Raw genomic sequence first — 56107 nt, 5'->3', positions numbered from 1 at the left:
GGATCCTGCCCGCCCTCGGGGGACCCGAGGCGTACCGCCTCACGGTCGACGCCGGTCGCGTCCTCGTCGAAGGGGCCAGTCCGGCGGGCGTGTTCTGGGGTGCCCAGACCTTCCGTCAGCTCCTCGGACCCGACGCCTTTCGCCGGGCGCCCGTCGCCCAGAAGCCGGCCTGGGACGTGCCCGCCGTCACCATCGCCGACGCGCCCCGATTCCGCTGGCGCGGCCTGATGCTCGACGTCGCCCGGCACTTCACGCCCAAGGAAGGCGTCCTGCGGTACCTCGATCTGATGGCGGCGCACAAACTCAACGTCTTCCACTTCCACCTGACGGACGACCAGGGCTGGCGCGTCGAGATCGAGCGGCATCCCCGGCTGACGGAGATCGGCTCCTGGCGGGCGCGGACGAAAACCGGCCACCGGGCCTCCCCTCTGTGGGAGGAGAAGCCGCACGGCGGCTACTACTCCCGGGACGACATCCGGGAGATCGTCGCCTACGCCGCCGAGCGGCATATCACCGTCGTCCCCGAAATCGACGTGCCGGGCCACTCGCAGGCCGCCATCGCCGCGTACCCGGAACTCGGCAACACCGACGTCATCGCCGCGTCCACGGAGGGGAGCACCACACTCTCCGTCTGGGACAACTGGGGAATCAACCCGAACGTACTCGCCCCCACTGACACCACCCTGCGCTTCTACGAGGGCGTCTTCGAGGAAGTACTGGAGCTGTTCCCCTCGGAGTTCGTCCACATCGGCGGCGACGAGTGCCCCAAGGACCAGTGGCGGAGGTCGCGGACCGCCCAGGCGCGCATCAGGGAACTCGGGCTGGCGGACGAGGACGAGCTCCAGTCCTGGTTCATCGGGCACTTCGACAGTTGGCTCTCCGCGCGCGGGCGCCGGCTGATCGGCTGGGACGAGATCCTGGAGGGCGGGCTGGCGAAGGGCGCGGCCGTGTCCTCCTGGCGCGGCTACGCCGGAGGAATCGCCGCCGCCCGGGCCGGCCACGACGTCGTCATGTGTCCCGAGCAGCAGGTGTATCTGGACCACCGTCAGGCCCCGGGCCCCGAGGAGCCGGTACCGATCGGGTGGGTGCGCACCCTGGAGGACGTCTACCGGTTTGAGCCCGTGCCGCCGGAGCTGACGTCCGAGGAGGCCCGGCACGTGCTGGGCACCCAGGCCAACCTGTGGACCGAGGTGATGGAGGACCAGGCGCGGGTGGACTACCAGGCCTTCCCCCGGCTCGCGGCCTTCGCCGAGGTCGCCTGGAGCGCCCTGCCCGCCCCGGCGGAGCGGGACTTCGCCGGCTTCGAGCGCAGGATGACGGCCCACTACCGGCGGCTCGACGCGCTGGGCGTCGCCTACCGGCCACCCGCGGGCCCGCTGCCCTGGCAGCGGCGCCCCGGGGTGCTGGGCCGCCCGAAGGAGGGTCCGCCGCCCCGCCGGTAGCAGGCGGGCCGTCGCTACCGAACAGCTCGAACAAGCCACGGAAAAAGCGCACAAGGGTCACCGAAAGTGCCAACCGGCATGCACGGGCGAACCTGTGCGAAAACGGACCATCTCCCCGGTGAGGTGGGCGAATGCCTCCTAGCGGACCCGTGTCCTCGGCTCTCGCCAAGATGTGCCAGAGTTGCCACGTCCGCCCTGTGAGCACGTACCGTACGGCAGCACAGGTGGGACCAGGTGGGACCAGGGGGCAGCGGGAAGGGGCAGCCGGTTTGACCACGCACGCACCGCAGGCGGCGCAGGCCGTCACGCTGCCCACGACGCTGGACGAGGCCGTCGCGGCACTCACCGCCGTGCCCGCCGCCGTGCCCGTCGCGGGCGGCACCGACCTGATGGCCTCCGTCAACTCCGGGCAGCTCAGGCCCGCCGCGCTGGTGGGACTCGGCCGGATCAGCGAGATCCGCGGCTGGCGGTACCTGGACGGTCACGCGCTGCTCGGTGCGGGCCTCACGCACGCGCGCATGGGCCGCCCCGACTTCGCGGCCCTGATCCCGGCGCTCGCCGCCGCCGCGCGCGCCGCCGGACCGCCGCACATCCGCAACGCGGGCACCCTGGGCGGCAACATCGCCTCGGCCGCCCCCACCGGGGACGCGCTGCCGGTGCTGGCCGCCCTGGAGGCCACCCTGATCATCGCGGGCCCGGCCGGTGCGCGCCGGGAGCTCCCGGTCTCGCACCTGCTCGCCGGGATGGACATGCTGCGCGCCGGTGAACTCATCGGCTACGTGCGCGTGCCGCTGCTGCACGCCCCGCAGGTCTTCCTCAAGGCGACCGGCCGGACCGGCCCGGGCCGCGCGGTCGCGTCCGTGGCCCTGGTCCTGGACCCCGCGCGCCGGGGCGTGCGCTGCGCGGTGGGCGCCATAGCGCCGATGCCGCTGCGGCCCCTGGAGGCCGAGCAGTGGGTCGGCCGGCTCATCGACTGGGACAACAACCGCGCACTCGTCCCGGAGGTCCTGAACGCCTTCGGGGAGTACGTCGCCGCGGCCTGCATCCCCGACGCGGCCCCGGGTGAGGACGGCTCCGTACCGCAGCTTCCGCCCGCCGTACTGCACCTGCGGCGCACCGTCGCCGCGTTGGCCCGACGAGCACTGGGGAGGGCGCTGTCGTGACCGACGACCAGCACGGAGAGGGCGCGCCCCGGGGTGGCAGCCGCTGGGACCCGCTGCCCCAGGGCGAGTACGACGACGGTGCCACCGCCTTCGTCCAGCTCCCCGAGGGGGGCGTCGACGCCCTGCTGGCCGCCGACAGCCCCCTCGCCGCGCCCGGCCACGGCTACGTACCGCCGCAGATCACCGTCAACCCGGAGACGACGGCCGGTGCCGACCCGGCGGCCACGGGCGCGTGGCCGGTGGCGGGCGCGCCGGTCGACGGGGCCCAGTGGCACGACCCGCACGCGGGGCACCAGCAGGGCCACGACGCGGCGGATCAGCCGTACGGCTCCGACGCGCCCTACGGCACCGTCCCGCCGTATGGCGGCGAGGCGGGGCAGTACGGCGGGGACGACCGGTTCGCGTACAACCCGGGCGCAACCGGGCAGTGGAACTTCGAGGAGACCGCGGCGGCGGAGGCCGCACCGGGGCATGATGTGACCGGACAGTGGTCCATCCCCGTCGCCGGGGGTGACCTTCCGGACGAGTCGGGCGAGTTCACGACGTCCTCGCTGGTCGAGCAGTGGGGCGGTACCCCGCCGGCGACGCTGCCGGGTGGCGCGCCCGCGCCGTGGGCGACGCAGGCGGCGGGGCAGCCGTGGGGGCAGCAGGACGCCACGGGCCAGGAGCAGGCGGAGTATCCGCAGGAGCAGGGGCTCGGGTCCGGGCCGGGTCACGGCCCTGAGCCGGACCGTGGCTATGAACAGGACCATGGCCACGAGCCGGGTCATGCCCAAGAGCAGGGTCATGCCCATCAGCCGGGGCACGGCCATGAGTCGGGCCATGCCCACGAGCAGGGCCACGGGTACGGCCAGGGCCATGGGTACGGTCAGGGTCCCGCGCAGACCCACGGGCACGGGCAGGATTCCGGGCTGGGCCATGAGTACGGTCCCCAGGGGGCCGGGCCCGAGCAGGGCCACCGGACCGAGCAGGCCCACGGGCACGTGGAAGGCGACGGGCACGGGCAGCCGAGTGCTGCCGGGGCGTCCCCCGGGTACGCAACCGACCAGGCCCCGCACCGCGCCCACGCCCCGGAGCAGTCGCCTGCCGCGCCCCTGCCTCACGAGACGGACCCGGCGCACGACGGCCACCCGCCGCACGAAACCGGCCCGGGCGATTCCGGGCACGGGCCGGCCACGGCTGATCACACGCCGGGGGAGCCCGAGGCGCCCGGTCACGCCGTTGAGCCGCCGGTGCCCGGGCACACGCCGGGGCCCGAATTCGCCGACCAGGGTTCGGAGGGCCCGGCCTTCGCCGACCCGGGGCCGGGTGTCGTAGCCCCCGGATCGGATGGCCCCGGATCAGATGACCCCGGCTTCGCCGAGCACGGGCCGGAGCAGCCAGGCGTACCGGGCCACGCGCCGGAATCGTCCGGCCCCGCCGAGCACCCGGCTGCCCCCCCAGCCGACACCACGGAGCAGCGGCCCGCGTCGCCCCAGCCGTACTCCGAGGACGCTGAGGACCCGCAGGACTCCGGGGCCGCCGAGGAGGACCCGCAGACCGCCGAGGAGGCCTCACGGCCCGCTCCCGGGCCCGGTGAGCCGGCTGAGGGCGCCCCGGGCGACCCGGCGTACACCGACGGCCCCCACAGCTCCCACGGCCCCGACGAGCCCGTCGCCGGGCACCTCTCCGCCTTGGCGGACGCGGACGCCGGGCCGAAAACCGCCGGCGGCGAGAGCCCGGACGACCCGGCCTCGGGAGGGGACCCGGCCCGGGGAGAGGACCCGGCCGCCGCCGGCACCCCGGACGACCCGGCCGCCGCGCCGGCCGCGCCGCAGGAGGAACACCCCCTCGCCTCCTACGTCCTGCGCGTCAACGGCGCCGACCGCCCCGTCACCGACGCGTGGATCGGCGAGTCCCTGCTCTACGTGCTGCGCGAGCGGCTCGGGCTCGCCGGAGCCAAGGACGGCTGCTCGCAGGGCGAATGCGGGGCGTGCAACGTCCAGGTCGACGGGCGGCTCGTCGCGTCCTGCCTGGTCCCGGCCGTGACCGCCGCCGGCAGCGAGGTCCGTACCGTCGAGGGTCTGGCCGAGGACGGCCGGCCGTCGGACGTGCAGCGGGCGCTCGCGCGCTGCGGCGCCGTGCAGTGCGGCTTCTGCATCCCGGGCATGGCGATGACCGTGCACGACCTCTTGGAGGGCAACCCCGCCCCCACCGAGCTGGAGACCCGCCAGGCGCTGTGCGGCAACCTGTGCCGCTGCTCCGGCTACCGGGGCGTGGTGGACGCCGTCAAGGAGGTCGTCGCCGAGCGCGAGGTCCACTCCGCGCCCGCCGACGGCGACGCCGGCGAACCCCGTATCCCGCACCAGGCGGGCCCGGGCGCCGGTGGCGTGCACGCGTCGGCCTTCGGAGCGCCCCCGGAACAGCGCTCCCCGGAACCGCACGCCCAGGGACCGCACTCCCCGGAATCGCATGACCAGCCCTACGGCCAGGACGGAGGCCAGGCGTGAGTAACGAAGCAGCCACCGCGCAGGCCGCGGAGGCCGCCGCACCCGAACCGCTGCCGCACGGCCTCGGCGCATCCCTCCCGGCCGCCGACACCCGTGCCAAGACGGAGGGCACCTTCCCGTACGCCGCCGACCTGTGGGCCGAGGGCCTGCTGTGGGCGGCCGTGCTGCGCTCACCGCACCCGCACGCGCGCATCGTGTCCATCGACACCACCCACGCGCGCGAGATGCCCGGCGTGCGGGCCGTCGTCACCCACGAGGACATCCCCGGCAGCCCGCTGCACGGCCGCGGCAAGGCCGACCGCCCGGTCTTCGCCTCCGAGGTCGTGCGCCACCACGGCGAGCCCATCGCCGCCGTCGCCGCCGACCACCCGGACACCGCGCGCATGGCCGCCGCCGCCGTCATCGTCGAGTACGAGGTGCTCGACCCGGTGACCGACCCGGAGCAGGCCTTCGAGGCCGAGCCGCTGCACCCCGACGGCAACCTGATCCGGCACATCCCGCTGCGCCACGGCGACCCGGAGGCGGCCGGCGAGATCGTCGTCGAGGGCCTGTACCGCATCGGCCGCCAGGACCCCGCGCCCATCGGCGCCGAGGCGGGCCTGGCCGTACCGCGCCCGGACGGCGGCGTGGAGCTGTACCTCGCCTCCACCGACCCGCACGCCGACCGCGACACGGCCGCCGCCGCCTTCGGCCTGGAACCCGAGCGGGTCAAGGTCGTCGTCACCGGCGTCCCCGGCGCCACCGCCGACCGCGAGGACCAGGGCTTCCAGCTCCCGCTCGGCCTGCTGGCGCTGCGCACCGGCTGTCCGGTGAAACTCACCGCAACGCGCGAGGAGTCCTTCCTCGGGCACACCCACCGCCACCCCACCCTCCTGCGCTACCGCCACCACGCCGACGGCGAGGGCAGACTCGTCAAGGTCGAGGCGCAGATCCTGCTCGACGCGGGCGCCTACGCCGACACCTCCGCCGACGCCCTGGCCGCCGCCGTCTCCTTCGCCTGCGGCCCGTACGTCGTCCCGAACGCCTTCATCGAGGGCTGGGCCGTACGCACCAACAACCCCCCCTCCGGCCACGTGCGCGGCGAGGGCGCCATGCAGGTCTGCGCCGCCTACGAGGCGCAGATGGACAAGATCGCCAAGAAGCTCGGGCTCGACCCGGCGGAAGTGCGCCTGCGCAACGCCCTGGCGACGGGCGACGTGCTCCCGACCGGCCAGACCGTGACCTGCCCGGCCCCGGTCGCCGAACTCCTCCAGGTTGTACGGGACTTCCCGCTGCCGCCGCTCCCCAAGGACACCCCCGAGGACGAATGGCTGCTGCCCGGCGGCCCCGAGGGCGCGGGGGAACCGGGTGCCGTGCGCCGGGGCGTGGGCTACGGCGTGGGCATGGTGCACATGCTCGGCGCCGAGGGCGCGGACGAGGTCTCCACGGCGACCGTGAAGGTCCACGACGGTGTGGCGACGGTGCTGTGCGCGGCCGTCGAGACCGGCCAGGGCTTCACGACGCTGGCCCGGCAGATCGTCCAGGAGACCCTCGGCGTCGACGAGGTGCACGTGGCGCCCGTCGACACCGACCAGCCCCCGGCGGGCGCGGGCTGCCGCGGCCGGCACACCTGGGTGTCGGGCGGCGCGGTGGAGCGGGCGGCGAAGATGGTCCGCACGCAGCTCCTCCAGCCGCTCGCCCACAAGTTCGGCATGTCGACGGAGCTGCTCCAGATCACCGACGGCAAGATCACGTCGTACGACGGAGTCCTCTCGACGACCGTCGCCGAGGCGCTGGACGGCAAGGAACTGTGGGCCACCGCCCAGTGCCGCCCGCACCCGACCGAGCCGCTCGACGAGACCGGCCAGGGCGACGCCTTCGTGGGCATGGCCTTCTGCGCGATCCGCGCCGTGGTGGACGTCGACATCGAGATCGGCTCCGTACGGGTCGTGGAACTGGCCGTCGCCCAGGACGTGGGCCGGGTGCTGAACCCGGCCCAGCTGACCGCCCGGATCGAGGCGGGCGTGACGCAGGGCGTGGGCATCGCGCTCACGGAGAACCTCCGCACCCCACGGGGCCTGATCCGCCACCCCGACCTGACCGGTTACGCCCTCCCGACGGCCCTCGACGCGCCCGACATCCGCATCGTCCGGCTGGTCGAGGAGCGGGACGTGGTGGCGCCGTTCGGGGCGAAGGCGGTCAGCGCGGCGCCGGTGGTCGCGTCCCCGGCGGCCGTCGCGTCCGCCGTACGGGCCGCGACGGGACGCCCCGTGAACCGGCTGCCGATACGCCCCCAGGCCGCGGTGGTCACGGACCGGTCCTGACGCCCGAGCCGGGCGGGGTCGAAGCGTCGGCCTGCTGGACGAGGCGCTGCGCACGCGGACCCCGCGGATCGGACTGTGGCTGGACACCTCCGAGCTGACGGTGCGACAGACGGTGGGGCAGACGGTGGAGGCGATTGTGGCGGAAAGGGAACGCGCGAGGGTCCTCTGAGCGTCATGTGAGGTGGACGCGTCGTGGTCGCCGGGCACTTGGCTCGCGGGCGGGTCGCTGTTCCGGGGCGTTGTCAGTGGTGGGGCGTAGTGTTCTGGGCAGTGGGGGACGAACTGCCGGGCCTGGCCGGGCGGTCTGCCGTGCTCCGCCAGGGGACGGGAGCAAGCACATGCGGGGGAGCCCATGAGTACGACCGACGCCGGTTCCGCGGTGATCACCCTGAGCGAGGCCGAGCTGGACCCGTGGGTGACCCACGCGTCGACGCGGCACTGGCTGGCCGGCCCCGGCCTGCCGTCCGGTAACGGCCTGCTGAGCTTCGAGGAGCTGAGCCGGGAGGGGCTGCGCACGGTCGCGGACTCGACGGGCGGCCCGGACGGCCTCCTCTCGGCGGAGCTGCGCGAGCAGCTGGTGATAGGCGGACTGCTGGGCCCCGGCGGCCTGGAGACGGAATCGGTCCTGCTGGACGGCGCGACGGGCGAGATCTCGACGACGCAGTTCCTGCCCGACCGCCCCGACCTGATGGACCGCCGCCCCCTGGCGCCCTCCCTGCGGACGCTGGTCCGCTTCGCCGAGGCGACGGACGAACTGGCGGGTCTGCGCGGCCAGTTCGCCTCCTACGCGGGCCGGTTCGGCCCCAAGGCGGTGGCGGAGGCTTCCCAGCACCTGCTGTCGGTCTTCCGTGACGGGGCGGACGGCGAACCGGCCCCGTTCTGGAAGATGGCAGCCCTGATCCGACCCCTGTCCCTGGTCGCGGGCCGGGGCGGCACCTCCGGCCTGTCCCTGGACCTCCCGCACCGCCTGCTGGACCAGGAGTTCGGCCCCGGCAAGGTGGCCCGCTTCGAGGACGTCGACTTCCCCGCCACCCTCACGCACGAGCCGACCCGCCGCTTCCTGCGCGAGGTGGGTCTGCCGGAGGACGCCCACGTCTTCTCCCTCGACACGGACGTACCGCTGGCGACGCTGTCCGAGTACGACGCCGACCGGGACGCCCCGGCGGCCCTCCCCTCCGGGGCGCACTGCCTGATACGGCTCGGCCACCTGGTCGAGGACAGCAGCCTGGTCATCGACGGCGCGACGGGCGCGGTCCTCCACTGGAGCGAACCCGAGGCGACGCTCTCCCCCCTGAACACGGACGTCTCGACCCTCGCCTTCACTCTCTGGCTCCTGCACCGCGAGCGCACGCTGGACGCCCAGTCGGACCACGAGCTGACGACCGACACGTACGACCAGCTGGCCATGACGATGCTCCAGGTCCTGTCCACCGTCGACCCGACGGGCGTCTCGGCGGGCCGGACCGGCCGCCACTACTGGACGCGGGCGTTCCGGGACGAGGCGGGTGGGGTGTTGTGAGCCGGCCGGCCGCTCAGGTCCGCTGACCCGGGCCGGCCACGGCTCACGCGTCTGACGGGCCGTGACGTGCTCCCGGAGTCGACGGTCGCGCCGGGGCGCTCCGTCCGTTTGCTCCAGGTGCGCCCTGATCGCGCCCTGGTGCACCCCAGGACACCGCCCGCACGCTCGGACCCATGGGGGATACACGCGAGCCGAGCATCATCCCGCTACCCGGACCTGACGGTCACCGGCAGGCGCCCTTGGGTGTGCCGCAGCCCTGGGAGAAGACCGACCGGGCCCAGGCCGCGATGGAAGGCGCCACCGGGCCGGAGCCACCCGCTCCGCCCGTCTGCCCCAACTGCGGGCTTGTCGGTGATCGGCGTGTCACCTACTACGGCTGGCACGTCCTCCTCGAACCGGACATGCCGGTGCCCGCGCACATGGTGCCCGCCTGGCACCGCTGGTACGTCGACGCCAACGGCACGGCCTGGAACAGCCGTGAGGACGAGCCCGTGCCCGGTGCGGTGTGCCGGGTGCCGCACCGGATCGCCTGTCCCGGTCTGAGGCTCGAGGAGGTCGGTCTCTGGCGGTGGCTGGACGCCGTACGCGCGGAGAACGCGCGCCGGGCGCGGCGCGAGGCCGAGGGGGAAACCGACCCGGGAGCCCTTCCGGCCGCCGGCTGACGCTGTCGGCCCCTGGAAGATCCCTTGGCTATTACTTCAGGAGACCCCTCAGGAGATCCCTCAGGAGATCCCTGAGTAGATTCCTCAGGAGATCCCGCAGTGTTTCCGCAAAGGGAGAAGACCGTCCCGGAGCCGCCTGACGTGGATGCCGGACGCGGCCCACGCGCTGGTCGTCGACGTCGCCTCGGAGGTCGGAGGGGAGGCCGGGGGATCGCGGGGCGGTTGAGGGCGCTGTGACGTCGGTCCCACCCGGAGGTGCCCCGGGCCGGTCCGCGCGTTGAGCGACTCGGGGCGCCGGTAGGGTGGCCCGGTTGTCATACGTAGCCGAGCCGTCAGGCTCCCTCGAACGAGCCGCCCGACCCTCAACGGAGACCGTGACTACCACCGCCGGCACCAGCTCTGCCTCGCACCACCTGTCCCCGGCGTTCCCCGGCCGCGCCCCCTGGGGTACCGCCAGCAAGCTGCGCGCCTGGCAGCAGGGCGCGATGGACAAGTACATCCAGGAGCAGCCGCGGGACTTCCTGGCGGTCGCCACCCCCGGCGCCGGCAAGACGACCTTCGCGCTGACGCTGGCCTCCTGGCTGTTGCACCACCACGTCGTGCAGCAGGTGACCGTGGTGGCCCCGACCGAGCACCTGAAGAAGCAGTGGGCCGAGGCCGCGGCCCGGATAGGGATCAAGCTCGACCCGGAGTACAGCGCCGGGCCGCTCGGCCGGGAGTACCACGGCGTCGCCGTGACGTACGCCGGTGTCGGCGTCCGGCCCATGCTGCACCGCAACCGCGTGGAGCAGCGCAAGACCCTCGTCATCCTCGACGAGATCCACCACGCCGGTGACAGCAAGTCCTGGGGCGAGGCCTGCCTGGAGGCCTTCGAGCCCGCGACTCGACGGCTGGCCCTTACCGGTACGCCCTTCCGGTCGGACACCAACCCCATCCCCTTCGTGACGTACGAGGAGGGGAACGACGGGATCCGGCGGTCCGCCGCCGACTACACCTACGGCTACGGCAACGCCCTCGCCGACAACGTGGTGCGGCCCGTCATCTTCCTCTCCTACAGCGGCAACATGCGCTGGCGCACCAAGGCCGGTGACGAGATCGCCGCGCGGCTCGGCGAGCCGATGACCAAGGACGCCATCAGTCAGGCCTGGCGGACCGCGCTCGATCCGCGCGGTGAGTGGATGCCGTCTGTGCTGCGCGCCGCCGATCACCGGCTGACCGAGGTGCGGAAGGCCATCCCGGACGCGGGTGCCCTCGTCATCGCCTCCGACCAGGACTCGGCGCGGGCGTACGCCAAGCTCATCCGGGAGATCACAGGCAGCAAGGCGACCCTCGTGCTGTCCGACGACTCCGGGGCCTCCGAGCGGATCGACGAGTTCAGCGCGAACAACGACCGGTGGATGGTCGCGGTCCGGATGGTGTCCGAGGGCGTCGACGTGCCGCGGCTCGCGGTCGGGGTGTACGCCACCACCATCTCGACGCCGCTCTTCTTCGCGCAGGCCGTGGGGCGTTTCGTGCGGTCCCGGCGGCGCGGCGAGACCGCGTCGGTGTTCCTGCCGACCGTGCCCGACCTGCTCTCCTTCGCCAACGAGATGGAGCGCGAGCGCGACCACGTCCTCGACAAGCCCAAGAAGGAGGGCGAGGAGGATCCGTACGCCGAGTCCGAGAAGGAGATGGACGAGGCGAACCGGGAGCAGGACGAGGACACCGGCGAGCAGGACATGCTGCCCTTCGAGGCGCTGGAGTCCGACGCCGTCTTCGACCGGGTCATGTACAACGGCGCCGAGTTCGGTATGCAGGCCCACCCGGGGAGTGAGGAGGAGCAGGACTACCTCGGCATCCCCGGGCTGCTGGAGCCCGACCAGGTCCAGCTGCTGCTGCAGAAGCGGCAGGCCCGGCAGATCGCGCACAGCCGCAAGAAGCCGGACGAGGAGGCCGACCTGCTCGAAGTGCCCGCCGAGCGGCGGCCGGTGGTCTCCCACAAGGAGATGATGGAGCTGCGGCGGCAGCTCAACACGATGGTCGGCGCGTACGTCCACCAGAGCGGCAAGCCGCACGGGGTGATCCACACCGAGCTGCGGCGGGTGTGCGGCGGGCCTCCGGCGGCGGAGGCGACGGCGGGGCAGTTGCGGCAGCGGATCGCCAAGGTGCAGGAGTGGGCCACGCGGATGCGGTGACGGTGTGGGTGCGGGTGGCCGGTGCGCATACCGCCGCAAAGGTGAGCAGTACACACCCGCCGCTGCCCGGATTCTGGACGGAGCCTTCCGCTCAGCGAACCTGCTTCGCTACTGTCCCGCTACGCATACGCCCCGTGGCAGTGCCGCCGCGGAGCGCAGCCGTGAAGCGACGCGGCCCGGACAGGCCGGGCCGCCGGCCGATCGGCGGCCTCTGAAGCGCGTTGCCGCCGGGACTCGGTGACGCATCCGCCGACCAGGGAGCCGCCGACCTCACCACTAAGGAGTGGGCGTCGTGACCGCGGAGACCTCCCAGACGCTCGATCGGGGACTGCGTGTCCTCAAGCTGCTGGCCGACACGGACCACGGGCTGACCGTGACCGAGCTCTCTCTCAGGCTGGGCGTGAACCGGACCGTCGTGTACCGGTTGCTCGCCACGCTGGAACAGCACGCCCTCATACGCCGTGACCTGGGCGGACGTGCCCGCGTCGGGCTGGGCGTGCTGCGCCTTGGACGGCAGGTCCATCCGCTCGTACGGGAGGCCGCGATGCCGGCGCTGCGGTCGCTGGCCGAGGACATCGGCGCGACGGCGCACCTGACCCTGGTCGACGGGGCGGACGCGCTGGCCGTGGCCGTGGTGGAGCCGACTTGGACGGACTACCACGTCGCCTACCGCGCGGGGTTCCGCCACCCCCTGGACCGGGGCGCCGCGGGCAAGGCGATCCTGGCGGCCCGGCAGCATCCGAGGGCCGACCCGGGCTACACCCTGACGCAGGGCGAGCTGGAGGCCGGCGCGTGCGGGGCGGCGGCGCCGCTGCTGGGCGTGACGGGCGTCGAGGGCAGTGTGGGCGTGGTGATGCTGGCGGACGTGGTGCCGGAGCGGGTGGGCCCGAGGGTGATGGACGCGGCACGGGAGGTCGCGGAGGCGCTGAGCTGACGCACGCCGCATTCGCCCACAGCGTCCGTCCGGCCCGGGGCCGGACGCCCTGGTACCGGCCGGGTCCCACCCCCGCGTTAGATTGATGCCGTGTTCTCTCGCCTCACGCGCCCCCGGACCATCGCCGTCTGCGCCCTGCCCGTCGTGGCCCTGCTCGCCACGGCGGCCTTCGCGCCGCTGCCGTTCTCGGTGGCGCAGCCGGGGATGACGGCGAACGTGCTCGGCGAGAACAAGGGCGCCGAGGTGATCACCATCTCGGGCGCGCCCGTCCGGAACACCCGTGGTCAGCTGCGGATGACGACCATCGAGGCGACCTCCCCGGACACCCGTGTCTCCCTCCCGGACGTCATCGACGGCTGGTTCCGCAACGACCAGGCGGTCATGCCGCGCGACTCCGTCTACCCGAGCGGGGACAACGTCAAGGAGATCGAGCGGCACAACGAGCGGCAGATGCGGGAGTCCCAGGACGCGGCGACGCAGGCCGCGCTGGGGTACCTCGGCCTCGACGACAAGGACGTCGAGGTCAGCCTGAAGCTCGCGGACGTGGGCGGGCCCAGTGCGGGGCTGCTGTTCTCCCTGGGGATCATCGACAAGCTCGACGGCGACGGCACCGGAGGGGATCTCACGGGGGGCCGGGTCATCGCCGGCACGGGCACGATCGACGCGGCCGGCAAGGTCGGTGCGGTGGGGGGCGTCTCCCTCAAGACGCAGGCCGCCAAGCGTGACGGTGCGACGGTGTTCCTGGTGCCGAAGGCGGAGTGCGGGGACGCGCGGGCGGAGCTGCCGAAGGGACTGCGGCTGATCCCCGTGACCACGCTGAAGGGCACGGTGAGTTCCCTGCTGGCCCTGGAGACGGGCAAGGGGTCCGTGCCCAGCTGTTAGTGGGCGGGGGCTGCCGTCCCCGGCCGGGTGGCGAGCCGTAAACCGACCTCTACGAGGGTCCAGCCGACCAGCGTCCGGAGGTCTCGTCGGTGCCCGGTGGCGGGGCGGGCGTCGGCCTCGGCGCGGAGTTCGGCGGCGCGGGCGTGGTGCAGGGTGAGGTGGATGTCGGGGTGCATCTCAGTCCGTCCTGATCGGGAAGGCGTGGGTGTGGAGGCGGACCTGCTCGGCGCCGGGGGTGTCCTCGGCGGCCGCGCGGTCGCGGTAGGTCTCGATCAGCGCGTGCATCTTCTCGACGAGCTCCTGTGTCAGTTCGGGCGTCAGTCGCAGGGTCGCGCTGCTCATGTCTCCGACGTGGCGCCACTCCTCGGGCCATGAGCCGCGGTTGCCCAGCCACGTCGACAGGTCCCGGGTCTGCGTGGTGGCGGCCTCGTGGAGGTACATGTCCGCAGCGCCGCGTACCGCCGGGTCCGAGTCGTCGAGTAGGTCGGTGTCGAAACGCAGGCCGCGGTAGGCCGCCTTCCACCACCGCTCGCGCCCCTTGCCTCGCTCGGGGGCGTCCTCGACGAAGCCGTACTCTGCGAGTTGGCGCAGGTGGTAGCTGGCAGCCCCGCTGGACTCGCCCAGCTTCGCGGCCAATTGCGAGGCGGTGGCTGGGCCACCGAAGCGCAGGGCGTCCAGCAACTGCATCCGCAGGGGGTGCGCGAGCCCGCGCAGGGATCGGGCGTCGAGTTGCCGTACTTGTGGGTTCTGAGGTTCGGTCACGGTGCAAAGGTATCCTTGCAAAGAAATCCTTGCAAGGGTCTCTTTGTAACTCTGCTCGCTCCGTGGTCACCCCTCCCTGACAAACCCCTCCTCCACCATCCAGTCCAGCGCCACCTGATGCGGATCCTCCCCGTCCACGTCCACCTTCGCGTTCAGCGTCCGGGCCACGGTGTTGTTCAGCCTCGCCGTCACCGGGTTCAGGACCTCCGCGATCGCCGGCCACTCCTTCAACGTCCTCGCGTTGATCATCGGCGCGGCGTTGTAGTTGGGGAAGAACTTCCTGTCGTCGTCCATCACCGCCAGGTTCATGGACTTGATGCGCCCGTCGGTGGTGAACACCTCCCCGTAGGTGCAGTTGCCCTTCGCGGTCTGCGTGTAGATGATCCCGGTGTCCATCTGCGTGATGTTCCGCGCCGGCACGTCCATGCCGTAGGCCTTCTGCATGCCCGGCAACCCGTCCGCCCGGTTCGCGAACTCCACCTCCACGCACAGCTTCACGGCCCCCGGGTCGGACTTCGCCAGCCTCGCCACGTCCGACGTGGTCTTCGTGCCGTACTTCTGCGCGTTCTCCTGGTTCATCGCCAGCGCGTACGTGTTGTCGAGTGCCGAAGGCGGCAGCCAGGCCAGCCCGTTCTTCGCGTCCTCCTTCTTCACCGCCTCCCACTGCTGCTGCGGATCGGTGATCGGCTCGCTGTGCCCGAGGTACGTGATCCAGGCCGTGCCCGTGTACTCGTACCCGGCGTCCGCGTCGCCCTTGCGGACCGCCTCGCGGCTGCCGAGGGAACCCTGGATGCCGGTGCGGTCGATCACGTCCGCGCCGGCCGCCTCGAACGCGATGCCCATGATCGCGCCGAGGATCAGCTGCTCGGTGAACGACTTCGACGTCACCGTCAGATGCGCGCCCTCCAGCGGCTCACCCCGGCCGATCGAGCCCGGCTCCACGTCGTCGGTCAGTGGAGAGCCGCTGGTCAGGCCGCAGCCGGCCGCTGCCATCAGCAGGCCTGCCGCCGACAGGCACGTACGTCGCCTCATGGCTGCAGTCCCCGCGGCCGCAGCATCAGTTCGGCGATCGACGCCAGCCAGTCCACCAGGAGCGCCAGCACCACCGTGAGGATCGACCCCAGCACCAGCACCGGCATCCGCTGGTTGGTGATCCCCGTCGTGATCAGCACGCCGAGGCCGCCGCCCCCGCCGAAGACCGCCAGGGTCGCCGTACCGACGTTCAGGACGAGGGCCGTGCGCACGCCCGCCAGGACCAGCGGGACCGCGAGGGGAAGTTCCACCCGGGTCAGTACCCCCATCGGGGACATGCCGATGCCACGGGCCGCCTCCAGCAGGGTCGGGTCGTTCGCCTTCAGGCCCGCGATCGTGTTGGCGAGCACGGGCAGGATGGCGTAGACGATGATGCCGATCAGGGCGGCTCTGCGGCCGATGCCCAGCCAGATCACCAGGAGGGCGAGCAGACCGATCGCCGGGGTCGCCTGGCCCGTGTTGGCGAGGGCCATGGCCGCCGGCGAGGCCCTGCTCATCGCCCCGCGGGTCAGCAGGATGCCCAGCGGGATCGCGATGATCAGCACGAAGAACGTGGAGATCACCGTCAGCTGGATGTGCTGCCACAGCGCCTTGGTGACCTGGCCGCCCGACAGGGCGTTGCGGGTGAGCGCGTCCAGGTCGGCCTGCTGGAACCAGAGCCAGGTGGCGAGCAGCACGGCGATCAGGGTGACCGGCAGGAGCGTCAGCTTCTGCCAGGTGAGACGGACGGGCGGGCGCTCCGGTGGGGGCGCCTCATCGAGAGGCCCGGAGGTCTCCTCGACCTCCGTGGCCGTCACCGTTCCCCTCCCGGGCCGCTCACGACGGCCGGGCCTGTGGCCCCCTCCTGCTCCGCGTGTGTCTGCGCGGCACGCAGCGACTCCAGTTCGTGCTGGTGCTCCATCGCGTCGAGCCGGTCGGCCTCCAGCATCTCGTGCACGGAGTTCATGAGCGTCTCCATGTCGACGACGCCCGTGTACTCCCCGCGCCGCCCGGTCACCGCCACGCGCCCCGCGTTGTCGGTGAGCACCGCCTCCAGCGCGTCCCGCAGGGTGGCGTCCCGGGTGACCGTGTCGTGCACCAGGGTTCCGGCCCGGGCCAGTGAGCCCCGGGCCCGCACCAGGTCGCCGCGCCGCAGCCACTTGTAGGGGCGGCCGCGCCGGTCGAGCAGCAGGATCTCGCTGGTGCCGCTCGCCCGCAGCCGGTTGAAGATCTGCTGAAGGGAGTCGTCGACCGTGACCGTCGGGTAGCCGGTGATCTCCACGTCCCGTACGCGGGTCAGGTTCAGCCGCTTCAGCGCCGCACCGGCGCCCACGAAGCCGGACACGAAGTCGTCGGCCGGGTTGGTCAGGATCGCCTCGGGGCTGTCGAACTGCGCGATGTGCGACCGCTCGCGCAGCACCGCGATCCGGTCGCCGATCTTGATCGCCTCGTCGAAGTCGTGGGTGACGAAGACGATCGTCTTGTGCAGCTCGTGCTGCAGGCGGATCAGCTCGTCCTGGAGGTGGTCCCGGGTGATCGGGTCCACCGCCCCGAACGGCTCGTCCATCAGCAGCACCGGGGGATCGGCGGCCAGGGCCCGGGCCACGCCCACGCGCTGCTGCTGCCCACCGGAGAGCTGGCGCGGGTAGCGGCCGCGGAACTCCGCGGGGTCGAGGCCGACGAGGTCGAGGAGTTCCTCGGTCCGTTCCCTGATCCGCCCCTTCGGCCAGCCGATCATCTTCGGGACGACCCCGATGTTCTGCGCGACCGTCATGTGCGGGAAGAGCCCGGCGGACTGGATGGCGTAGCCGACCTTGCGCCGCAGCCTGACCGGGTCCATGTCGGTGACGTCCTCGCCGCCGATGCGGATGCGGCCGCCGGTCGGCTCGATCAGCCGGTTGATCATCTTGAGGGTGGTCGACTTCCCGCAGCCCGACGGGCCGACGAAGACGACGACCTCGCCCGCCCTGATCTCCATGCTCACGTTGTCCACGGCCGGCTGCGCACTGCCGGGGTAGCGCTTGGTCAGGCTCTCCAGCTCGATGGACGCCCCGTGGTCGCCGGTCTCAGGCACGGATCCCCCTGGGAATGGTCAGCCGTCCGATCAGGACGTACGCGGCGTCGAACAGCAGCGCCAGGACGATGATGCCGAGCGTGCCCGCGAGGACCTGGTTGAGCGCGTTGGCACTGCCCAGCGAGGCGAGGCCGCGGAAGATGACGTTGCCGAGGCCGGGACCGGAGGCGTAGGCGGCGATGGCCGCGATGCCCATCAGCATCTGGGTGGAGACCCGGATCCCGGTCAGGATCGGCGGCCAGGCCAGCGGCAGCTCGATCCGCAGCAACCGGGCCGGCCGGGACATCCCGATGCCCGTGGCCGCGTCCACCAGCGTCGGGTCGACCCCGCGCAGCCCGACGATCGCGTTGCGCACCACTGGCAGCAGCCCGTACAGCGTCAGCGCGATCACCGTCGGCGGCACGCCCAGCCCGACGATCGGGATGAGCAGACCGATCAGGGCGAGCGCCGGCACGGTCAGGATGGTGGCGGTGGTCGTGGTCGCGAGGTTCCCGGCCCACGTGCTGCGGTAGGTGGCGACACCGATCAGCACCCCGAGCAGGGTCGCGACGACCATGCACTGGAAGACGGCGCTCGCGTGCTGGTAGGCGTCCGCGAGTAGCTGCTGGTGCCGGTTGACCAGGTACTCCCAGAAGTTCACACGCGCTCACCCCAAGCCTCAGGTCTCCTCCGCGGCCTGCTCCACGAGCGGGATGATCCGCAGCGGAACGGGGTTCTCCATGACGATCGCCGTGGAGGCCCGGACGATGCCATCAAAACCGACGACCCGGTCGATCACACGCTGGAGATCGGCGTTCGAGCGGGCCACGAGCCGGCACAGCATGTCCCCGCTGCCGGTGGTCGTGTGCAGCTCCAGCACCTCCGGCACGGTCGCCAAGTGGGCCCGTACGTCGGCGCCTTGTCCCTGCCGGATCTGCAGCGTCGCGAACGCCGTGACCGGGTAGCCGAGCGCCGCCGGATCCACCTCCGGACCAAATCCGCGGATGACTCCGTTCGACTGAAGCCGGTCCAGCCGCGCCTGCACCGTGCCCCGGGCCACACCCAGCCGCCGGGACATCTCCAGCACCCCGATCCGCGGCTCCCGCGCCAGCAGCAGGATGATCCGGCCGTCCAGATGATCGATCGCCACAGCAGCCTCCCGGCATGGTCATCCTGTACAGAAGGGTCGTCAATGCAGCCGTATTGCTGAACATATTGCCCAGCCAAAACGCAAACTATTGCGCACCTTGCCGACCGGGGAGACCCTGCGGCTATGACGCAGACCACACACCACACTCCCGACACCGCCCGGCAGGCCGACCCCTTCCCGGTCAAGGGAATGGACGCGGTCGTCTTCGCCGTGGGCAACGCCAAGCAGGCGGCGCACTACTACTCCACCGCCTTCGGCATGAAGCTGGTCGCCTACTCCGGACCGGAGAACGGCAGCCGCGAGACCGCGAGCTACGTGCTGGAGAACGGCTCGGCCCGGTTCGTCCTCACCTCGGCCATCCAGCCCGCCACGGACTGGGGCCACTTCCTCGCCCGGCACGTGGCCGAGCACGGCGACGGCGTCGTCGACCTCGCCATCGAGGTCCCGGACGCGCGCGCAGCGTACGCCTACGCCCTCGAACACGGCGCCCGTTCGGTGGCCGAGCCGTACGAGCGGAAGGACGAGCACGGCACGGTCGTCCTGGCCGCGATCGCCACCTACGGCGAGACCCGCCACACCCTCGTCGAGCGCTCCGGCTACGACGGCCCCTACCTGCCCGGCTACGTCGCGGCCGAGCCGATCGTCGAGCCGCCCGCGCAGCGCACCTTCCAGGCGATCGACCACTGCGTCGGCAACGTCGAGCTCGGCCGGATGAACGAGTGGGTCGGCTTCTACAACAGGGTGATGGGCTTCACGAACATGAAGGAGTTCGTGGGCGACGACATCGCCACCGAGTACAGCGCGCTGATGTCGAAGGTCGTCGCCGACGGCACGCTCAAGGTCAAGTTCCCGATCAACGAACCGGCCATCGCCAGGAAGAAGTCCCAGATCGACGAGTATCTGGAGTTCTACGGCGGGGCGGGAGTGCAGCACATCGCGCTCAACACGAACGACATCGTGCAGACGGTCCGCACCATGCGCGCGGCCGGTGTCGAGTTCCTCAACACGCCCGACTCCTACTACGACACGCTGGGGGAGTGGGTCGGCGAGACCCGCGTCCCGATCGACACCCTGCGCGAACTGAGGATCCTCGCCGACCGCGACGAGGACGGCTACCTGCTGCAGATCTTCACCAAGCCGGTCCAGGACCGTCCGACCGTCTTCTTCGAGATCATCGAGCGCCACGGCTCGATGGGCTTCGGCAAGGGCAACTTCAAGGCCCTCTTCGAGGCGATCGAGCGCGAGCAGGCCCGCCGCGGCAACCTGTGACCCGATCGCCCCACCGAGCCCGTGCGGGTGTCACGGGGCACCCGCGCGGGCGCGGCGGGTGCCGGAGCGATCCGCGCCGGGATGCAACCAGAGAGGCGGAAGGGCAGCATGAGAAAGGTGCAGCCTCTTGGAGGTGTTGAGGATGCGACGAGCATGCGCCACCGCCGCGGCCCTGATCCTTCCCCTCGCCCTTGCGGGAGGGACTGCCGCCGCAGCGCCACAAGGCACTCCACCGTCTCGAACCGCCGAGGTCCTCCCAGCCCAAGGGGGACCGGAAGACATATGTGACTACACCGACCGCCGGCCCAACCTTCAGCGCGGGTCATCCGGTTCCGCCGTACGACAAGCCCAGTGCTATCTGAACCAGGCCGTCGACGCCGGCCTGGACGAGGATGGGGACTTCGGCCAGGAGACGCGACGTGCAACCAGGTACTTCCAGCGATGCGCCGGCATCGTCGTCGATGGACGCATCGGTGCTCAGAGCTGGTCGTTCCTTTCCTTCTGGGCCAACGACCCGGGACGCCCCTTCTGCTGATCGGGTCTGCCCGGAACGGTTCACACCGACCGCCCCCGGTGCGAACCTGTGATCATGAGCCGTAGCGAAGCGCCCCGTTCCGAAGACGCAGACGCCGCAGCGACCGGCGGCCTCGTCGACTCCCTGCTCAGCGGCCTGCCCGCGGAGGCCGTCCTCACCGATCCCGACGTCACGGCCTCCTACTCCAACGACATGGCGAGCTTCTGCCCGGCCGGCACCCCGGCCGTCGTCGTGCTGCCCCGCACGGCCGAACAGGTCCAGCACGTGATGCGCACCGCCACCGCCCTGCGCGTCCCCGTCGTCCCGCAGGGCGCCCGTACCGGACTGTCCGGCGCCGCGAACGCCTCCGAGGGCTGCATCGTGCTCTCCCTGACCAGGATGGACCGGATCCTGGAGATCAACCCGGTCGACCGCGTCGCCGTGGTCGAGCCGGGCGTCGTCAACGCCGCCCTGTCCCGGGCCGTCGGCGAACACGGCCTGTACTACCCGCCGGACCCCTCCAGCTGGGAGATGTGCACCATCGGCGGCAACATCGGCACCGCCTCCGGCGGCCTGTGCTGCGTGAAGTACGGGGTCACCGCCGAGTACGTCCTCGGGCTGGACGTGGTGCTGGCCGACGGGCGGCTCATGTCCACCGGCCGCCGCACCGCCAAGGGCGTCGCCGGGTACGACCTGACCCGCCTGTTCGTCGGCTCCGAGGGCTCGCTCGGCATCGTCGTGCGCGCCGTCCTCGCACTGCGTCCCAAGCCGCCCGCCCAGCTGGTGCTGGCCGCCGAGTTCGCCTCCGGGGCCGCCGCCTGCGACGCCGTGTGCCGGATCACGGAGGGCGGCCACGTCCCGTCACTCCTCGAACTCATGGACCGTACGACGGTCAAGGCCGTCAACGACCTCGCGCAGATGGGCCTCCCCGAGACCACCGAAGCCCTGCTCCTGGCCGCCTTCGACACCACCGCCCCGGCCGCCGACCTCGCCGCCGTCGGCGCGCTGTGCGAGGCCGCCGGCGCCACCCAGGTCGTACCGGCCGACGACGCGGCCGAGTCCGAACTGCTGCTCCAGGCACGCCGGCTGTCGCTCACCGCGCTCGAAGCCGTCAAGGGCGTCACGATGATCGACGACGTGTGCGTGCCGCGCTCCCGGCTCGCCGAGATGCTCGACGGGGTCGACCGGATCGCCGAGAAGTACCAGCTCACCATCGGTGTCGTCGCCCACGCGGGCGACGGCAACACCCACCCGACGGTCTGTTTCGACCCGGCGGACCCCGACGAGTCCCGGCGCGCCCGCGAGTCCTTCGACGAGATCATGGCCCTCGGCCTGGAACTCGGCGGCACCATCACCGGCGAACACGGCGTCGGCGTACTGAAGAAGGAGTGGCTGGCGCGCGAGATCGGCCCCGTCGGGATGGAGATGCAGCGAGCCGTCAAGCGGGCCTTCGACCCGCTGAACATCCTGAACCCGGGCAAGCTCTTCTGACGCCGGTGTCCTCACTGGGCGAGCAGCTCGTCCAACTCGTCGTCGAGACCGAGCTGCTCACCCTCCGCCCCGGGCGGAACCACCCGCAGGGTGCGCTCCAGCCAGGCCGACACCGGGGCCGCCGGTGCTTCCAGCAGGGCGTCCCCGTCGGGCGAACTCAGCGCCATCAGCACGACGCTGCGCCCCCCGGTCTTCGCCGGCCACACCCGCACGTCCCCCTGCCCGCAGGGCCGGAACACCCCCTCCACCAGCAGGTCCCGGGCGAACGTCCAGTGCACCGGGTGCTCGGAGTCGATGTGGAAGGTGACGTGCACGGCGTATGGGTCGCCGGTGACGTACCCGAGCAGGGCCGGCACCGCGACCCTGTGCTCCGGCGACAGGACGAGTTCCAGCTCCAGTTCCCGCTCCACCACGGTCCGCATGGCGGTGTTCCCTTCTCCTGACGGCTGCCCGCGAGGGCCGGTCAGCATCAGAGAGCGGGCGGGGGCCGCGGCATTACGCGCGTTGCCGCAAGTTTCTTTTCTCGCAGGGGGATCCGCCGGGGTGGCGCCGTGCGTAGCACATCGGTGCTCGAAAGGGGTGGGTCCGGTGGGAGCGGCGGTGGGGCTTGCGCCTGTCTGATAGATGTGGAGGCCCTCATATGGCCCTCGAGCAGATACGGGACGACGGACATGAGCGCCCCAACCCCGGCCCCCGGTGACGACAGGCCCCGCGAAGGGTATTACCCGGACCCGTCCATTCCTGGATACGTCCGGTACTGGAACGGTGCCTCCTGGGTGCCGGGCACCAGCCGTCCGGCGCCCAAGGACGGCGAGTCGTTCGCGCCGCCGCCCGGTGCGGGGGCGGCTCCCGCCGCCTCGGTCGAGGAGACCGGCCCGCACTTCTTCGACGAGGACCCGGCCGACGAGCCCGCCGCCGACGCCCAGCACGGCAGCCGTCCCGAACCGGCCTCCGCCTGGGGCGCCGACCGCTCCCGCCAGTCCGGCTTCGGGAGCGACCAGGACCGCCGTGTGTCGTGGGGCGCACCGCAGGGGGCACAGGGGGGCCAGGGCGGGGCCCAGCAGGGGACGGACCCGAGGGTGCCGCACGCCGACCGGCAGCCGGACGGGGAGTCGGTCCGCGCCGACGGCAAGGTCCCGGCTTCGCCCGCGCAGGGGGGATCCCCGTCGCGGGCCGGTCAGGAGCCGAACGCGGCGGCCGACGGCACGTTCGTGTTCCGCCGCCCGACGGGGAAGTCCGGGGGAGGGGCCGCCGCGGACGCCCCCGACGAGGGCACGATGACGTTCCGGGCGGTGTCTCCGCGCGCGGGAGGCTCCGGCGGTGGCGCGAAGCCGCCGGGGTCCCCGGGTGGCGGGGCCGGCGGTTCCGGGGTCAACTCCGGGGCCGCGGGCTTCGGTTCCGTGGACCCGGGCATCGGCGCGCCGGCGGGGCCGTCCGGCCCCGCCGGCCACTCCGGTGCTTCGGGCTTCGGCCCGGCGGGACCCGCCTTCGGCGGCCAGGCCGGATCGGCGGCCTCCGGTGCCGCCCCGTCGGGACCCGCCTTCGGCGCGCAGGGCGGCGCGGCGGGCTCCGGCGGCAACTCCGGGAGCCCGGGCTTCGGCTCGGCCGGTCCGGCCGTGCCGGGTACCGGCCAGGCGGGGCCCGCCTTCGGCGCACAGCCCGGGGCGGCCGGTTCCGGCAGCGGTCCGGCCGGGCCCGGCTTCGGCGCCGGCAAGGCCGCCGCCGCCCGGGCCGCCGCGCAGGGAGGCGCCCAGGCCCCGGCAGCGCTGTCGGGCCCCCAGGCGGCCCCCGTCCCCCCGCAGTCCGCCGGACCCGGCAGCCCCCAGCCCGCCGCCGCCTCCCCGGCCACGCCTCTGAGCGCCGGCCTTGGCGGCGGTCAGTCCTCCTGGGCGCAGCAGGTGCACCGGCTCGCCGGAGGCGGTGGCGGGGACGAGCAGCCCGTCGCGCCCTGGAAGCCGCCGGTCGAGGACGTGTTCCAGGCGGCCGCCCGGCGCCAGGCGTCGGCCCGCCCCGCAGGACTCGGCAAGCGGCTCGCCGCCCGTCTGCTGGACACCGTCGTCCTGGCCTGCCTCACCGCCGCGGCCGCCGTCCCGCTCGGCATGAAGGCCGTGGACCACGTCAACGAGAAGATCGACGAGGCCCGGCTCTCCGGCGAGACCGTCACGGTCTGGCTGCTCGACGGCACCACGTCGGTGTACCTCGGCATCATCGTGGCCGTCCTGCTGCTCGCCGGTCTCCTCTCCGAGGTGCTGCCCACCGCCAAGTGGGGCCGCACCCTCGGCAAGAAGCTGATGGGTCTCGACGTGCGGGACATCGAGGGCCACGACGTCCCGGGCTTCGGCGCGTCCCTGCGCCGCTGGCTGGTCTACAGCGTGCCCGGGCTCCTCGTCATCGGGATCGTGGGCGTCGCCTGGTGCCTCTTCGACCGGCCGTGGCGCCAGTGCTGGCACGACAAGGTCGCGCACACGTTCGTGGCGGGCTGAGCGACGCCACCATCGGACAGGCGTGACGGTGGCCGTAAGGGCGTGTGCCCCGAAGCCGTACGCCGACTCCGGGAGGGCGGTGCGGCGCGGCGGCACCAGAAAATTTCGTACCTCGGACGGCCGTCTGCCGGATGCGGAGCCGGGAGGTTCGCGGTCGACTCGGGCCATGAGCAGTGAACCGCCCCCCGGCTCCGGTCAGCGACCCCCGGAAGACGACCCGTTCAGGAAGCGGCCCCCGAGCGAGCAGCCCGGCGAGGGCGCGGGTTCGCCGTACGGCAGCGAACCCCCGCCGTCGTACCCGGGCGGTGGTCCGGGCGGCCCGGGCGGTGACCCGTACGGCGGCGGTGCGGGCGGCTTCGGAGGCGGCCCGCCCGGCGGTGGTCCCCCCGGCGGCGGCCCCTACGGCGGCGGTCCCTCCTCCTCCGACCCCCTCGCCGGGATGCCCCCGCTCGCCGACAGTGGCAAGCGCACGCTCGCCCGCATCATCGACATGATCCTGGTGGGCGTCGTCGTCTGGCTGCTCACCTGGGGCTTCGGCGTCAACGAGTACGACGTGGACAGCGACCGCATCGAGGTCGGCAAGTCCTTCGGGCAGTCGGCGGTCGCCGCCGTCCTCTACATCGCCTACGACACCGTCATGACCACCCGGACCGGTCAGACCCTGGGCAAGAGGCTGCTGAACCTGCGAGTGGCCAACCTCGACAACGGCGCGACGCCCTCCGTGCAGACCGCGCTGATGCGCGCGGCGGTGCTGTGGATCCCCTTCGCCTTCTGCTGCGCCTGCGTCTGGACCGCGATCTCGGGTGGCTGGAGCTTCTTCGACCGCCCCTACAAGCAGGGCCTGCACGACAAGGCAGCCAAAACGGTCGTGGTCAGCACCGTGTGAGGCAGGGCGGGATCACCGCGTGGTGAGGCGGGCGGGTGGTCAGGAGACCGCCCGCTCGCGCACCGGTTCCGGGGCCGGCGCGGGAACCGTGGCCCGGACCGGCTCCCGCGGCGCGGGCTGTTCCACCGCCGCCGGACGCTTCCGGGGCACCGGCACCGTCAGGGCGACCAGGAGCCCGAGGGCGAGTGCCGCGACGGCGATGACCGCGATCCCCGCGGCTGAACTCGTCTGTGACAGCAGCAGCATGGCGAGGGTCGAGAAGATCACGGTGCACGAACCGTAGGCGAGCTGTGCGGCAGTCGGACGGGGCATGGCCATCATGTCCTCGAAAGTGGGGGTCCACGGGGGCGTCGGCCTGGCGTGCCGTCAGCTTCCGGGCGTTCCGCCAGGCGACTCTCTCACCGGCAGGCTGCCCGAGGGGAACGAACGGTAAGCGTGACCTAATTAACAAGGGCGGTGCACAGGGGGCGCACGGAGTCATGACGTCCACGGAGTGGACATGTGCACGCGCCCGCAGGCCGGTGGGGAGGGGGTCGGGGCAACCGATTGGTTGTCCGCAAAACGAACGTCGACTCCGCATAGTGCACTTGACCTGTCCAAGTCAAGGTCTGTCTTTTCTTTCAAACCTCTAGTCAAATGTCGTCACTTGACTACACGCGTTGATCACGCGCGCGCGGACCTTCCTTGACCAGACCCCGGCCTTCCGCGCGCCCGGACGCGGGGGAGGAACTCAAGTGACCAGTAGACCCTGGACGTTCAGAGCGGCCGCCTTCGGTGTGGCGCTCGCGGCGGCCACCGCCACCGCCTCGACGTACGCGGTGGCGGACGACACCTCCGCTCCCCGGTCCACCACCGTGGACCGGCACGACCCGGCGGACCGCCACGGCGACGAGCACGACCTCGAAGGCCCGCTGAGCAAGACCCAGGAGGCCCAGCGGCAGGAGGCCCTGGAACAGGTCATATCCGGCAAGACCAAGGTCAAGAACCGCGAGGGCTCGAAGGTCGTCCAGCTCAAGAGCAAGAAGGGCGACGCCAAGTACGTCGAGCTCGGCCGCGAGAAGACCGACAAGATCTTCACGATCCTGGTCGAGTTCGGCGACAAGATCGACAGCCGCTACGGCGGCACCGCGGGCCCGCTGCACAACCAGATAGCCAAGCCCGACCGCAAGAAGGACAACTCCACGGCCTGGCGGGCCGACTACGACCGGGACTACTTCCACGACCTGTACTTCGGTTCCGGCAAGGGCGTCCACTCGGTCAAGACCTACTACGAGAAGCAGTCCTCGGGCCGCTACTCGGTCGACGGTGAGGTCTCCGACTGGGTCAAGGTCCCCTACAACGAGGCCCGTTACGGCAACAACGCCTGCGGTGACACCAACTGCCCGAGTGTGTGGAACGTCGTCAGCGACGGTCTGAACGCCTGGGTCTCCCAGCAGAAGGCAGCGGGGAGGACCGACGCCCAGATCAAGGCCGACGTCGCGCGGTTCGACGAGTGGGACCGCTACGACTTCGACGGCGACGGCGACTTCAACGAGCCCGACGGCTACATCGACCACTTCCAGATCGTGCACGCCGGCGAGGACGAGTCCGCGGGCGGCGGCGCCCAGGGCACCGACGCGATCTGGGCCCACCGCTGGTACGCCTTCGGCACCGACGCCGGCGCCACCGGCCCGGTGAACAACAAGCTGGGCGGCGCGAAGATCGGCGACACCGGCATCTGGGTCGGCGACTACACCGTCCAGCCGGAGAACGGCGGACTCGGCGTCTTCGCCCACGAGTACGGCCACGACCTCGGTCTGCCCGACCACTACGACACCGCGGGCGGCGAGAACTCCACCGGCTTCTGGACGCTGATGTCGTCCGGCTCCTGGCTGGGCACCGGCAAGAAGGAGATCGGTGACCTGCCCGGCGACATGACCGCCTGGGACAAGCTCCAGCTGGGCTGGCTCAACTACGACACGGCCAAGGCGGGCGTCAACTCCTGGCACAAGCTGGGCGTCGCCGAGTACAACACCAAGCACAAGCAGGCGCTGGTCGTCGACCTCCCCAAGAAGGCGGTCACCACCGAGGTCGTCACCCCCGCCGAGGGCAAGACCCAGTGGTGGAGCGGCAGCGGTGACAACCTCAAGAACACGCTGACGCGTTCGGTCGACCTCACCGGCACGTCGAAGGCGCAGCTGACCCTCGACGGCTGGTACGACATCGAGGCCAACTACGACTACCTCTACACCGAGGTCTCGACCGACGGCGGCGCCAACTGGACCGCTCTCGACGGCACGGTGGACGGCCAGCCGATCCCGCGCGACGGCAGCGACAAGCCGGCCCTGCACGGCACGGTCGACGGCTACAAGAAGCTCGCGTACTCCCTGGACGCCTACGCCGGCAAGAAGATCGATCTGCGCTTCCGCTACCAGACCGACGGCGGCGTGGCCCAGAAGGGCTTCGCGGCCGACGCGATCACGGTCACGGCGGACGGCGCGACCGTCTTCACCGACAACGCCGAGAGCGCGGACGCGGCGTGGAAGGCCACCGGCTTCTCCCGCATCGGCGCATCCTTCACCAAGGACTACGCGCAGTACTACATCGCCGAGAACCGGCAGTACGTGTCGTACGACAAGACGCTGAAGAACGGCCCGTACAACTTCGGCTTCACGGAGCGCCCGGACTGGGTGGAGCACTACGCGTACCAGAACGGCCTGCTGATCTGGAAGTGGGACACCTCCCAGGCGGACAACAACACCAGCCAGCACCAGGGCACCGGTCTGGTCCTGCCGATCGACTCCCACCCGACCGCGCTGAAGTGGGCCGACGGCACGCTGATGCGCAACCGGATCCAGTCCTACGACTCGCCGTTCAGCCGCTACCGCACCGACGGCATGACGCTGCACAAGGCGGACGTCGCGAAGTACATCCCGGGCTCGAAGGGCGTGTCGGTCTTCAACGACCGGAAGAACGACTACTACGACGAGTCGAACCCGACCGGCGGCGTCAAGATCACTGACACCAACACGAAGATCAAGATCCTCAAGGAGGCCAAGAACGGCTCGACGATCGAGCTGGAGGTCGGCCCCGCGGGTAGGTAATCCGCATCCTTGCAGGTCAGAGCATGATCGGCGGTGACCCACTGGCGGGTCACCGCCGATCCGTGTTTAGGTGCGTCCTGTGGCTCTCTTATTGACACCGACCGACACGGGGGGATGAGCGCATGGCAGCAGGAGGCTTCTGCAAGCTACCGAACGGCACGGTGGTGGTGGCACTGAACCTGCCCAGCCCCGCAGCCGACGGCCCCGGCGCCGTCCGCGTCCTCGTCCACTCCGTGAACCGCGCCCGGGCCCTGACCAGGCTCCGCAACCTGGGCCTGCGCTCGGTCTACCTGCGCGGCAACGCGGCCCCGCCGACCCCCGACGAGATCACGGCGGTCCTCCACCACCCCGACGGCCTGATATGGCGCACGGCCCCCGACAACGGTGTCGCCACCGGCCCGGACCTGGTCCAGGAGCTGTGGCGGCCGATCAGATCCCTGCTGCGGCGGCCTTCGGCCCAGACCTGATCCGCGGTGCCCCACGGCCCGGACCTGATCCGCACTACCTGATCCGCGGGACCCGCCGGGCTACTGCACCACCGGCTTGCCCGACAGCTCCACGCTCGCCTCGCGCAGCTCCTCCAGGGCGCGTTCTGTCGTCGCCTGGGACACGCCTGCCGTGAGGTCCAGCAGAACGTGGGTGCGGAAGCCCTCCCGGGCGGCGTCCAGGGCCGTGGCACGGACGCAGTGGTCGGTGGCGATGCCGACCACGTCGACCTCGGTGACCTCGCGGGCGCGCAGCCAGTCGGCCAGCGGGGTGCCGTTCTCGTCGGTGCCCTCGAAGCCGCTGTAGGCCGCCGCGTACGCCCCCTTGTCGAAGACGGCGTCGATCGACCCGGAGGCGACCGCGGGGGCGAAGTTGGGGTGGAAACCGACGCCCTCCGTGCCGGCGACGCAGTGCGCGGGCCAGGAACGGGCGAAGTCGGGGCTGGCGGAGAAGTGGCCGCCGGGGGCGATGTGGTGGTCACGGGTGGCTACGACGTGCTGGTAGCCGGCCCCGGCCGCCTGCCCGATCAGCTCGGTGATGGCGGCGGCCACATCGGCACCGCCGGACACCGCGAGGCTGCCCCCCTCGCAGAAGTCGTTCTGCACGTCGACGACGATCAAGGCGCGGCGCATGGTCGGAGTCCTTCGGCTATGAGGTCGGCAAGCCCGGCCGGTGGACCACCGAGCCTATTGACAACGGAGAGCGGACGCGAGGGGGTACGGGTCGGCGCATCGCGGCACACCGTCATTGGCTACCCGAGTCGCCGTGCACGTACTCCGTGGGAAGGACCGGCTCCCCGCGCGAGAGCTGCGTGGCCGACATCGGCAGACCCGCCCGGGCTGCCGTGTGCCGCTCGCGCACCGCGTCCAGCGGCTCACGCGCCACGACCTCGCCGGCCTTGACCAGCTCCACCAGCATTTGCCGGTCCACGAGCTCGCCCGGTACCGCCCCGGTGCCGATCACCTCGGCCTCGGCGACCCCGTGCGCGTCCAGCCGCCGCGCGGCCCACTTGCGTCCGCCCGAGGACGTCTTGCCGCCGCTGGACTTCTTCGCCACCGGCACCAGCGGCGCCTGCGGATCGGCGGACTCGGCCCGCGCGACCAGCTTGTACACCATCGAGGAGGTCGGGTGGCCGGAGCCGGTCACCAGCTGCGTCCCCACGCCGTAGGCGTCCACGGGCGCCGCCGCCAGCGAGGCGATCGCGTACTCGTCCAGGTCCGAGGTCACGATGATCTTCGTGTCGGTCGCGCCCAGCTCGTCCAGCTGCTGCCGCACCCGGTGCGCCACCAGCAGCAGGTCGCCGGAGTCGATCCGCACCGCCCCCAGCCCGGTCCCGGCGACCTCCACCGCCGTACGGACCGCCTCGGCGACGTCGTACGTGTCCACCAGCAGCGTCGTGCCCCGCCCCAGCGTGTTCACCTGGGCCTGGAAGGCGTCCCGCTCACTGTCGTGCAGCAGGGTGAAGGCGTGCGCCGAGGTGCCGACGGTGGGGATGCCGTAGCGGAACCCGGCCGCCAGGTCGGAGGTGGTCGCGAAGCCGCCGACGTACGCGGCCCGGGAAGCCGCCACCGCCGCCAGCTCGTGGGTGCGCCGGGCGCCCATCTCGATCAGCGGCCGGTCACCCGCCGCCGCAGACATCCGCGAGGCGGCCGCGGCGATCGCCGAGTCGTGGTTGAGGATCGACAGGATCACGGTCTCCAGCAGCACGCATTCGGCGAAGGTGCCCTCGACCCGCATGATCGGCGAGCCCGGGAAGTACACCTCGCCCTCGGGGTAGCCCCAGATGTCCCCGCTGAAGCGGTAGCCGGCGAGCCACTCCAGGGTCTCCTCGTCGACGATCCCCCGCTCGCGCAGGAAGCCGAGGACGCCCGCCTCGAAGTGGAAGTTCTCCACCGCGTCCAGGACCCGCCCGGTGCCCGCCACGACCCCGTAGCGGCGCCCCTCGGGCAGGCGCCGGGTGAAGACCTCGAACACGCTCCGCCGCTCGGCCGTGCCCGCCTCGAGGGCGGCCCGCAGCATCGTCAGCTCGTACTGGTCCGTGAAGAGCGCCGTCGAGGGGACGCCCACCCGCCGCCCGCCACCGCCCTGTCGCGGCAGCGCGTCGTGCCCTGCTTCTTCCGGCAGCCCAAGGTCCGCTGTGTTCATGACGCCCGATCGTACCCCCATTTCGTCAGTTTGACGATTTCGTCAAAGGCCCCCGGATTCCAGGCCCGTTTGTGCGACCACCCCCCTCGGGTGGCAGCATGGGCAGTGTGACGTCACCCGCGCCCCTGGAGATCGAACGCACCGAGTCGGCGGAGGAGGTCTTCGCCGTACCCGAGCCGGACCTCCCCTGGGTCACCATCGTCCACAACGACCCGGTCAACCTCATGAGCTACGTGACGTACGTCTTCCAGACGTACTTCGGCTACTCCAAGGACAAGGCCACCAAGCTCATGCTCGATGTGCACCACAAGGGCCGGGCGGTCGTCTCCAGTGGCAGCCGCGAGGAGATGGAGCGCGACGTGCAGGCCATGCACGGCTACGGCCTGTGGGCCACCCTCCAGCAGGACCGCAAGTAGCCAGCACCCCGCCCAGCAGCGAAAAGGCGTTCATGCCCGGAACCTTCGAACCGCTCCCCGGCGGCGGTGCCGCCGTCGCCCTCGACGACGTCGAGATCTCCATCATCCGGTCGCTGGCCGTCCAGCTCCTGGAGCTCATCGGCCCCGGCCCCGCCGAGGACGCCTCCGGCGACCCGCTCGCCGAGCTGTTCGCCGAGGGCCCGAGCGAGCCGCCCTCCGACCCGGTGCTGAAGCGGCTCTTCCCGGACGCCTACGGCGACCCCGAGCAGCCCGCCCCGCCCCAGAACGCCGAGGAGCAGCGGGCGTACTCCGCCGAGTTCCGCCGCTACACCGAGAACGACCTGCGGGCCGGCAAGCGGGACAACGCCCTGGTGGTGATCCGCTCCCTGGACGCGCTCGCCTCGGCCTCGGGCGGCGAGGGCGGAGCGGTGCTGAAGCTGTCGGCGGAGGAGTCCCAGCAGTGGCTGGGCGCCCTGAACGACCTGCGGCTCGCCATCGGTTCACGCCTGGAGATCAGCGACGAGGAGGACAGCGACCTCCTGTTCCGCCTCCCGGACGAGGACCCGCGCAAGCCGATGGTGATGGCCTACCTGTGGCTGGGCGGACTCCAGGAGACGCTCGTCGGAACGCTGATGTCCTGATCCGTGCGGGTTCCGGGGTCACCGGACGACCGCCTCGTGTTCGCTCAGCGGACGCTCAAATCCGGATAAAGATCACGTCAAGGCATCCGCCTCCTATGGCCTCTTCGGGTGCGCGATGTCCGGTTTCCCTGTGTGATGCGCCACATCGCACCCCCGTGATCGGGGGTGCTGCCGTGATAGATCTTCACGATCGCCCGGCAGAGCACCACCCGAATGTTCGGCCGGGTGCGCCACCGAGCCGGTGACCGCCGGCCAGGCACGGGCGGGCTCCCGAGACCCGCCCCACTCCATCAATCCGGGGGGATCGAAACCCGATCCGAGGCCGACGGAAGGCCCGGGTCGGCATGGAGAAAGGCGCACCACACATGACCTCTGCGCAGGCCGACACGGAGAGCGTGCCCGAAGAGGGGTACGAGCGCGGACTCGGCAGTCGTCAGGTCCAGATGATCGCGATCGGCGGCGCCATCGGCGTCGGGCTCTTCCTGGGGGCCGGGGCCAACATCGCCAAGGCCGGCCCGAGCATCATCCTCATGTACGCCCTCGCGGGCGTGATCATCTTCTTCATCATGCGGGCGCTCGGCGAGCTGCTGCTGTACCGCCCGGTCTCGGGTTCCTTCGCCGAGTACTCGCGGGAGTTCCTCGGCCCGTTCTTCGGCTACTTCACCGGCTGGACGTACTGGCTGATGTGGGTGGTCACCGGCATGGCGGAACTCACCGCCGCCGCGATCTACATCAACTACTGGTTCCCGCAGATCCCGCAGTGGGTCTCGGCCCTGGTCTTCCTGATCGTGTTGTTCGCGGCCAACCTGATCTCGGTGAAGCTGTTCGGCGAGATCGAGTTCTGGTTCTCGATGGTCAAGGTCACGGCCATCATCGGCATGATCGTGATCGGGCTGGGCGTCCTCACCCTGGGCTTCAGTCAGGCCGGCGACACCGCCGCGGTCTCGAACCTGTGGGCCTTCGACGGCTTCTTCCCCAAGGGCGTCGGCTCGTCCCTGATGACCCTGCAGGGCGTGATGTTCGCCTACCTCGCCGTCGAACTGGTCGGTGTCACGGCCGGTGAGTCGGAGAACCCGGAGAAGACCCTCCCCAAGGCGATCAACACCCTGCCCTGGCGCATCGCCCTGTTCTACATCGGTGCCCTCACCGTCATCCTGTGCGTGGTCAAGTGGACCGAGTTCGCCGCGGGCGTCAGCCCGTTCGTGAAGGCCTTCGCGGTCATCGGCATCCCGGCCGCCGCGGGCATCGTCAACTTCGTCGTCCTGACCGCGGCCCTGTCCTCCTGCAACTCCGGCATGTACTCCACGGGCCGCATGCTGCGGAACCTGGCCGAGAGCGGCGAGGCGCCCAGGGTCTTCGCCAGGCTGTCCTCCACCAGGACCCCGGCCCTCGGCATCGGCATCTCGGTGCTCTTCATGGGCATCGGCGTGGTCCTGAACTACACCGTCCCGGAGAAGGCCTTCGGCTACGTCACCTCCGTCGCCACCGCGGCCGGCATCTGGACCTGGCTGATGATCCTGCTCAGCCACGTCCGCTACCGCCGCCAGGTCGTCGCGGGCCACCTGCCCGCCTCGTCCTTCCCTGCGCCGGGCGGCTCGGTGTGCTCCTACATCGCCATCGCCTTCCTGCTCTTCGTCACCGGACTCATCGCCTACGACGCGAACTCCCGGATCTGCCTCTACGTGATGGCCGGCTGGGCCGCCGCCCTGGGCACGGGCTGGGCGGTGCTCAAGAGCCGCGCCCCGCAGATCGCCGACCGCCGCGACGCGGAGTACGAGAAGGCCGGCTGACCCACCCGCCAGGACGCCCCGCCGCGGGGAGTACTCGTGGCACTCCCCGCCGGCAACCGCTCAGCGCGTCCGGCATACGGGCCGTCCCGTACCAACCCTCGGTACGGAACGGCCTCCTGTCTATCCTGGCCAGCATGCTGACCATCACCCAGGCCCTCGTCGACCAGATCGTCGCCCACGCGCGCAAGGACCACCCCGACGAGGCGTGCGGCGTCGTCGCGGGCCCGGCGGGCTCGGACCGCCCCGAGCGCTTCATCCCCATGCTGAACGCGGCCATGTCGCCCACGTTCTACGAGTTCGACTCCGGGGACCTGCTCAAGCTCTACCGCGAGATGGACGACCGCGACGAGGAGCCGGTGGTCATCTACCACTCCCACACGGCGACCGAGGCCTACCCCTCGCGCACCGACATCTCCTACGCCAACGAGCCCGGCGCCCACTACGTCCTGGTCTCCACCGCCGACACCGACGGGGCCGGCGAGTTCCAGTTCCGCTCCTTCCGGATCGTCGAGGGCGAGGTCACGGAGGAGGAGGTCCAGATCGTCGAGGCGCACTGACACCGGTCCGCGCACGGCCCGCACCCGATCCGAGGGCGGCCTGAACCCGGTCCGGGCGCGGCCCGCACCCGATCCGACCTCCCCTATCTCGGCATGCGGATGAATACCGTCCGAAGTGTGGGATCACACTCCGGGGGCCCCACCGGGAATCGATACGATGAGCGCATGGTTTTCCACGACGTGAGCGAAAAGACGCCGGGCGATCTGCTCGTGGCGCGGCTGCACGTCGACCTGTGCAGGCTCGCCAGCGCCATCTGTTGACGCAGCACCCTGCCGCCGTACGGCCGTGAGCCGCGGCGAAACGCTCCGCCTGCGTACCACCACGCAATCCCGCGCCGCCGCGCGCCACCACCCGACGACACCTCCCGACAGGAGCCCTGAGCCATGGCCATCGAGGTCCGCATCCCGACCATCCTCCGCACCTACACCGACGGCCAGAAGGCGGTGGAGGGCAAGGGAGACACCCTCGCCGAACTCTTCAACGACCTCGAGACCCGGCACCCCGGCATCAAGGCCCGCATCGTGGACGGCGACCAGCTGCGCCGCTTCGTCAACGTGTACCTGAACGACGAGGACGTCCGCTTCCTCGACGGCATCAACACCAAGCTGTCGGACGGCGACAACGTCACGATCCTGCCGGCCGTGGCCGGCGGGATGGTCTGATCACCGATGCGCTACGACTCCCCCCTGGCCGCGGTAGGCAACACCCCCCTGGTGTGCCTGCCGCGGCTGTCGCCGTCCGCCGACGTCCGCATCTGGGCGAAGCTGGAGGACCGCAACCCGACGGGGTCGGTCAAGGACCGCCCGGCCCTGCACATGATCGAGCAGGCGGAGAAGGACGGCCGCCTGACCCCGGGCTGCACCATCCTGGAGCCGACGTCGGGCAACACGGGCATCTCCCTGGCCATGGCGGCGAAGCTCAAGGGCTACCGCATCGTGTGCGTCATGCCCGAGAACACCTCGCAGGAACGCCGGGACCTGCTGGGCATGTGGGGCGCGGAGATCATCTCCTCCCCGGCCGCGGGCGGCTCCAACACCGCCGTGCGCGTCGCGAAGGAACTCTCGGCCGAGCACCCGGACTGGGTGATGCTCTACCAGTACGGCAACCCCGACAACGCGGGCGCCCACTACGCGACGACGGGCCCGGAGATCCTCACCGACCTGCCGTCCATCACCCACTTCGTGGCCGGCCTCGGCACCACGGGCACGCTCATGGGCGTGGGCCGCTACCTGCGCGAACACAAGCCGGACATCCAGATCGTCGCGGCCGAACCGCGCTACGACGACCTGGTCTACGGCCTGCGCAACCTCGACGAGGGCTTCGTCCCCGAGCTGTACGACGAGTCCGTCCTCACCAGCCGCTTCTCGGTCGGCTCGGCGGACGCGGTCACCCGCACCCGCGAGCTGCTCCAGCAGGAGGGCATCTTCGCCGGCGTCTCCACGGGCGCCGCGCTGCACGCCGCGATCGGCGTCGGAAAGAAGGCCGTCAAGGCCGGGCAACCGGCCGACATCGCGTTCGTCGTCGCCGACGGCGGCTGGAAGTACCTGTCGACGGGCGTCTACACGGCGGCCACGACGGAGGAGGCCATCGACACGCTCCAGGGGCAGCTCTGGGCGTAGCCGACGGAGCGAACAGAACAGACGAGAAGGGCTGGGGTCACGACCCCGGCCCTTTCGGTTCGACGCCGGCCCTTTCGTATCTCACCCCGCCAGGTACCGCACCTGGTCCCACAGCGCCGGATCCACCACCCCGATCCGCTGCCGGAAGCCCCACACCGGAACCTCCCGCAGCTCGTCGGTCTCCAGGAAGCTCGCACGGCCCTGGGCGTCGCCGACCGAACCCGGGGGCAGGGGGATCACGCCGGTGCGCGCGTCACGGAACCGCGTGGTGATCTTCGCGACGGTGGCCCGCTCACCGCGCACCGCCAGCACCAGGCAGGGCCGGTCCTTCGCCCGCCCGTCTTCCGCCGCCTGGTCTGACCCGCTTCGCGCGGCCCCGCCTGATTCCGCCTCGTCCTCATCGGGGACGTCCGCATAGGGGACGTCCGCCCACCAGATCTCCGCCGGCCGCGGCCGGCCGGCCGGCGCGACGTCGCCGGATGCCGCCGTGCGCTCCCGCCGGGCCGACGGCCGCCGCCCCCGGCCCCAGCCGTCGACGAGCGTGGCGACGAGCGCGAGCAGTACCACCGCGGCGAGCGCCAGCCACCAGGACGTGTCCATACTGAGACGTTACCGGCGTCATCCCTCCCGTGCGCCCTCCCTCACCAGGTTCCCGCCAGGCCCTGCCAGCCGAACCGGTGACACCACAGGTGAGTTCGCCCACAACAGGCCTTGGCGGAGGAGCTACTGGAGGTTTTGCGCCTTACTCTCGACGAACCGCACGACCCCCGACGCCCCTCACAGACATTCCCGCCAGCGGAGGTTTCTGCTTCATGAAGCTCACCGTCGTCGGCTGCTCGGGGTCGTTCCCGTCCGTGGAATCGGCCTGCTCGAGCTACCTCGTCGAGGCCGACGGCTTCCGGCTGCTGCTCGACCTGGGCAACGGTGCCCTGGGCGAGCTGCAGCGCCACTGCGGTCTCTACGACCTCGACGCGATCTTCCTCAGCCATCTGCACGCCGACCACTGCATCGACATGTGCGCGTACTTCGTCGCGCGCTACTACCGCCACGACGGAGGCCGCTGCGGACCCCTCCCCGTCTTCGGCCCCGAAGGCACGGAACACCGGCTGACCACCGCCTACGCGGACACCCCCTCCGCCTCCTCCATGAGCGAGGTCTTCGACTTCCACACGGTCAAGCCGTCCACCTTCGAGATCGGCCCCTTTACGGTGCACACCGAGCGGGTGGCCCACCCCGTGGAGGCGTACGGCATCCGCGTCGAACACGACGGCAAGATCCTGACGTACTCCGGCGACACCGGCGTGAGCCCCGCCCTGGACGAACTCGCCCGGGACGCCGACCTGTTCCTGTGCGAGGCGGCCTTCACGCACGGCAAGGAGAGCATCCCCGACCTGCACCTCAACGGCCGCGAGGCGGGTGAGACGGCGGCCCGGGCAGGCGCCCGCCGTCTGGTCCTCACCCACATCCCGCCGTGGACGGACCCGCAGGTCAACCTGGCCGACGCCCGCGAGGTGTACGGCGGTCCGGTGGACCTCGCGGCACCGCGGCAGATGTACGAGATCTGAGACCCGGCACGCGAAGGCCCCGTAACCCGACGCCCGGCGGCGGGTTACGGGGCCTTCGCCGTACGGCGGACTACTTGGCCTCCGCCTTCTGCAGCTCGGCGAGTTCCTCGTCGGACTCCCGGCCCGGCGTCGGCAGGTCGAACCTGGTGATCGCGAAGCGGAACACCGCGTAGTAGACCGCCGCGAAGCACAGCCCGACCAGCGCCAGGCCCCACGGGTTGGTCGCGATGCCCAGGTTCAGGAAGAAGTCCACCGCGCCGGCCGAGAAGCCGAAGCCGTCCTTCATCCCCAGCGCCCAGGTCAGCGCCATCGAGACACCCGTGAGCACCGCGTGGATCGCGTACAGCACCGGGGCGATGAACATGAAGGTGAACTCGATCGGCTCGGTGACGCCCGTGACGAACGAGGTCAGCGCGAGCGAGAACATCATGCCGCCGACGACCTTGCGGCGCTCGGGCCGGGCACAGTGCACGATCGCCAGGCAGGCGGCCGGCAGGGCGAACATCATGATCGGGAAGAAGCCGGTCATGAACTGCCCGGCGCTCGGGTCACCCGCCAGGAACCGGGCGATGTCACCGCTCTTGCCCTCGTAGGTGCCGGCCTGGAACCAGGGGAAGGAGTTCAGCAGGTGGTGCATGCCGATCGGGATCAGCGCACGGTTGGCGACACCGAAGATGCCCGCGCCGACGGCCCCGGAGCCGACCAGCCACTCGCCGAAGTTGTGCAGCGCCGTACCGAGGACCGGCCAGACGTAACCGAAGACGATGCCGATGACCAGGCCCGCGAAGGCGGACAGGATCGGGACCAGGCGGCGGCCGCCGAAGAAGCCGGCCCAGTCCGGCAGCTTCGTGCGGTAGAAGCGCTGATAGAGCAGGGCGACGACGAGGCCCATCACCACACCGCCGAGCACCTTGGCGTCCACCGGCGCGTCCGTCATGACGACCTTGCCGTCGACGACCTCCGCCACCTGCGGCAGGTTCTTGTCCGTGAACGTGGCCAGCACGTTCTTGAAGACGAGGTAGCCGACCACAGCCGCCAGGGCGGTGGAGCCGTCCGACTTCTTGGCGAAGCCGATCGCGATACCCACGGCGAACAGCAGCGCCATGTTGTCGAGGATCGCGTTGCCGCCGGCCGCCATGAAGCCCGCGATCCTGGTGACGAAGGCGGGGAACGACTCGCGCCCCAGCATGTCGGTGTTGCCGAGGCGGACCAGCAGGGCGGCGGCGGGCAGGACGGCGACGGGCAGCATGAGGCTGCGGCCGATACGCTGCAGAACCGCCATCACCGCCGGCCCCTTCTTCGGGCTCGCGGGCGCGGCTGTGGCTGTGGACATGGGCTTCCTCCAGGGGGCACGGCGCCGCCCAGGAAGAATGCGACGGGGGACGGCGGCGTCTCAAAGAAAGGGGAGCGCGGTCTCCACCGCGCGACCTCCACCAGTGAGTGGTGTAGACCAGTTGTAGCACGGCAGGCCGAACGAGTGGAACCCGCCGATTCCGCCCGCCGCGACGATCACGCCGCGGCGCTGTCCTCGACGTCCTCCCCGGCCTCCCGCCCCCGGGCCCGCCCATCGAACGCCGTGATCGCGAACCGGAAGATCACATGGTGGAGGAGCCCGAACCCCGGCCCGACCGGAACGATCACCCACGGCCCGGTCGCCGGATTCCAGACGACGACGTAGACGATCAGCCCCGCCGGAAACCCCCAACCCGGCGCGCACCACCCGGCCCCCACCTCGGCACCCGCGGGCCGCCCGCACGCATACCAGCCCCCATTGTCGACGCGGGGCGGGCTCGTGGTGTAGACCAGTTGTTCGACGGTCGCGCGAACGTGACGCCACCACCCGGCACGCACCACACGAACGCTCGCGAAGACCGGCCAACTGTGGGTTACTGCGACAAAGCGGTTCGGATCAGGGAGAACGAAGATGGCCACCAAGGCTGAGAAGATCGTTGCCGGGCTCGGCGGCATCGACAACATCGAAGAGGTCGAAGGCTGCATCACCCGCCTGCGCACCGAGGTCGTCGACCCCGCCAAGGTCGACGAAACCGCCCTGAAGGCCGCCGGCGCCCACGGCGTCGTCAAAATGGGCACCGCCATCCAGGTCGTCATCGGCACCGACGCCGACCCCATCGCGGCGGAGATCGAAGACCTCATGTGAAGCGCCGGGATCGTCCCGGGCTTCACCCCCTGACGAACCCCGACCTCACCATCGGGGCCCCTCCCCACCGCGGGAGGGGCCCCTGCGCCGGTACGGATAGGCTCAGCGCCATGTCTCGAATCGACGGCCGCACCCCCCAGCAGCTCCGCCCCATCACCATCGAGCGCGGCTGGAGCAAGCACGCCGAAGGCTCCGTCCTCGTCTCCTTCGGCGACACCAAGGTCTTCTGCACCGCCTCCGTCACCGAAGGCGTCCCACGCTGGCGCAAGGGCAGCGGCGAAGGCTGGGTCACCGCCGAATACTCCATGCTCCCCCGCTCCACCAACACCCGCGGCGACCGCGAGTCCGTCCGAGGCCGCATCGGCGGCCGCACCCACGAGATCAGCCGCCTCATCGGCCGCTCCCTCCGCGCCGTCATCGACTACAAAGCCCTCGGCGAGAACACCATCGTCCTCGACTGCGACGTCCTCCAAGCCGACGGCGGCACCCGCACCGCCGCCATCACCGGCGCCTACGTCGCCCTCGCCGACGCCGTCGCCTGGGCCCAGCGCAAGAAACTGATCAAGGCCGGCCGCCAGCCCCTCACCGGCACCGTCTCCGCCGTCTCCGTCGGCATCGTCGGAGGCATCCCCCTCCTCGACCTCTGCTACGAAGAAGACGTCAAAGCCGACACCGACATGAACGTCGTCTGCACCGGCGACGGCCGCTTCGTCGAGGTCCAGGGCACCGCCGAAGCCGAACCCTTCGCCCGCGACGAACTCAACGCCCTCCTCGACCTCGCCGTCACCGGCTGCACCGACCTCGCCGCCCACCAGCGCACCGCACTCGACACGACCCTCGTAAAGTAAAAGGCACACCAAAACGAGTGCTCGGCACGGGCAACCGCGCCGGGCGCACTCGCGTCTGAAGAGATACGGGCGCACGGCTCATCCCTGTGCGCCCGGCCAGCCGCACGGGCCCGACCGGCCCGGCCGAACGAGAGGGACCGCTCCATGGCCGCGAGCCGCCGACGCCGCACCGCAGCCGTCGCCGCCACCCTGGCGGCCGTCGCGCTGACCACCGGACTCACCACCGGCTGCGCCGCCGTCGACAAGGCACTGGACTGCGTCCAGACCGCCGACGCCATCGCCGACAGCGTCACGGAACTCCAGCAGGCCGTGGACAACGCCGCGGGCGACCCCACGCAACTCGACGAGTCCCTCGACTCCATCGACAAGAACCTCGGCCAGATCGGCGACAAGACCGACAACGCGGACGTCAGCAAGGCCGTTGACGACCTCAACAAGGCCGTCGACAACGTCCGCACCTCCATCAAGAACGGCGACGAGACGCCCGACATCAGCCCGGTCACGGACGCGGCCGGCGAACTGACCAAGGTCTGCACGCCGTAGCGCTGCGCGGGCTGGGCCGGGCTGCTCGTCCGCCCGGTTCTTCAGGTGGCCGACTGCGGGCCCGTCGTGGCCGCTCGCGCAGTTCCCCGCGCCCCTTACGGGGCGCGTCCCTCGGCGACGGAAGGGCCATACTGTGGTGCCCATGACCCGCCTGATCCTCGCCACCCGCAACGCCGGAAAGATCACCGAACTCCGGGCGATCCTCGCCGAAGCCGGACTGTCCCACGACCTCGTCGGCGCCGACGCCTACCCCGACATCCCCGACGTCAAGGAAACCGGCGTCACCTTCGCGGAGAACGCCCTCCTGAAGGCCCACGCCCTCGCCCGGGCCACCGGCCTCCCCGCCGTTGCCGACGACTCCGGCCTCTGCGTCGACGTCCTGAACGGCGCCCCGGGCATCCTCTCCGCCCGCTGGTCCGGCCGCCACGGCGACGACAAGGCCAACTTGGACCTGTTGCTCGCCCAGCTCTCGGACATCGCCGACGAACACCGTGGCGCCCACTTCGCCTGCGCGGCGGCGCTGGCCCTGCCGGACGGCAGGGAGCGGGTGGTCGAGGGACAGTTGAGAGGTGTCCTGCGTCACGAGCCGGCGGGTTCGGGCGGCTTCGGCTACGACCCGATCCTCCAGCCGGAGGGCGAGACCCGAACCTGCGCGGAACTGACTCCGCAGGAGAAGAACGCGATCAGCCACCGAGGGAAGGCGTTCCGGGCGCTGGTGCCGGTGGTGCGGGAGCTGTTGGGCTGAGGACTTGAGCCACGTAAGCCGAGGGGCGCGGCACCGCGATGGTGCTGCGCCCCTATTGGCGGTGGGCCCGGTGGGACTCGAACCCACGACACACCGGACCTAAACCGGCGCCCTCTTGGCCAGCTGGGGTACGGACCCGTCGCGGTTACTGTACTGGGCCCAGAGCGGTGACGCCGCGGCGAGGTCGAGAGTGGGTCTGCGTCTGACTGTGGCAGGAGGGGCACAGGTATCGCAGGTTCTCGATCCGGTTGTCCAGACGATCGCCGTTGACGTGGTCGAGTTCCAGAACGAGCCTTCTCCCCTGCCAGTTCCCTCCTGTGCCGCATTCGTTGCACGCGTGAGGCACGCCGAGGTCGTCGAGGGCTCGTCTGAGGAGGGCAGTCTGAGTGCGTGGAGAACCTGGAGCAAGCCTCACCAAGATCTGGGCCGCAGGCCTGCGTCGTGGGGATGGCGTGCCCTGGAAGTGACCTTGCCCTGTGAAATGGGCGGTCGAAAGACCGTAGGATTCGATGCTGCGTTTGACCTTTGCGCGCCCGGAACCGCCCTGAGGGGAGAGGCCGAGCTTTCGCATCACTCCGGCCAGGCTATGCGATTCGGCGACGGCTCGTGTGATGTCGTTGCGTGGAAAGAGAGCCCCTGAGCGGTTGCCGCATCTTCCGGTGAAGTGCGAGGTGTCGATGTGGAACTTGTCCAGCTTGCTCCTGATGTAGCCATACGGGCTGTCGCGTGGAGACAGCCCCATGTACTCCACCATCTCCCTGATGCTGGTTGACTGAGCGGCGGCTTCTCTGAGGAGCTCTTTCGGATAGCTGCGCCGTTCGCGGTGCGGCAGAGGCTCCTCGCGAAAGTGTGAAGTGTCGATGCCGTAGTGCTGTAGCCGCTTGCTGAGGTAGCGGCGAGGACCGCTCCCCATCGGAGCGTTCAGCCTGCGCATCAGGTCGACCATGCTGGCGGCTTCGACGGCAGTGCGGGTCAGCAACTCTCGGGTGTACCTCGGCGTGCTCACGCGGCCGCCCTCCGCCTGCGACCCCGGTATGTGTCCGTTACCGCATGGCAGTTGGGGCAGAGCAGCTGGAGGTTTCCCGGACGGTTGTCCCACCAGTCGCCGTTGATGTGGTCGACCTCCAGCCGGAGGGGCTTGTCGTTCCACGAGGGGCCGGTGCCGCACATTGCACAGCTCTCCGGGACGCCGAGGCCCAGTAGATGCCGAAGCAGTCGACTTCCCGGGATTCGGCCGGCTTGAGGTGTCCCAAGGCAGAGCAGATCGCCACCGGAGCGCTTTGTCCTGGGCGGCGATGTCACGAAGTGGGACGTGTCGATGCCCAGCGCTGCGATGCGGCGGCTGACATGCGTGTGGTTGCCACCGACCGGGCTGATGTCCAGGCGGCGAAGCACTTCCTTGACGCTGGACGACACCGCCACCACCTCTCGGAGTCTCTCCTCGGTGTGGCGTGCCCACCGTGCCGGGAAGTGTGAGACATCCACCCCGGCCTCGGCCATCTTCCGGCGCAGATAGCGTCTGCTGCCAGGTGTGGGTGTGCCTCCGCACCACCGTACGGCGTCGTCCCAGTTGACGGTCGCCCGCGCTGCTTCTTCGAGAAGCTCGCGGGTGTACCTGGCCCCCATCGTTGCCTCCGATCTCGACCGCCCGTTCGCGGCCTCGCACGGAGTAACGAACCGTATATCGGACAGTCACGCCCGAAAAGCGGAGCGGCTCGTACCGGAGTTCTGCCGGTGCGAGCCGCTCGCGGAGGGAACAGCGGGGTCTCAGATCCCCAGGTCCTTGATGATCTTGGCCACGTGGCCCGTCGCCTTGACGTTGTACAGGGCCCGTTCGACCTTGCCGTCCTCGTCCACGATCACCGTGGAGCGGATGACGCCGACGACCGTCTTGCCGTAGAGCTTCTTCTCGCCGAAGGCACCGTAGGACTCCAGGACCTGCTTGTCCGGGTCGGCGAGGAGGGTGACCTTGAGGGACTCCTTGTCGCGGAACCTGGCCAGCTTCTCCGGCTTGTCGGGGGAGATGCCGATGACCTCGTAGCCCGCGCCCGTCAGCAGCTCCAGGTTGTCCGTGAAGTCACAGGCCTGCTTGGTGCAGCCGGGGGTGAGGGCGGCCGGGTAGAAGTACACGATGACCTTGCGGCCCTTGTAGTCCGACAGGGACACCTCGGTGCCGTCGGCGTCGGGCAGGGTGAAGGCGGGGGCCATGTCCCCCGGCTGGAGTCGCTCGCTCATCTGGCCAGCGTAACCGGGGGTCGAGGCGGTGCGATGAGCCGTGGAGCTGACAGACTGTCCGGCACAGGCTTCATACCGACTTCGAAAGGCGACACGGTGGCGGACACGGCGGACACCAGGACCCCGGCGCAGATCGAGGCGGACATCAGGCGCCGCCGCGCGACCCTGGCCGAGACCCTCGACGAGATCGGGGTGCGGGTGCACCCGAAGACGATCGTCGGGGATGCCAAGGCCAAGGTCGCCTCGAACATCGACCACACCCTCGGGCGGGCCTACGTGGGGGTCAACCGGGCCGTCACCGATGTGCGCGCCAGGTTCGTGGACGAGGACGGCGCGCCGCGGCTGGAGCGGGTCGTGCCGGTCGCGCTCGTCGTGGTCGGAGTGGTGGGGCTGCTCGCGGTGAGCACGCGGCGCCGCAAGGGCTGACCCGACTGCGTGCGCCGGCCGGGAAGACAGGTAGGTTTCAGGGCGTGAGCGCCAAGAGAAACGAGCACAGCACCCATCCCGACAAGCTGCCCATCCGGATGCTGCACGATCGCGTACTCGTGCGGCAGGACACCAGCGAGGGCGAGCGGCGTTCCGGCGGCGGCATCCTGATCCCCGCCACGGCGGCGGTCGGCCGGCGGCTGGCGTGGGCCGAGGTCGTCGCGGTGGGGCAGAACGTGCGGACGGTGGAGCCGGGCGACCGGGTTCTGTTCGATCCGGAGGACCGTGCCGAGGTCGAGGTGCGGGGTATCGCGTACGTGCTCATGCGCGAGCGCGATCTGCATGCCGTGGCCGCGGACCGGTTCGAGGGGTCGGAGGACTCGACGGGTCTCTACCTGTAGGTCCTTGGGTCCGGTTGCAGCAGGAGTGGGAAGGGGCCGGTGACGGTGGTCACCGGCCCCTCTTCGTGCTGCTGGTCGCCGTGGTGCGGTTGACGGCGGCCTCGGGTCACCGGGCTGCCGGGTCGCCGGGTCGTCGGTCGCCGGGCTATTCGCGGCGCGTGGTCTGCGGGACCACGCCCCACTCGGGGCCGGTCGGGCCGCCGGTGGTGCCGCCGTCGCCGGTGTCGCCGCCGCCTCCGGTGTTGGCGCCGCCGGTGGTGCCGCCGTCGGTGGTCGTGCCGCCGTCCCCGGTCCCGCCGTCCGCGGTGCCGCCGCCGGTCGGGGACTCGCCGCCCGTGCTGCCGTCGGTGGTGCCGCCGTCGGTCTGGCCCTGGTTCTGCCCGTCGGGCGCGCTCGGGGTCTGGCCGGGCGTCTCGGTGCCGGTGTCCTGGCCGCCGGTGGAGGTGCTGCCGTCGTCGGTGGTGGCCTCGTCGGTGGGGTCGGAGGGGGCCTCGGTACCGGGGGCCTGGGGGATGTCGGAGCCGGGCTGGAGCCTCAGGTCGAAGTCCTTGACCGGCTGGTCCTTGAGGGCGTCGCGGGTGAACTGGGCCCAGATCTCCGCGGGCGGTCCGCCGCCGTTGATGCGCGGCAGGCCCATGGCGTTGTACAGCGGTTTCTGGGCGGCGGTGACCGGGTCCTGGCCCATGACGGCGACGACGGTGGCGAGGTCGGGTGTGTAGCCGGCGAACCAGGCCGCCTTGTCCTCCTCTGCGGTGCCGGTCTTGCCGGCGGCGGGACGGCCCGCGGCCTGGGCGGCGGCGGCCGTGCCGTTCTGGACGACGCTCTGCAGGACGGAGGTGGTGGTGTCGGCGGCCTCGCGGCTCACGGCCTGCCGGGTGGGCCGGTCGGGCAGGTCGATCGGGGTGCCTTCCTTGGCGACCTTCTCGACGATCGTGTAGGAGCCGTGCCGGCCGTGGTTGGCGAGTGTGGCGTAGGCCTCGGCCATGTCGAGGACGCTGGCGGTGGCCGTGCCGAGGGCGATGGCGGGTCCGTCGGCGAGGTCGGGGGTGGCGGCGGGGATGCCGAGGTCGATGGCGGTCTGCTTGACCTTCTGGGGGCCGACGTCGGCGGCCATCTGCGCGTACACCGAGTTCACGGACTTGTCGGTGGCCTCGGTGACGGTGACGTCGCCGTAGGAGACCTGGTCCTCGTTCTCGGGGGCGTAGGGGTCGCCGGCCCAGCCCTGGACGGGGCGCTGGTTGGTGCCGTCGTAGATCGTGTTGGGGGTGATGACGCGGCCGTCCTGCGTCTCGGAGCCGTTCTCGACGGCGGAGGTGAACACGAAGGGCTTGAAGGTGGAGCCGACCTGGAAGTCCCTGCGGGTGGCGTTCGGGGTGTACTGCTTGACGTAGTCGATGCCGTTGTACATCGCCACGACCTTGCCGGTCTTCGGGTCGACGGCGGCGCCGCCCGCGCGGACGTAGCGGTCGACCTTGTTGTTCTTCTTGTCCAGCTTGGACATCAGCTTGTCGTTGACGGCCTTCACGAAGGCGTCCTGCTTGGGCTTCTGCAGGGTCGTCGTGATGCGGTAGCCGCCGGCGTCGAGCTGGTTCTCCTCGATGATCTCGTTCTGGATCAGGTAGTCCTTGACGGTCCGGACGATGTAGCCGCGCTGCCCGGACATGCCGGTGGAGAGGGTGGACTCCTTCGGTACCGGGAACTTCATGCCGGTCCGCTTCGACTCGCTGAGCCAGCCCTTCTTGACCATGCCGTCCAGGACGTAGTTCCAGCGGGACTCGGCGGCCTTGCGGTTCTCGGGGTGGGCGACGACGTCGAACTGGCTGGGGGCGTTGACGAGCGCGGCGAGGTAGGCGGCGCGGGCCGGGTCGAGGTCCTTGGCGTCCATGCCGTAGTAGGCCTGGGCGGCGGCCTGGATGCCGTAGGCGTTGCGGCCGAAGTAGCTGGTGTTGAGGTAGCCCTCGAGGATGTGGCCCTTGCTCACCTCGCGGTCCAGCTTGATCGCGATGAAGAACTCCTTGGCCTTGCGGGTGACGGTCTGCTCCTGGCGCAGGTAGTAGTTCTTCACGTACTGCTGCGTGATGGTGGAGCCGGACTGCTTGCCCTTGCCGAGGGCGGTGTTCCAGGCGGCGCGGACCATGGCCTTGGGGTCGACGGCGGACTCGGTGTAGAAGTCGCGGTCCTCGGCGGCCAGGATGGCGTGCTGGGCGTCCTTGGAGATCTGCGGGAGGGTGACGTTCTCGCGGTTGACCTCGCCGTCGCGGGCGATCACGGAGCCGTCCGCGTACAGGTAGACGTTGGCCTGCTTGGTGGCGAGTGCGTTGGCCGGCGGGATCTTCACCACGGAGTAGCCGAGGAAGAAGCCGCCGACCAGGAGCAGGGCGGTGACGAGGAAGGCGCCCAGTGTCATGCGCCAGGTCGGGATCATGCGGCGCCAGCCGGTCCGCTTGGGTTTCCCGGCTGCCTGGGGCGTGCCGGGGCCGCCGTCCGGCTGCGGCTCACTCGATGCCCAGCCCGGGTTCGGCTGCTGCGGCTGAGGCTCGTCACTCATGCGTGCACGGACTCCTGTTTCGCGTCGTACGTCGTTCCCGTACGTCTCTGCTCGCTCTTGTGCCCCTGTGATGAAGACTGTCCCATCCGGCGATCAGTTCCCTGATCGAGGGCCGTGTCGCGAGTCGTGGGGCGGGACGGGCGGTGTGCGGGTGAGCGCGTGGACGGGCACAGGGTGAACCGCGCTGTTCCGCACGCCTGCCCGAATCGCGGTCTCCAACGCGACATTCGCCCGAAGGGGGACACGACCGTGGGTGCGACGGCTCGTGCGCTCCGTCCTGGCCGGCTCCGCCGCCCTGCTGCTCGCCCTGGCCACGGGCGCCTGGGCCCACGCGGACGCAACGGATCGTACCGTCTGGGCCGGTGCGCACTCGCCCGCAGCGCCTCTGCCGCGCCTCGAAATTGCGTGGCGGGAGCGATCTTCGGGCCAGTAGGCTCCTGCGCTTCGGTGCCGGGCGGCGAGGAGGGCTGTGGATGTGGGCTCGGGACGGTTGTACGCGGCCGTCGCGGCGGGGGGTTTCCGGCGGTACGCGACGTATCGGGTGGCCACGGTGGCCGGGGTGTTCACCAACACGGTCTTCGGCGTCATCCTCGTCTACACGTATCTGGCGCTGTGGGAGGAGAAGCCGCATCTCGGGGGGTACGACCAGGCGCAGGCCGTGACCTATGTGTGGCTGGGGCAGTGTCTCTTCGCGACTCTGGCGATCCAGGGCGGGGGCGCCGAGAAGGATCTGATGGAGCGCATCCGCACCGGTGAGATCGCCGTCGATCTGTACCGGCCGGCCGATCTGCAGCTGTGGTGGCTGGCGGGTGACGTGGGGCGGGCGTTGTTCCAGATGCTGGGGCGGGGGGTGATCCCGTTCGTGTTCGGCGCGGTGTTCTTCCCCATGGCGCTGCCGACGGACGTCACCGTGTGGGCGGCCTTCGCGGTCACGCTGCTGCTGGCGGCGGTGGTGAGCTTCGCGATCCGCTACCTGGCGGCCCTGAGCGCGTTCTGGCTGATGGACGGCATGGGCGTCAACCAGGTCATGGTGGTCACGGGGATCTTCTTCTCGGGCATGGTGCTGCCGCTGAACGCCTTCCCGGGCGCGTTCGGCGAGGTGGTGCGGGTGCTGCCGTGGGCGGCGCAGATCCAGATGCCGGCGGATGTGCTGATGGGGGAGACGGATCCGCTGCGGGCGTTCGCCTTCCAGGCGGCGTGGGCGGTGGCGCTGCTGGCAGTGGGGCGGCTGGTGCAGTCGGCCGCGACGCGCCGGGTGGTGGTGCAGGGTGGGTGAGCGCGGTGCTGTGGCCGAGGGGCTGCGGGCCTACCGGCTGATCGCGGGGATGTGGGTGCGGTCCAGCATGACCTACCGCGCCTCGTTCGTGGTCACGGTGTTCGGCAACCTGATGGTGACCGGTCTGGACTTCGTGGGGATCCTGCTGATGTTCTCGCAGGTCGACTCGCTGGGCGGCTGGTCGCTGTCCGAGGTCGCCTTCCTGTACGGGCTGTCGGTGACCGCGTTCGGGATCGCCGACCTGGCGCTCGGCTCGATGGACGTGCTGGGCGCCCGGATGCGTGACGGCTCGTTCGACACGCTGCTGGTGCGTCCCGCGCCGGTGCTCGCCCAGGTGGGCGCGGACCGGTTCGCACTGCGGCGGCTGGGCCGGGTCACGCAGGGTGCGGTGGTGCTGGGCTGGGCGCTGGTGTCGGTGGACGTCGACTGGAGCGTGCCGAAGGTGCTGCTGGTGCCGGTGATGGTGGTCAGCGGGGCGGCGATCTTCTCGGCGGTGTTCGTGGCGGGCGCGGCCTTCCAGATCTTCGCGCAGGACGCCGCCGAGGTACAGAACGCGTTCACCTACGGCGGGACGACGCTGTTGCAGTATCCGCCGACGGTGTTCGGGAAGGACCTGGTGCGGGGTGTGACCTTCATGCTGCCGCTGGCCTTCGTCAACTGGGTGCCCGCCGCGTATGTGCTGGGGCGGCCGTACCCGATCGGGCTGCCCGGGTGGGCGGCGTTCGCGTCGCCGCTGGTGGCGTTGGCCTGTTGTGTGCTGGCGGGGGCGGCGTGGCGGACGGGGCTTCGTTCGTACCGGAGTACAGGGAGTTGAGTTGACCGGTTCGGAAAGCGGGTTCATCGAACTCGACGGTGTGGAGAAGGTCTTCGAGGTGCGCAGGAAGACCGGCTTCATGAAGCGGGAGCGGCGGCGGGTGCGGGCGGTCGACTCGATCTCCTTCCGCGTGGAGCGCGGCGAGATGGTCGGCTACATCGGCCCGAACGGCGCCGGCAAGTCGACCACGATCAAGATGCTGACCGGCATCCTCACGCCGAGCGCGGGTCGGCTCCGGGTGGCCGGTATCGATCCCTCCCGGGAGCGGACCCGGCTCGCGCACCGCATCGGGGTGGTGTTCGGGCAGCGGACGACCTTGTGGTGGGACCTGCCGCTGATCGACTCCTACCGGCTGATGCACCGCATGTACCGCATCCCGGACGCCCGTTACCGCGAGAACCTCGACCGGCTCGTCGAACTCCTCGACCTGGGCGACCTGCTGGACGTGCCGGTACGGCAACTCTCGCTCGGCCAGCGGATGCGCGGGGACATCGTGGCGGCGCTGCTGCACGACCCGGAGGTGCTGTACCTCGACGAGCCGACCATCGGGCTGGACGTCGTCTCCAAGTCGAAGGTGCGGGAGTTCCTGCGGGAGTTGAACGCCGAGCGCGGGACGACGGTGCTGCTGACCACGCACGACCTGCAGGACATCGAGCAGTTGTGCAAGCGGGTGATGGTCATCGACCACGGGCGGCTGATGTACGACGGGCCGCTCGCAGGGCTGCACGAGGTGGGGGAGAGCGAGCGGATCCTGGTCGTGGACCTGGAGCGGGAGCTGCCGCCGATCGAGGCGCCGGAGCCGGCGCGGGTGGTCCGGGTGGACGGGCCGCGGCAGTGGCTGGCGTTCCCGGCGGGGCAGTCGGCGGCTCCGCTGGTGGCGCGGATCGCGGCGGAGTATCCGCTGGTCGACCTGTCGGTGCGGGAGCCGGACATCGAGGCGGTGATCGCCAGGATGCTGCACACCTTGGGGGAGGCCCCCGAACCGCCGCCCGAGCGGGCCGAGCGGGCGGTCTCGTAGCCCGCGGCGGGGTGAACTCGTAATCTGCTGTCATGACCGACGACGCAGTCCCGGACCTCCGTGCCTCCGACGCCGACCGTGAGCGGGTCGCCGGCATCCTGCGGGACGCTCTCGCGGAGGGCCGTCTCGACATGGAGGAGTTCGAGGAGCGGCTGGACGCGACGTACCAGGCGCGGACGTACGGGGAGCTGGCGCCGCTCACCCGGGATCTGCCGGCCGCGGGTGTCGCGGCGCCGGTGGTGTCGCTGAACAAGGAGCCGGACGCGGGTTCGGACTGGTCCGGGCGGATCGTCGGCGGTGAGGGAGCCTCGACGTGGGCCGTCGCCGTGATGTCCGCCTTCCAGCGCAAAGGACACTGGACGATGCCCCGGCGGTTCACCTGCTTCGCCTTCTGGGGCGGCGGGGAGATCGATCTGCGCGAGGCGAACTTCGCGGACCGCGAGGTCGAGGTCAACGCGATCGCGATCATGGGCGGGGTGGATGTGATCGTCCCGCCCGGGGTCGAGGTCGTGGTCCGCGGCATCGGCGTCATGGGTGGCTTCGACCACCGCGAGGAGGGGGTGCCGGGTGAGCCGGGCGCACCGCGCGTGGTGGTGACGGGGTTCGCGTTGTGGGGCGGGGTCGGGGTCCAGCGCAAGCTGACGCGGGCGCAGAAGCTCCGGATCCGGGAGGAGCGGCGGCAGGAGGAGCTGGAGCGGAAGGCGGGGCGGGGGGAGCTGGGCGAGTCCCGCCGCCGGGAGGGGCGCGGGGAGCACTGAGGCTGCCTGTCTCCCGGCCTGTCTCCCGGTCTGCCCGCGCGCCGCCCGCCGCCCGCCGCCGTCCGCGGGCATCCGTGCAGCCAGGGGCGGCACGGGTGGGGCGATGGGGCCCCTGCTCTACGGAGGCCGAGAGCTCGGGGGAGACACCCCGCGGCACCCCGCGGCACACTGCCGCGCCGGGGCGCACCCCCGGCGCCTCACCACCGGGCAACAGCCGCCGGAACTACAGCTCCGCCGGGGCGCACCCCGGCGCCTCACCACCGGGCAACAGCCGCCGGAACTACAGCTCCGCCGGCGCCGACCCCTTCAGCGTCTCCAGGTCGAAGGACTCCGCCATCCTGGCGTATCCGGCGTCGCTGGGGTGCAGATGGTCTCCCGAGTCGTAGACCGGCCGCAGGCGACGCGGGTCGTACGGGTCCCGCAGGGCCTGGTCGAAGTCGGCGACCGCGTCGAACACCCGCCCCGAGCGGATCTCCGCGTTGATGGTCTGCCGTACCGCCTCCCGCGCCTCCGTGTACCCGCGGTGCCCGTAGAACGGCATCAGCGTCGCGCCGACGACCTTCACGCCTCGGGCGTGCGCCTGATCCACCATCGTCCGCAGTCCGCCGAGGATCGCGTTCGGGTCGGCGAGCCGCGGGTTGCGCAGGATGTCGTTGACGCCGAGGTCGATGACGACGACCTTGACGTTCGTCCGCTCCAGCACGTCCCGCGCGAAGCGGTTCAGCCCGCTGGGGTTGTCCGCGGGGCGCCCCAGCCCGTCGGCCAGGATCTGGTTGCCGCTGATGCCCTGGTTGACGACGCCGTAGCGCGGCAGGTCCCGCCCGGCCGCGATCTCCGCGCGTAGCCGGTCGGAGAGCACGTCGGTCCACCGGCTGTTGGTGCCCGGGGTGGAGGTGATGCCGTCGGTCAGCGAGTCGCCGAGGGCGACGACCGTCCCGTCGGACTCGTTACTCAGCACGTCCAGCGCCGTCAGGTACCGCCACGATCCGGTGCGTTCGGTGTACGGCGCGCCCGTCGCGTCCTGCGTGTGGTCGCCCTGGGCGACGTAGGAGATCTGCCGGGCGTGCCGGTGGTACGTCACCGGGCCGGAGCTGGTCGGCGTGTACGTGGTGATCAGGATGTCCGCGTCGTGCGGGATGACGATCCGCACCGCGTCGCTCAGCACCTGCCCGCCGGGCGGGACGACCACCCTCGGCCCGCCGTTGAAGGTCAGCTGCCGCATGGTGTCCATGACCGCCGCGGGCGTCCCGCTGCCGGCGGCGACCGCGATGGAGGCCTGCGTGATGCTCAGCGGCGACTGGCCGTAGAGATTGGACAGCGTCACGCGGGCACTCGTACCGCCGACGCTGGTGTGGACGACGTTGCGCACGGAGCGGTCCGCCATGCCGGTCCTCTCGGTGCCGGGCTCGGCGCCGGCCGGGGACGCCGACCAGGTGCCGACCCAGGTGCCGGTGGAGGCGGGGGCGGCGTTGTTCGGGACACGGCCGTCGCCGAGGGCGTTCCGGTTTCTCGTACCGTCGTCGGACGCCACTCCGACGTATATGGCGGTGGAAAGGGCCACGATGGCTGCGACCAGCCCGGCCAGAAGGGCGTAACCACGACCCCGGGTCATGCTGTGTAGTTCTCCTCGGGCGATGGGAGCCCAAGGCTCCGATCTGATGTGCCCATGATGCGTCATGGGCAGGGGGGATGTGCACGGGCCCCCGTCGCAATACCCCCTCCCGGCAGACGCCGGGAACTCCTGTTCCGTTCCAGGAGTCGGTCAGGAAGGGACAATGTGTGCGGGATCACCGAGCGGGTGGAGCGGATGGAACGGACGAAAGCAGAAGAAAAGGGCGTCGCCGGAGGGCAGCATGCCCGCCCCGGCGTCGCCGTGAACCGTGCGATGACGACCTTCAGCCCGGCGGACGAGGAGAAACAGCGCGGCGTACGCCGCATGAAACTCACCGCCACCGGGCTTCTGGTGTTCGTCGCCCTGGTCTACGTCCTCGCCAAGTGGGCCCAGAACTCCGGCGCCGGCCCCTGGGCGGGCTATGTCGCCGCCGCCGCCGAGGCGGGCATGGTCGGCGCGCTCGCCGACTGGTTCGCCGTCACCGCCCTCTTCCGCCACCCCCTCGGCATCCCCATCCCGCACACCGCGATCATCCCCACCAAGAAGGACCAGCTCGGCGTCTCCCTGGGTGAGTTCGTCGGGGAGAACTTCCTCTCCGAGGACGTCGTACGCCAGCGGCTGCGCGCCGTCGGCATCGGCAGCCGCCTCGGCGCCTGGCTCGCCGTCCCCGACCACGCCGACCGGGTCACGGCCGAACTGTCCACCGCCCTGCGGGGCGCCCTGACGGTCCTGCGCGACTCCGACGTCCAGGCCGTGGTCGGCGAGGCCATCACCCGCCGCGCGAACGCCCAGGAGATCGGCCCCGGCATCGGCAAGATGCTGGAGAAGGTCGTCGCCGACGGCGGCCACCGGCGGGTCGTCGACCTGGTCGTCAACCGCGCCCACGACTGGCTCGTGCTGCACAGCGACTCCGTGATGGACGCCGTGCAGGGCGGTGCCCCCGGCTGGACCCCGAGGTTCGTCGACAAGAAGGTCGGCGAGCGCGTCTACAAGGAACTGCTGCGCTTCGTCACCGAGATGCGCGACATGCCCGCCCACCCCGCGCGCGGCGCCCTCGACCGATTCCTCACCGACTTCGCCTCCGACCTCCAGTCCGACACCGACACCCGCGCCCGCGTCGAGCGGCTCAAGGGCGAGGTGCTGGGCCGCGGCGAGGTGCAGGACCTCATCGCCAGCGCCTGGACGGCCGTACGGTCCATGATCGTCGCGGCGGCCGAGGACGAGCGCAGCGAACTGCGGCTGCGCGTGCGGGCGTCGCTGCTGTCGCTGGGTTCCCGGATGGCGGCCGAACGCAAGGTGCAGGACAAGGTCGACGGGTGGGTGGAGGGCGCGGCCGTCTACGTCGTCACCACCTACCGCAAGGAGATCACCTCCCTGATCACGGACACGGTGGCGGGCTGGGACGCCGAGCACACCACGCGGAAGATCGAGGCGAACATCGGCCGTGACCTGCAGTTCATCCGCATCAACGGCACGGTCGTCGGCTCGCTGGCCGGCCTGCTGATCTACACGGTGTCGCACGCGCTCGGGGCGTAGGAGAACTTGCCCGGGGCACCCGATCCGGGTTCGCCCGACGGGGAGGGAGCCCATGACCACCGCGCAGGCCGGCACCGGCCGGACCATGACCACGAACATTCCCGCCCGCCTCGACCGCCTCCCGTGGTCGCGCTGGCACTGGACGATCGTCATCGGTCTCGGCACCGTGTGGATCCTCGACGGTCTCGAAGTCACCCTCGTGGGCACCATCGCGAGCCGCCTGTCGGAACCCGGCAGCGGCCTGCCCATCACCTCCGGCGAGGTCACCGGCCTCGCGGCCGCCCTCTACGTGGCGGGCGCCTGCTCCGGCGCACTGTTCTGGGGCCGCCTGACCGACACCTGGGGGCGTAAAAAACTCTTCATGATCACCCTCGCGGTGTATCTGGCGGCCACCGCCCTCACCGCGGTCGCCTTCGACACCTGGTGGTTCTTCCTCTTCCGCTTCCTCACCGGCTTCGGCATCGGCGGCGAGTACGCGGCCATCAACTCCGCGATCGACGAACTGATCCCCAAGGAGTACCGCGGCCGTGTCGACCTGATGATCAACGGCAGCTTCTGGCTGGGCGCGGTCTTCGGCTCGCTGCTGTCGATCGTCGCGCTGGACACCGACATCTTCGCCGCGAACGTCGGCTGGCGCCTGACCTTCGCGCTCGGCGCGGTCCTGGCCCTGGTCATCCTCCTCGTACGCCGGCACGTCCCGGAGAGCCCCCGCTGGCTGCTCATCCACGGCCGTGACGACGAGGCGGAACGCATCGTCTCCTCCATCGAGCAGGAGATCGAACGGGAGAACGGCACACCGCTGCCGCCCGCGCAGGGCGAACTCACCATCCACCAGCGCCGCGGCGTCTCCTTCCTGGAGATCGGCCGCACGGTCTTCTCCGCCTACCGCAGGCGGGCCGTCCTCGGCTTCTCCCTCTTCATCGGCCAGGCCTTCCTCTACAACGCGATCACCTTCGGCTTCGGCGCGATCCTGACCACGTTCTTCGACGTCCCGAGCGGCAGCACCGGCTACTACTTCGCGGTCATCGCGCTCGGCAACTTCTGCGGCCCGCTGCTGCTGGGCAAGCTCTTCGACACGGTCGGCCGCCGCGTGATGATCTCGGGCACCTACATGCTGTCCGGCCTGCTCCTCTTCGGCACGGCCTGGCTCTTCGACCAGGGCTCCCTGAGCGCGACCACGATGACGGCGTGCTGGTGCGCGGTCCTCTTCTTCGCCTCGGCCGGCGCCTCCAGCGCCTACCTGACGGTCTCCGAGGTCTTCCCCATGGAGACCCGGGCGATGTCGATCGCCTTCTTCTACGCCATCGGCACCGCCGCCGGCGGCATCAGCGGCCCGCTCCTCTTCGCCGAGCTCACGGCATCCGGCGTCGTCGGCGACACGGTCCTCGCCTTCTCGATCGGCGCGACGCTGATGTTCCTGGCGGGCCTGGTGGCGGCCCTCCTCGCCGTGAAGGCGGAACGCCGCTCCCTGGAGGACATCGCCCAGCCGCTGTCGGCGGCGGAGCAGCAGCAGCCGCGGCCGACGCCGGGCGGCGACGGCCCTGACGCGGAGGGGCCGGGCTCCCAGGGGTCCAGGGCGGCGACGGCGTAGGGGGTGCGCGGAGGGCTGGGCTGTGGGGGGGGGGGGGGGGGGGGGGGGGGGGGGGGGGGGGGGGAAGAAAAAAGGGCGGGGAGAGGGGGGGAGGAGGAAGTGACGGGG

Annotated in this window: 55 protein-coding genes and 1 tRNA gene (1 of these 56 running past the window's edge); 36 read left to right on the top strand and 20 right to left on the bottom strand. The window is 71.1% G+C overall.

Going from position 1 to position 56107, the window contains the following annotated elements; all coding sequences use genetic code 11:
* The 9 genes from ACZ5TL_RS10240 to ACZ5TL_RS10200 form a co-directional block, all read left to right on the top strand.
* Window positions 1–1442 carry the 3' portion of a beta-N-acetylhexosaminidase gene (locus tag ACZ5TL_RS10240; RefSeq protein WP_468588927.1) on the top strand. Its footprint begins 205 nt before the window's first position, so the window shows 1442 of its 1647 coding nt (coding positions 206–1647); its start codon lies beyond the left edge, outside the window; its stop codon occupies window positions 1440–1442.
* A gap of 269 nt (window positions 1443–1711) precedes the next feature.
* Window positions 1712–2605, top strand: coding sequence for an FAD binding domain-containing protein (locus ACZ5TL_RS10235; RefSeq protein ID WP_468588926.1), 894 nt, complete (start codon window positions 1712–1714; stop codon window positions 2603–2605).
* Window positions 2602–5094, top strand: a complete 2493-nt coding sequence (locus ACZ5TL_RS10230; RefSeq protein ID WP_468588925.1) for a 2Fe-2S iron-sulfur cluster-binding protein — start codon at window positions 2602–2604, stop codon at window positions 5092–5094. Before ACZ5TL_RS10235 ends, ACZ5TL_RS10230 begins: the two co-directional genes overlap by 4 nt.
* Complete coding sequence (locus ACZ5TL_RS10225; RefSeq protein WP_468588924.1) at window positions 5091–7397, top strand: xanthine dehydrogenase family protein molybdopterin-binding subunit; 2307 nt, start codon at window positions 5091–5093, stop codon at window positions 7395–7397. Before ACZ5TL_RS10230 ends, ACZ5TL_RS10225 begins: the two co-directional genes overlap by 4 nt.
* 352 nt (window positions 7398–7749) lie before the next feature.
* Window positions 7750–8916, top strand: coding sequence for an SUKH-4 family immunity protein (locus ACZ5TL_RS10220; RefSeq protein WP_468588923.1), 1167 nt, complete (start codon window positions 7750–7752; stop codon window positions 8914–8916).
* A gap of 173 nt (window positions 8917–9089) precedes the next feature.
* Window positions 9090–9578, top strand: coding sequence for a DUF6083 domain-containing protein (locus ACZ5TL_RS10215; protein WP_468588922.1), 489 nt, complete (start codon window positions 9090–9092; stop codon window positions 9576–9578).
* Between the two features lie 374 nt (window positions 9579–9952).
* The gene (locus ACZ5TL_RS10210; protein WP_468588921.1) at window positions 9953–11752 is read left to right on the top strand and encodes a DEAD/DEAH box helicase; all 1800 of its coding nucleotides are present in this window, start codon (window positions 9953–9955) and stop codon (window positions 11750–11752) included.
* A gap of 292 nt (window positions 11753–12044) precedes the next feature.
* Window positions 12045–12686 carry an IclR family transcriptional regulator gene (locus tag ACZ5TL_RS10205; RefSeq protein ID WP_468588920.1) on the top strand — a complete coding sequence of 214 codons (642 nt, stop codon included), beginning with the start codon at window positions 12045–12047 and terminating at the stop codon, window positions 12684–12686.
* A 90-nt stretch (window positions 12687–12776) separates the two neighbouring features.
* A complete protein-coding gene (locus tag ACZ5TL_RS10200; RefSeq protein WP_468588919.1) occupies window positions 12777–13568 on the top strand; it encodes a S16 family serine protease in 792 nt (263 codons plus the stop codon).
* Here the strand turns inward: ACZ5TL_RS10200 and ACZ5TL_RS10195 are convergent.
* The 7 genes from ACZ5TL_RS10195 to ACZ5TL_RS10165 form a co-directional block, all read right to left on the bottom strand.
* Complete coding sequence (locus tag ACZ5TL_RS10195) at window positions 13565–13744, bottom strand: hypothetical protein (RefSeq protein ID WP_468588918.1); 180 nt, start codon at window positions 13742–13744, stop codon at window positions 13565–13567. The genes ACZ5TL_RS10200 and ACZ5TL_RS10195 overlap by 4 nt on opposite strands.
* A gap of 1 nt (window position 13745) precedes the next feature.
* Window positions 13746–14330 (bottom strand): ArsR/SmtB family transcription factor, encoded by a 585-nt coding sequence (locus ACZ5TL_RS10190; protein ID WP_468588917.1) that lies wholly within the window; start codon window positions 14328–14330, stop codon window positions 13746–13748.
* 66 nt (window positions 14331–14396) lie between these two features.
* Complete coding sequence (locus ACZ5TL_RS10185) at window positions 14397–15362, bottom strand: glycine betaine ABC transporter substrate-binding protein (protein ID WP_468588916.1); 966 nt, start codon at window positions 15360–15362, stop codon at window positions 14397–14399.
* A complete protein-coding gene (locus tag ACZ5TL_RS10180; RefSeq protein ID WP_468588915.1) occupies window positions 15359–16159 on the bottom strand; it encodes an ABC transporter permease in 801 nt (266 codons plus the stop codon). The genes ACZ5TL_RS10185 and ACZ5TL_RS10180 overlap by 4 nt, the downstream gene beginning before the upstream one ends.
* Window positions 16156–17415: a betaine/proline/choline family ABC transporter ATP-binding protein gene (locus ACZ5TL_RS10175; protein ID WP_468588914.1), complete on the bottom strand. Its 1260-nt coding sequence runs from the start codon at window positions 17413–17415 to the stop codon at window positions 16156–16158. Before ACZ5TL_RS10175 ends, ACZ5TL_RS10180 begins: the two co-directional genes overlap by 4 nt.
* On the bottom strand, window positions 17408–18055 hold the full coding sequence (locus ACZ5TL_RS10170) for an ABC transporter permease (RefSeq protein WP_468588913.1): 648 nt from the start codon (window positions 18053–18055) through the stop codon (window positions 17408–17410). Before ACZ5TL_RS10170 ends, ACZ5TL_RS10175 begins: the two co-directional genes overlap by 8 nt.
* An 18-nt stretch (window positions 18056–18073) precedes the next feature.
* On the bottom strand, window positions 18074–18544 hold the full coding sequence (locus ACZ5TL_RS10165; RefSeq protein WP_020277695.1) for an Lrp/AsnC family transcriptional regulator: 471 nt from the start codon (window positions 18542–18544) through the stop codon (window positions 18074–18076).
* Window positions 18545–18667: 123 nt separating this feature from the next.
* On the opposite strand from ACZ5TL_RS10165, the gene hppD reads away from it, so the two are divergent.
* The 3 genes from hppD (at window position 18668) to ACZ5TL_RS10150 (ending at window position 21818) form a co-directional block, all read left to right on the top strand.
* Window positions 18668–19813: a 4-hydroxyphenylpyruvate dioxygenase gene (hppD, locus tag ACZ5TL_RS10160; protein ID WP_468588912.1), complete on the top strand. Its 1146-nt coding sequence runs from the start codon at window positions 18668–18670 to the stop codon at window positions 19811–19813.
* Window positions 19814–19955: 142 nt separating this feature from the next.
* The gene (locus tag ACZ5TL_RS10155) at window positions 19956–20348 is read left to right on the top strand and encodes a peptidoglycan-binding domain-containing protein (RefSeq protein WP_468589012.1); all 393 of its coding nucleotides are present in this window, start codon (window positions 19956–19958) and stop codon (window positions 20346–20348) included.
* Between the two features lie 48 nt (window positions 20349–20396).
* Complete coding sequence (locus ACZ5TL_RS10150) at window positions 20397–21818, top strand: FAD-binding oxidoreductase (protein ID WP_468588911.1); 1422 nt, start codon at window positions 20397–20399, stop codon at window positions 21816–21818.
* 11 nt (window positions 21819–21829) lie between these two features.
* On the opposite strand, the gene ACZ5TL_RS10145 is transcribed toward ACZ5TL_RS10150, so the two are convergent.
* Window positions 21830–22240 carry an SsgA family sporulation/cell division regulator gene (locus ACZ5TL_RS10145; protein ID WP_468588910.1) on the bottom strand — a complete coding sequence of 137 codons (411 nt, stop codon included), beginning with the start codon at window positions 22238–22240 and terminating at the stop codon, window positions 21830–21832.
* Window positions 22241–22489: 249 nt separating this feature from the next.
* Between ACZ5TL_RS10145 and ACZ5TL_RS10140 the strand changes: the two genes are divergently transcribed.
* Together ACZ5TL_RS10140 and ACZ5TL_RS10135 are read left to right on the top strand one after the other, a co-directional pair.
* Entirely contained in the window at window positions 22490–24301 is a 1812-nt protein-coding gene (locus ACZ5TL_RS10140) for an RDD family protein (RefSeq protein WP_468588909.1), read from the top strand.
* A 166-nt stretch (window positions 24302–24467) separates the two neighbouring features.
* On the top strand, window positions 24468–25187 hold the full coding sequence (locus ACZ5TL_RS10135) for an RDD family protein (RefSeq protein WP_468588908.1): 720 nt from the start codon (window positions 24468–24470) through the stop codon (window positions 25185–25187).
* A gap of 39 nt (window positions 25188–25226) precedes the next feature.
* Here the strand turns inward: ACZ5TL_RS10135 and ACZ5TL_RS10130 are convergent, their stop codons facing one another.
* Complete coding sequence (locus ACZ5TL_RS10130; protein WP_468589011.1) at window positions 25227–25505, bottom strand: hypothetical protein; 279 nt, start codon at window positions 25503–25505, stop codon at window positions 25227–25229.
* A gap of 416 nt (window positions 25506–25921) precedes the next feature.
* Between ACZ5TL_RS10130 and ACZ5TL_RS10125 the strand changes: the two genes are divergently transcribed.
* Together ACZ5TL_RS10125 and ACZ5TL_RS10120 are read left to right on the top strand one after the other, a co-directional pair.
* On the top strand, window positions 25922–28270 hold the full coding sequence (locus ACZ5TL_RS10125) for an immune inhibitor A domain-containing protein (protein WP_468588907.1): 2349 nt from the start codon (window positions 25922–25924) through the stop codon (window positions 28268–28270).
* 122 nt (window positions 28271–28392) lie between these two features.
* Window positions 28393–28737: a hypothetical protein gene (locus tag ACZ5TL_RS10120; RefSeq protein WP_468588906.1), complete on the top strand. Its 345-nt coding sequence runs from the start codon at window positions 28393–28395 to the stop codon at window positions 28735–28737.
* Window positions 28738–28797: 60 nt separating this feature from the next.
* On the opposite strand, the gene ACZ5TL_RS10115 is transcribed toward ACZ5TL_RS10120, so the two are convergent.
* Together ACZ5TL_RS10115 and ACZ5TL_RS10110 are read right to left on the bottom strand one after the other, a co-directional pair.
* A complete protein-coding gene (locus ACZ5TL_RS10115) occupies window positions 28798–29388 on the bottom strand; it encodes a nicotinamidase (RefSeq protein ID WP_468588905.1) in 591 nt (196 codons plus the stop codon).
* A gap of 112 nt (window positions 29389–29500) precedes the next feature.
* Window positions 29501–30901, bottom strand: coding sequence for a nicotinate phosphoribosyltransferase (locus ACZ5TL_RS10110; protein WP_468588904.1), 1401 nt, complete (start codon window positions 30899–30901; stop codon window positions 29501–29503).
* Between the two features lie 98 nt (window positions 30902–30999).
* On the opposite strand from ACZ5TL_RS10110, the gene clpS reads away from it, so the two are divergent.
* From clpS to ACZ5TL_RS10075, 7 genes are all read left to right on the top strand, one after another.
* Complete coding sequence (clpS, locus tag ACZ5TL_RS10105; protein WP_020270284.1) at window positions 31000–31317, top strand: ATP-dependent Clp protease adapter ClpS; 318 nt, start codon at window positions 31000–31002, stop codon at window positions 31315–31317.
* Between the two features lie 32 nt (window positions 31318–31349).
* Window positions 31350–31958 (top strand): DUF2017 domain-containing protein, encoded by a 609-nt coding sequence (locus tag ACZ5TL_RS10100; RefSeq protein WP_468588903.1) that lies wholly within the window; start codon window positions 31350–31352, stop codon window positions 31956–31958.
* 365 nt (window positions 31959–32323) lie between these two features.
* Window positions 32324–33748 (top strand): amino acid permease, encoded by a 1425-nt coding sequence (locus ACZ5TL_RS10095; RefSeq protein WP_468588902.1) that lies wholly within the window; start codon window positions 32324–32326, stop codon window positions 33746–33748.
* A 134-nt stretch (window positions 33749–33882) separates the two neighbouring features.
* Window positions 33883–34305 carry a M67 family metallopeptidase gene (locus tag ACZ5TL_RS10090; protein WP_376642078.1) on the top strand — a complete coding sequence of 141 codons (423 nt, stop codon included), beginning with the start codon at window positions 33883–33885 and terminating at the stop codon, window positions 34303–34305.
* Between the two features lie 165 nt (window positions 34306–34470).
* Window positions 34471–34566 carry a putative leader peptide gene (locus ACZ5TL_RS10085; protein WP_311688247.1) on the top strand — a complete coding sequence of 32 codons (96 nt, stop codon included), beginning with the start codon at window positions 34471–34473 and terminating at the stop codon, window positions 34564–34566.
* A 123-nt stretch (window positions 34567–34689) separates the two neighbouring features.
* Window positions 34690–34968, top strand: coding sequence for a MoaD/ThiS family protein (locus tag ACZ5TL_RS10080; RefSeq protein WP_468588901.1), 279 nt, complete (start codon window positions 34690–34692; stop codon window positions 34966–34968).
* Between the two features lie 6 nt (window positions 34969–34974).
* On the top strand, window positions 34975–35925 hold the full coding sequence (locus ACZ5TL_RS10075; protein WP_468588900.1) for a PLP-dependent cysteine synthase family protein: 951 nt from the start codon (window positions 34975–34977) through the stop codon (window positions 35923–35925).
* Window positions 35926–36006: 81 nt separating this feature from the next.
* Here ACZ5TL_RS10075 and ACZ5TL_RS10070 read toward each other — a convergent pair whose 3' ends face one another.
* Window positions 36007–36525 (bottom strand): type II toxin-antitoxin system PemK/MazF family toxin, encoded by a 519-nt coding sequence (locus ACZ5TL_RS10070; protein WP_468588899.1) that lies wholly within the window; start codon window positions 36523–36525, stop codon window positions 36007–36009.
* A 212-nt stretch (window positions 36526–36737) separates the two neighbouring features.
* Between ACZ5TL_RS10070 and ACZ5TL_RS10065 the strand changes: the two genes are divergently transcribed.
* Window positions 36738–37490: an MBL fold metallo-hydrolase gene (locus ACZ5TL_RS10065; protein ID WP_468588898.1), complete on the top strand. Its 753-nt coding sequence runs from the start codon at window positions 36738–36740 to the stop codon at window positions 37488–37490.
* A gap of 70 nt (window positions 37491–37560) precedes the next feature.
* Here ACZ5TL_RS10065 and ACZ5TL_RS10060 read toward each other — a convergent pair whose 3' ends face one another.
* Both ACZ5TL_RS10060 and ACZ5TL_RS10055 read right to left on the bottom strand, forming a co-directional pair.
* The gene (locus tag ACZ5TL_RS10060) at window positions 37561–38823 is read right to left on the bottom strand and encodes a PTS transporter subunit EIIC (RefSeq protein WP_468588897.1); all 1263 of its coding nucleotides are present in this window, start codon (window positions 38821–38823) and stop codon (window positions 37561–37563) included.
* 176 nt (window positions 38824–38999) lie between these two features.
* Entirely contained in the window at window positions 39000–39425 is a 426-nt protein-coding gene (locus tag ACZ5TL_RS10055) for a hypothetical protein (RefSeq protein ID WP_468588896.1), read from the bottom strand.
* On the opposite strand from ACZ5TL_RS10055, the gene ACZ5TL_RS10050 reads away from it, so the two are divergent.
* The 4 genes from ACZ5TL_RS10050 (at window position 39415) to rdgB (ending at window position 41784) form a co-directional block, all read left to right on the top strand.
* Entirely contained in the window at window positions 39415–39648 is a 234-nt protein-coding gene (locus tag ACZ5TL_RS10050) for a PTS sugar transporter subunit IIB (protein ID WP_031140089.1), read from the top strand. The two genes, ACZ5TL_RS10055 and ACZ5TL_RS10050, sit on opposite strands and share 11 nt — an antisense overlap.
* Before the next feature lie 110 nt (window positions 39649–39758).
* Complete coding sequence (rph, locus tag ACZ5TL_RS10045; RefSeq protein WP_468588895.1) at window positions 39759–40496, top strand: ribonuclease PH; 738 nt, start codon at window positions 39759–39761, stop codon at window positions 40494–40496.
* Window positions 40497–40640: 144 nt separating this feature from the next.
* The gene (locus ACZ5TL_RS10040; RefSeq protein WP_468588894.1) at window positions 40641–41039 is read left to right on the top strand and encodes a hypothetical protein; all 399 of its coding nucleotides are present in this window, start codon (window positions 40641–40643) and stop codon (window positions 41037–41039) included.
* Window positions 41040–41181: 142 nt separating this feature from the next.
* On the top strand, window positions 41182–41784 hold the full coding sequence (gene rdgB, locus ACZ5TL_RS10035) for an RdgB/HAM1 family non-canonical purine NTP pyrophosphatase (RefSeq protein WP_468588893.1): 603 nt from the start codon (window positions 41182–41184) through the stop codon (window positions 41782–41784).
* Window positions 41785–41846: 62 nt separating this feature from the next.
* On the opposite strand, the gene ACZ5TL_RS10030 is transcribed toward rdgB, so the two are convergent.
* The 4 genes from ACZ5TL_RS10030 to bcp all read right to left on the bottom strand — a co-directional run bounded on the left by ACZ5TL_RS10030 (window position 41847) and on the right by bcp (window position 44019).
* Window positions 41847–41922 (bottom strand) — tRNA-Leu (locus ACZ5TL_RS10030).
* Between the two features lie 7 nt (window positions 41923–41929).
* Complete coding sequence (locus ACZ5TL_RS10025) at window positions 41930–42730, bottom strand: HNH endonuclease signature motif containing protein (RefSeq protein WP_468589010.1); 801 nt, start codon at window positions 42728–42730, stop codon at window positions 41930–41932.
* A gap of 56 nt (window positions 42731–42786) precedes the next feature.
* Window positions 42787–43410 carry an HNH endonuclease signature motif containing protein gene (locus ACZ5TL_RS10020; RefSeq protein ID WP_468588892.1) on the bottom strand — a complete coding sequence of 208 codons (624 nt, stop codon included), beginning with the start codon at window positions 43408–43410 and terminating at the stop codon, window positions 42787–42789.
* A 141-nt stretch (window positions 43411–43551) separates the two neighbouring features.
* A complete protein-coding gene (bcp, locus tag ACZ5TL_RS10015) occupies window positions 43552–44019 on the bottom strand; it encodes a thioredoxin-dependent thiol peroxidase (RefSeq protein ID WP_468588891.1) in 468 nt (155 codons plus the stop codon).
* 96 nt (window positions 44020–44115) lie between these two features.
* Here bcp and ACZ5TL_RS10010 point away from each other — a divergent pair, with 96 nt between their 5' ends.
* Together ACZ5TL_RS10010 and ACZ5TL_RS10005 are read left to right on the top strand one after the other, a co-directional pair.
* Window positions 44116–44445 (top strand): DUF3618 domain-containing protein, encoded by a 330-nt coding sequence (locus ACZ5TL_RS10010; RefSeq protein ID WP_184984190.1) that lies wholly within the window; start codon window positions 44116–44118, stop codon window positions 44443–44445.
* A 44-nt stretch (window positions 44446–44489) separates the two neighbouring features.
* Entirely contained in the window at window positions 44490–44846 is a 357-nt protein-coding gene (locus ACZ5TL_RS10005) for a GroES family chaperonin (RefSeq protein ID WP_010040015.1), read from the top strand.
* Window positions 44847–44991: 145 nt separating this feature from the next.
* Here the strand turns inward: ACZ5TL_RS10005 and ACZ5TL_RS10000 are convergent, their stop codons facing one another.
* A complete protein-coding gene (locus ACZ5TL_RS10000; RefSeq protein ID WP_468588890.1) occupies window positions 44992–47394 on the bottom strand; it encodes a transglycosylase domain-containing protein in 2403 nt (800 codons plus the stop codon).
* 475 nt (window positions 47395–47869) lie between these two features.
* Here ACZ5TL_RS10000 and ACZ5TL_RS09995 point away from each other — a divergent pair, with 475 nt between their 5' ends.
* From ACZ5TL_RS09995 to ACZ5TL_RS09980, 4 genes are read left to right on the top strand one after another with little or no spacing between them, the layout of a single operon-like run.
* Window positions 47870–48670, top strand: a complete 801-nt coding sequence (locus tag ACZ5TL_RS09995; RefSeq protein ID WP_468589009.1) for an ABC transporter permease — start codon at window positions 47870–47872, stop codon at window positions 48668–48670.
* 49 nt (window positions 48671–48719) lie between these two features.
* The gene (locus tag ACZ5TL_RS09990) at window positions 48720–49484 is read left to right on the top strand and encodes an ABC transporter permease (protein WP_468589007.1); all 765 of its coding nucleotides are present in this window, start codon (window positions 48720–48722) and stop codon (window positions 49482–49484) included.
* Between the two features lies 1 nt (window position 49485).
* Window positions 49486–50502, top strand: a complete 1017-nt coding sequence (locus ACZ5TL_RS09985) for an ABC transporter ATP-binding protein (protein ID WP_468588889.1) — start codon at window positions 49486–49488, stop codon at window positions 50500–50502.
* A gap of 32 nt (window positions 50503–50534) precedes the next feature.
* On the top strand, window positions 50535–51260 hold the full coding sequence (locus ACZ5TL_RS09980) for a DUF1707 SHOCT-like domain-containing protein (protein WP_468588888.1): 726 nt from the start codon (window positions 50535–50537) through the stop codon (window positions 51258–51260).
* Between the two features lie 280 nt (window positions 51261–51540).
* Here ACZ5TL_RS09980 and ACZ5TL_RS09975 read toward each other — a convergent pair whose 3' ends face one another.
* On the bottom strand, window positions 51541–52872 hold the full coding sequence (locus ACZ5TL_RS09975) for an SGNH/GDSL hydrolase family protein (protein WP_468588887.1): 1332 nt from the start codon (window positions 52870–52872) through the stop codon (window positions 51541–51543).
* A gap of 165 nt (window positions 52873–53037) precedes the next feature.
* Here ACZ5TL_RS09975 and ACZ5TL_RS09970 point away from each other — a divergent pair, with 165 nt between their 5' ends.
* Together ACZ5TL_RS09970 and ACZ5TL_RS09965 are read left to right on the top strand one after the other, a co-directional pair.
* Window positions 53038–54408, top strand: coding sequence for a DUF445 domain-containing protein (locus ACZ5TL_RS09970; protein ID WP_468588886.1), 1371 nt, complete (start codon window positions 53038–53040; stop codon window positions 54406–54408).
* Window positions 54409–54460: 52 nt separating this feature from the next.
* Window positions 54461–55999, top strand: a complete 1539-nt coding sequence (locus tag ACZ5TL_RS09965; protein WP_468588885.1) for an MFS transporter — start codon at window positions 54461–54463, stop codon at window positions 55997–55999.
* The last annotated feature ends 108 nt before the right edge of the window (window positions 56000–56107 follow it).

It is taken from the genome of Streptomyces sp. NPDC033136, assembly GCF_055578235.1.
This window is presented reverse-complemented; position numbering and strand designations above follow the sequence as displayed.

Bases quoted from the DNA above. Each gene is read 5' to 3' on its own strand.
- ACZ5TL_RS10220 (WP_468588923.1), top strand. From the start codon at position 7,750: ATGAGTACGACCGACGCCGGTTCCGCGGTGATCACCCTGAGCGAGGCC.
- ACZ5TL_RS10215 (WP_468588922.1), top strand. From the start codon at position 9,090: ATGGGGGATACACGCGAGCCGAGCATCATCCCGCTACCCGGACCTGAC.
- ACZ5TL_RS10195 (WP_468588918.1), bottom strand. From the start codon at position 13,744: ATGCACCCCGACATCCACCTCACCCTGCACCACGCCCGCGCCGCCGAA.
- ACZ5TL_RS10185 (WP_468588916.1), bottom strand. From the start codon at position 15,362: ATGAGGCGACGTACGTGCCTGTCGGCGGCAGGCCTGCTGATGGCAGCG.
- hppD (WP_468588912.1), top strand. From the start codon at position 18,668: ATGACGCAGACCACACACCACACTCCCGACACCGCCCGGCAGGCCGAC.
- ACZ5TL_RS10155 (WP_468589012.1), top strand. From the start codon at position 19,956: ATGCGACGAGCATGCGCCACCGCCGCGGCCCTGATCCTTCCCCTCGCC.
- ACZ5TL_RS10145 (WP_468588910.1), bottom strand. From the start codon at position 22,240: ATGCGGACCGTGGTGGAGCGGGAACTGGAGCTGGAACTCGTCCTGTCG.
- ACZ5TL_RS10140 (WP_468588909.1), top strand. From the start codon at position 22,490: ATGAGCGCCCCAACCCCGGCCCCCGGTGACGACAGGCCCCGCGAAGGG.
- ACZ5TL_RS10135 (WP_468588908.1), top strand. From the start codon at position 24,468: ATGAGCAGTGAACCGCCCCCCGGCTCCGGTCAGCGACCCCCGGAAGAC.
- ACZ5TL_RS10130 (WP_468589011.1), bottom strand. From the start codon at position 25,505: ATGGCCATGCCCCGTCCGACTGCCGCACAGCTCGCCTACGGTTCGTGC.
- ACZ5TL_RS10120 (WP_468588906.1), top strand. From the start codon at position 28,393: ATGGCAGCAGGAGGCTTCTGCAAGCTACCGAACGGCACGGTGGTGGTG.
- ACZ5TL_RS10115 (WP_468588905.1), bottom strand. From the start codon at position 29,388: ATGCGCCGCGCCTTGATCGTCGTCGACGTGCAGAACGACTTCTGCGAG.
- ACZ5TL_RS10110 (WP_468588904.1), bottom strand. From the start codon at position 30,901: ATGAACACAGCGGACCTTGGGCTGCCGGAAGAAGCAGGGCACGACGCG.
- clpS (WP_020270284.1), top strand. From the start codon at position 31,000: ATGGGCAGTGTGACGTCACCCGCGCCCCTGGAGATCGAACGCACCGAG.
- ACZ5TL_RS10100 (WP_468588903.1), top strand. From the start codon at position 31,350: ATGCCCGGAACCTTCGAACCGCTCCCCGGCGGCGGTGCCGCCGTCGCC.
- ACZ5TL_RS10095 (WP_468588902.1), top strand. From the start codon at position 32,324: ATGACCTCTGCGCAGGCCGACACGGAGAGCGTGCCCGAAGAGGGGTAC.
- ACZ5TL_RS10090 (WP_376642078.1), top strand. From the start codon at position 33,883: ATGCTGACCATCACCCAGGCCCTCGTCGACCAGATCGTCGCCCACGCG.
- ACZ5TL_RS10085 (WP_311688247.1), top strand. From the start codon at position 34,471: ATGGTTTTCCACGACGTGAGCGAAAAGACGCCGGGCGATCTGCTCGTG.
- ACZ5TL_RS10080 (WP_468588901.1), top strand. From the start codon at position 34,690: ATGGCCATCGAGGTCCGCATCCCGACCATCCTCCGCACCTACACCGAC.
- ACZ5TL_RS10075 (WP_468588900.1), top strand. From the start codon at position 34,975: ATGCGCTACGACTCCCCCCTGGCCGCGGTAGGCAACACCCCCCTGGTG.
- ACZ5TL_RS10070 (WP_468588899.1), bottom strand. From the start codon at position 36,525: ATGGACACGTCCTGGTGGCTGGCGCTCGCCGCGGTGGTACTGCTCGCG.
- ACZ5TL_RS10065 (WP_468588898.1), top strand. From the start codon at position 36,738: ATGAAGCTCACCGTCGTCGGCTGCTCGGGGTCGTTCCCGTCCGTGGAA.
- ACZ5TL_RS10060 (WP_468588897.1), bottom strand. From the start codon at position 38,823: ATGTCCACAGCCACAGCCGCGCCCGCGAGCCCGAAGAAGGGGCCGGCG.
- ACZ5TL_RS10050 (WP_031140089.1), top strand. From the start codon at position 39,415: ATGGCCACCAAGGCTGAGAAGATCGTTGCCGGGCTCGGCGGCATCGAC.
- rph (WP_468588895.1), top strand. From the start codon at position 39,759: ATGTCTCGAATCGACGGCCGCACCCCCCAGCAGCTCCGCCCCATCACC.
- ACZ5TL_RS10040 (WP_468588894.1), top strand. From the start codon at position 40,641: ATGGCCGCGAGCCGCCGACGCCGCACCGCAGCCGTCGCCGCCACCCTG.
- rdgB (WP_468588893.1), top strand. From the start codon at position 41,182: ATGACCCGCCTGATCCTCGCCACCCGCAACGCCGGAAAGATCACCGAA.
- ACZ5TL_RS10025 (WP_468589010.1), bottom strand. From the start codon at position 42,730: ATGGTCGACCTGATGCGCAGGCTGAACGCTCCGATGGGGAGCGGTCCT.
- ACZ5TL_RS10020 (WP_468588892.1), bottom strand. From the start codon at position 43,410: ATGGGGGCCAGGTACACCCGCGAGCTTCTCGAAGAAGCAGCGCGGGCG.
- bcp (WP_468588891.1), bottom strand. From the start codon at position 44,019: ATGAGCGAGCGACTCCAGCCGGGGGACATGGCCCCCGCCTTCACCCTG.
- ACZ5TL_RS10000 (WP_468588890.1), bottom strand. From the start codon at position 47,394: ATGAGTGACGAGCCTCAGCCGCAGCAGCCGAACCCGGGCTGGGCATCG.
- ACZ5TL_RS09990 (WP_468589007.1), top strand. From the start codon at position 48,720: ATGTGGGTGCGGTCCAGCATGACCTACCGCGCCTCGTTCGTGGTCACG.
- ACZ5TL_RS09980 (WP_468588888.1), top strand. From the start codon at position 50,535: ATGACCGACGACGCAGTCCCGGACCTCCGTGCCTCCGACGCCGACCGT.
- ACZ5TL_RS09975 (WP_468588887.1), bottom strand. From the start codon at position 52,872: ATGACCCGGGGTCGTGGTTACGCCCTTCTGGCCGGGCTGGTCGCAGCC.
- ACZ5TL_RS09965 (WP_468588885.1), top strand. From the start codon at position 54,461: ATGACCACCGCGCAGGCCGGCACCGGCCGGACCATGACCACGAACATT.